Below are 57,671 nucleotides of genomic sequence, written 5' to 3'. Positions count from 1 at the left end.
ATAAAAATAATCAGTTAGAAGAAGCTGGCCTATATTACCTCAAAGCTGGCATTATCAATATTTTACACGGTGATGAACCAGTCGACATTCCCAAAAATACACCCACAATCCAATTCATTATCCTTGGGTTCATCTGTTTACTGTTAGGGTTATTCATTTATTTGTTATTAAAGTTGAAGTCGGAAAAAATACGTAAAAAAGGCATATGGGCTATTTTGGGGACATTTTCCTTGATTTTATCAATTGTACTTATTCCGATATTAGTATATTTTGTAGGGTCACCCTGGCATGCGATTCAAGCATTTTCACCTGAGTGCGCCTTACTTACAATCATTACGGTTATCTTATTAGCAGTTAATGGATTTTTGTCGACTAGAATATCATTTAAGAAATTTAAATCTGAATTTCGGTAGTTTAAACAAAAAGATTTTGCTGAGTAACGGTATTTCTCATTCATAATAAATTGCAATCAGATATAAAACTAGAAAGATGAGGTGACTTATGTATTTTAGAATAATTCGAAATGACATTTTAAAAAGCAAACTAATAACGTTGACAACGATGATATTTGTTGCTGCTGCAGCTATGCTTGTTTCTCTGTCAGCGATACTTATTGTCAATCTTTCGGGCGGGATAGATACATTCATGAGGCAAGCGAAAACGCCTCATTTTATGCAGATGCATGCGGGTGATATAGATACTGTACGACTTTCAGATTTCGCGGAGCATAACAGCACTGTCGATGAATTCCAGGTGCTAGAATTTCTCAATGTTGATGGTGCACGTATTATTATTGACGGTAAGTCGCTTGCTGACAACGTTCAAGACAATGGCTTCAGTACACAGAGTGAAAAATTTGATTATCTCCTTGATCTTGACGGAAACGTAATAAATGTAGCCGATGGGGAGATATATGTTCCGGTAGGTTATATGAAGGATGGCACTGCAAAAGTCGGTGACAAAGTTGAAATACATGGAAAGAAATTAATCGTTGCAGGATTTCATCGCGATTCACAGATGAATTCGTTACTTGCCTCATCGAAGAGGTTTCTTGTGAGCGAAAAGGATTATGCTGCAGTAAAGGATTTTGGAAGCACAGAATATCTGATTGAGTTTCGATTAAAGAACTTATCTGAATTGGGGGCATTTGAAACGGCTTATACCTCCGCAGGACTTGAAGCAAATGGGCCGACGATCACATATCCGCTTTTCAAAATGCTGAATGCCATTTCTGATGGGCTGATGATTGCGGTAATTCTCCTCGTTAGTGTCCTTGTCGTTGCAATCGCTTTTATGTGCATACGCTTTACGCTCCTTGCGAAAATCGAAGACGACTACCGTGAAATAGGTGTTATGAAAGCAATAGGGCTACGTGTGTCCGATATGAAAAAGATTTATCTTGGGAAATACGCGATCATGGCGGCAGTTGGTTGTGCACTTGGATTTGCACTTTCATTTGTATTCAAAGGCAGGCTTCTTGAAAATATCCGGCTTTATATGGGGGAAAGTGAAAATACCACTCTCGCTTTATTTTTCGGAATATTTGGTATAACGCTTGTGTTCCTTGCGATTATTACCTATGTAAGTGGTGTACTGAAACGTTTTCAAAAAATATCAGCCGCTGAAGCAATACGCTTCGGCACCTCACAGGGAAAATCTGCAAGTGCGAAACATTTTTGCCTGAGTGGAAACAGGCTACTTAACACGAATATTTTTCTAGGCGTGAAAGATGTTCTTGTAAGAAAAAGCCTTTATGCCACAATGCTTGCGGTACTTGTCATATCGACCTTTATTATAATTGTTCCGCAGAACCTGTATAACACTATCTCTTCCAAAAGTTTTATCACATATATGGGGATAGGAAGTAGTGATATGCGCATTGATATTCAGCAGACTGACAATATTTCTAAAAAAGCCATTGAAATGGTAAACGTGATGGAGAACGATAAATCCATAGAAAAATATGCAGTGCTTACGACTAAAACATTCACCACAAAGACTGAGGATGGATTGGAGGAACGAATAAAGATTGAGCTTGGCGATCATTCAATTTTCCCATTAGACTATTCCGACGGCAGGGCACCCGCTTCGGAAGATGAAATTGCACTTTCGGTAATTAACGCTGACGAGCTGGTTAAAAATGTTGGTGATGAAATTCTCTTGATGATTGAAGGAAAGGAGAGAAAGCTGACTGTATCTGGAATTTATTCCGACATTACCAACGGAGGAAAAACTGCAAAGGCTGCTTTCGCTGACAACTCAGAAGAGATCATGTGGAGCGTTATTTATGCGGATTTAACCGATAAATCTCATGTCGAAGAAGTGGTTTCGGAATATGCGCAATGGTTTACTTTTGCGAAGGTTTCTGACATTGATGAATATATTACACAGACATTTGGCTCAACAATAAACTCCATTGGAAGGGCTTCCGGAGCTGCAACTGCTGTTGCGGTGATAATAACTGTATTAGTGACGCTGTTGTTTATGAAAATGCTTGTTGCAAAGGACAAATATTCCATTGCTGTGATGAAATCATTCGGTTTTACAAACAGTGATATTTCTGTACAGTATGTTTCACGTTCGGTATTCGTATTAATTTTAGGAATTGTTCTCGGCACGATTCTGGCAAACACGCTCGGAGAAGTACTTGCAGGTGCGATTATTTCCTCATTTGGAGCGTCGACGTTTAAATTTGTGGTTAATCCTCTTGCGTCATACCTGTTTTGCCCACTACTGATGATATGCTCGGTACTGCTTCCTACTATGATTGGTACATTTAGCGCGGGACAAATAAAAATATCTGAGAATATTAAGGAGTAGATTATGAAGAAAATCATTATCGGTGAAAATATTGTAAAGTCTTTTGGTGAAGGCAATGAAAAGCTTCAAGTTCTAGACGGAATATCTGTTGAAATTAACGAGGGTGAGTTCATTGCGGTGATGGGACCTTCTGGCTCAGGAAAATCGACACTAATGTTTGCATTAAGCGGAATGGATGGTGTTGACGGTGGGAAGGTACATTTTGACGGTAAGGATTTATCAGTTTTCAAAGAAAATGAACTAGCCGATTTACGCAGAACAAAAATGGGATTTGTTTTTCAGCAGCCAACTTTGCTGAAAAATTTGAGTATCCTCGATAACATTATTCTTCCATCAATGCGTGACAATCGAAAAAACGTAACGGTAATTAACGAAAAAGCAAAAACACTTATGAAGAAAGTGGGTATAGCGGGACTTGAAAGACGTGATATTACCCAAGTTTCGGGAGGACAGCTACAGCGTGCGGGTATATGCCGTGCACTTATGAGTAATCCTAAAATTATTTTTGGTGATGAGCCGACTGGTGCACTTAACTCAAAATCTGCACAGGACATTATGGATATATTTACTGATATTAACAGGGAAGGTACTGCGGTAATGCTTGTCACGCACGATGCAAAGATTGCCGCAAGGACTGAACGTATTTTGTTTATGTGCGACGGGAAAATCGTGAGCGAAATGCGACTTCAGAAATTCCACGGTACAGATATGGATGACAGGATCAAAAAAGTCACGGCCAAATTGCAGGAAATAGGAATCTAAATTTAAACCCCATTCCATATATTAATATGATGTGTTTCGAAGAAAGAGGGGAATAAAATGAAATTATGGTGGTTTGCAAATGTTTTTTGGTTAGTAATGTTTGCGTTAGGTGCAATTTTTATTGGTTTAAGGGAAGTTGATGGAGCTGGAATATCTCAAACTCCTGAAATAAAAGCTATAACTTTCATAATGGTAGGAATTTTATTCGTAATTATTATGTTTATCCAAATTGTATGGTTATTTTTTGTCAAAAAACTGAGGTATTGAATGTATATTTATAATTGCTCCTTCTTTAGTTAACTTAAACGGCCACCAGCATTAGTAGGTGATCGTTTAAGTTTTTTGCTATTCTCTCCATATGTTAAAATTGGGATAAGGAGGGGGTAGTGTTAAGTGAAAGTGCATCGTATTCTAAAAGGAAAAGTTTTTATCATAGCATTATTGGGGCTATTAATTAGTGGCATTTTAATAGGATGTCAAAATGATGATGATTTACCAGAAACACAAGGTACGATGGGTGAAGTTGAAATTGAACCAAATAAAGAGCAGCAAAGAATTGCAGAACTCACAGGTGAAATAGAATCGTTACAAGCTCAAAGTGAATATTTAAATGAAGAAAAACAATATTTTACGGCAGTTATTAAAGAAATAATTGATGATTTTACGGAAGAAGAAATGCTCGAACTTTCCCAAAATCAGATCATATATGATTTAACAGTAAATGGATATTTTATTCCGAAAAGTGGACAAGTAACAATTCCTACGGGTGATGTGAAAATTTTACTCTCAGAAAGAGTTAGAGGGTATGATTTTTTACCATCTGAATGGATAGAGAGGGGGAGGATTAGTGAGAACTATATTGACCAAATATTAAATTTTGATACGACAAATTGGACACCATTGATGACTGATGGAACTGTTGTTACTGGTCAGGGATATCAACAACGGATATGAAAGCAGGAGAGCGATTCTCCTTTAACATTACAGATGAACTAAAAGAACGATTAAACATTGATACCAATACAATACAGATAGAAGTAAACTAAATTCTATTGAAATAACATAGTTTCTATTAATCCTGACTTTTGATGATGAACCTTAAATCTCTATAATAAATAATTGATTATCCATAATTATATAAAGCTAAAAAGGGTGATAAACTTTAACTAAATGTATCAGGAATGTTGATTAACTAATTTTATCCAATACTAGTGCTAGAAAAGGTGAATTTCCGCTTCGGGCTACTCGCTTTCCTATTTGGTGAGTAGTGCATTTTTTGAATTAAGGTATAAATGGAGTGAGTTTTATGAAAATACTAAGAAAATTACCCAAATGTAACCCACATTTACATTCGGAATTAATTAAAAATAATTGGATTCCAATGAAAGAACCCAAAAATATTACAAGTGCTATTTTGTTATCAATCCCTTTAATGATTGTCGCAGCAATTTTCACTATTGGGGTAATAAATATCTTTTCTAGTATTTCGTTGAGCGAGTTTGGACTAAATCCTGATGCAATATCAATAACAATTAACTTGAGTAGTGTTTTTGGGGTAATTTTACTTTTAATACTCCACGAGTTACTTCATTTAATTTTTATTCCGAATTTCACCAAATCAGAAAAAACGTACATAGGTATTACGCTGTTCGGGGGCTTTGTGGTAACGGAAGAAGAGATTTCAAAACCAAGATATATCTTCATTACAATTGCTCCTTTTATTATTATCTCAATAATTTTGCCACTTATCTTAAGTTCATTTGGGCTATTAACACCGACATTAAAGTTCTTAATAATACTAAACGCTATGGCATCATCAGTTGATTTACTTAATCTTCTCCTTATAATTAAACAAGTCCCGAAAAACGCAACTTTAAAGAGTAATGGACCAAACACATATTGGAAAAGCGTACAAACGAACAAACAAAAGAGTTGACAATAGTCAGCTCTTTTTGACTATCGGAGCAGCCATTTCTATAGAAGGGGAACCTCAACAAATGAAGGTTCCCCTAATTACTATTTAAAAATCAACATTAAATTTTAACAGAGCCAAAATTTAAAGAAAATATTTATTAGAATTTTAAAAAGGTATATGAATATATTTTTATAACATGCTAACATTCGAATTGTAAGAGAAATTACGATAGAAAGGAAAATGAAAAATGAATATTAAGGTTGAAATACTACCAAAATATCGCATTGCCTATGTACGACAAGTTGGTCCATATGGTCCTGCAAACATTCAAGTAATGGAAAAATTGAAACAATGGGCCACGGAGGAAGATTTGTTTACTAAATCGGCAATAATATTCGGAATTCCACAAGATCATCCGGAAACGACACTCCCTGAAAACTGTCGCTATGATGCGTGTATTGTTATCTCTAACGATTATCAACTGGAAGATTCGATTTGTGAAGGTGAACTAGCTGGGGGGGAATATGTTATTTGCAAAGTCAAACATACAGCGGAAGATATTAAAAAAGCATGGGCTGAAATTTTTCCGATGTTACAAAACAGCGGCTATCAAATTGACAATAAACCAATTATTGAAAGATACACGATTGATATGGTTGAAAATCATTATTGCGAGCTATGTGTGCCTATAAAACCGTTGTAGTTTTAATTGAGCTGAAATAACAACCCAATAAAAAAAGCCTTATTGAACTAAAATGTTCAGCAAGGCTTTTTTGACGGATTCACGCTGTAGGTCGTTCATTTAAAATAATGTGGATATAAGTTTTTATGCGAGTAAATCCAATCTCTCATCTCAAGTATCATTTCTTCATAACTTGGTACGGTAAATGAAAAATCTTTTCGGGTATTAAGTAAGGTTTTATCTACATTTACTGTATGAGAGGGTAAAATCGTAGTTTTATTTTCTTTTAGATATTTATTGAATAATTGGAGTAAATCAAACTTATTGATACTCGAAGGATTGACGAGATGGTAGATACCAGAGAGGTTCTCTGTTGCTGCTTTTTCTATTGCCTTTGCTAATGTTAACGTCGTTACACCATTCCACATTGCACCTGTATATCCGTTAATCGTACCTTGCTTCTTCATGAACCAATTAAATAAGCCAATGCCACTTTCCTTCATATCAGGACCAATAATCGAATTTCTGAATGTTAAGTGCCTGTCACTATTAATTTCTCCTAAACTTTTCGTGCGATCATAAAAACTTTCGCCATCATGTTTGCTTTTTTCACTATAGGGCGCTGCTTTTCCTGAGAAAACGCAGTCAGTACTTAGATGAATAAGCTTTGTATCTGTATCTTTTATTATATTGACAATTGCGTGTGGCAAATAGCTATTAAGAAAAACGGCTTTATCAGGTTTTTTATCACAAGCCTCATTTAAAACACCGATACAATTGATGATGGCATCAAAATTGTTGAGTAAAATCCACCGTAAAAAAGAAGGATCCGTAATATCACCAGTACTACTTTTGCCAAAAGGTAAGTGAGTTCTCGAATAGGTAGTGACGTTATGCCCATTTTCACGTAAGTAGTGGGTAATCGTGTGACCGGCCATTCCTGTTGCGCCAAGAATTAGAAATTTCATGGTTTTCCTCCCTTCCATTTATGTAATTCTTCTTGAATGTATGGCAGTTTTAATAATTTTTCTTTTATTTCTTCTATAGAAAGTATTTTTGTATTATTGGAGTTATATTCATCTGTTAGTGTAATTTTAGGAGAGCCTACTTCAAGGTATTTACTATAATTTAAATCTCGATTATCGGCAGGGATTTTATAAAAATTGCCCATATCGATTGCCTTTGCTGCTTCTTCCTTTGTTAGTAGAACCTCATAAATTTTTTCCCCATGGCGTGTGCCAATAATGTTCACTTTATTTTGGACATTAAATAATTCGAGTAGGGCTTGCGCTAAATCAGCGATATGTGCAGCTGGTGATTTTTGGACCATGATGTCTCCATTTTCCGCATTTGAGAAGGCGTATAAAACTAATTCGACAGCTTCATCGAGGCTCATCATAAATCGTGTCATTTTTGGATCTGTAACGGTTAATGGTTTACCTGCTTTTATTTGTTCGATGAAGAGGGGGATGACGGAGCCACGTGATGCCATAACGTTGCCATATCTTGTACCGCATATGAGTGTTTGGTTGGAAGTGAGCATTCTGGACTTGGCAATGAACGTTTTCTCCATCATTGCTTTTGAAATGCCCATTGCGTTGACAGGGTAGGCAGCTTTATCTGTGGAGAGGCAAATTACTTTTTTCACACCTGCGTTTATCGCCGCAGTTAATACATTATCTGTACCTAGCACATTTGTTTTAACAGCTTCAAGTGGGAAAAACTCGCAGGAGGGAACTTGCTTAAGTGCTGCAGCATGGAAGACAAAATCCACATTATACATGGCATTATGGATGCTTTGAATATCGCGAACATCGCCAATGAAAAACTTAATTTTATTATTTTGGTATAAAATGCGCATATCATCTTGTTTTTTTTCATCACGAGAGAAAATCCGGATTTCCTTAATCTCAGTTGTTAAAAATCGTTCTAATACTGCATTTCCAAATGAACCTGTACCACCTGTTATCAGTAATATTTTGTCTTTAAACATTGTGTTGTAATGTCGCACCTCCTAGATATGTGGGCGTTACTTAAGCCCTCTTTGATGTAAATCGGATTCAGAATTTTCTCTCGGGAAGTTATACCAATATGCTAATATTCCAGTGTATTTGCATGAAGGTTTTTTTTCCATAAGCATGCGATTAAAATCCCAATCTCCAGCAATATCTTTTCTTTCAGTGAATACTGCATCTCCGATAAAACTTCTACGAATGATTTTAAATTGTCCCGGTAATGAATAACTATTTGATTCATCTTTGATAAATGAGTATCCCGCTTTCGCGTACATATTGTAATAATAGATGTCATATGTTCCATCTACTTGTGCCAAGACATCTCTTATCGCAGGTAAGTAATAATCGTCGCTATCAATAATGGCTATATAATCACCAGTTGCTTCTGCAATACATCGGTTATAGGAAGCACTCGCACCTATATTGGTACCGTTTTCTAGTATCTTTAAGACCGGAAAATATCTTTGGTAGTCTCTTAATATAGCTACCGTAGCATCAGTTGAATCATCGTCACAGACGATAATTTCATAGGCATATTCTTTTGGAATGCTATTAAGCATTGTCACGATCCAATCGCCACTATTGTAAGCAGGTGTTAAAAAACTAATCTTCATTTGCAACCCTCAATTCTATCTTTATGAAACCGGCTTTGGTCAAAACTATTCTCGAATAAACGTGAAGATGCTTTCCAATATAATATGCATATACGGATGTAATCTATAGGCTATTATTCTTTTAGGGATTTTATAATTACACCCACGATTGGCAAAGAAAAAGCAGCAGTATCCTTTCAAAATAGTTGCATTCGAAAAGAGAATCATTATTGCCAAGACAGCTGAACTCGCTTAAATTGTTCACGGTATCCTCAGCATAAACATATTCTATTTATAACTTTTTTTATTAGGGGGATATTATGTCAAAAAATATAGCCTTTATTTGTAGTGTTGAATCCTATCGACTTTCTGAAGCACATATTTTCAAGGATCTTTGTCTAGTACCGATTTTACTTGGTGAATACTTGAATTATGATGTGACTATAGTGACAACGGATTTGAATGAATCCGTACTCCATCAAACATTTCCTTCAGTGAACTTTCAATACATACCTTTTGAAGGCGGTTTTGAGGCGAATATGAATACGTATTTAATGCAACATGCACAAGATATTGATATAGTCTTTACCATTGGTCCTTATCCATCCTATTTATCAATGCTGAAGACATATAAGCAATATAACCCGAACGGAAAAATTTATATGAAGTTAGATGTGAATAGGTTTTGGTTGGGTCGACTATTGACGTATGCTTATTTTGAAGAGCTGATTCAGCTTTGTGATTTAGTCACTTCTGAATGCGAACCAATACAAACTGAGATTAATCGTGTATTGAATTTAGATGTCAAGCTGATTCCAAATGGCTTTTATGAATTCTTCTCAACTGGGCCAGTATCCTTTGAGGAGAAAAAAAACAGAATACTTACAGTTGGTCGATTAGATGCGCCTGAAAAACAAATTAAGCTAGCGGTCAAAGCATTTTTAGCTGCTGAGCTTACAGATTGGGAGTTTCGCTTAGTTGGTCCTATGTCAGATGTTTTTAGACGGGATTTACAAGAAATTCTTGAAGGAAATCCGTTCGCTGCCCAGGTCATCATTTTAGGACCTATTTACGATAAGCATTTGTTAGAGCAAGAGTATAGGCAAGCAAAAATATTTTGCCTCACATCCACCGTAGAATGCTATGCACATGTATTTGCTGAAGCGGCTAAAAATGGGTGTTACATCATATCTACCAACGTTGATGGTGCTTCGGACATTACACAAAATCAACGTTTTGGAAAAATTCATCCAACATATGATTGGGAAAATATTGGGTTAGAATTAAAAAAAGCTGCAACACAAGAAGAATTGCTTGCCGACACATGTGGTGCTTTACAAAAGTTTGCGAGATCCGAATTGAACTGGAGATTTATTGTTAAAAAGATTGCTAGTTTTCTAGATGAAGAAGCATTAAAGTAGATGATATTTAATTGAATACTCCCTTAGCGCACATAAGTAGGAATGATAGATTATTGAATTGTCATTTCCCGTTACTTACCAATTGAGATATAATATGGCTAAGTCAACATTACTAGATAATCTTGCGTAGACGAGGGAGGATTAAGATGGAAATAGTGCGTGCAACAATGAGTGAATTAGATGATGTAGCTATACTTTTTGACGAATATCGTCAGTTTTATGGTAATAAATCGGATGTCAGCAGCGGGAAGGCGTTTTTACAATTACGTCTCGCGTTAAATGAATCTATTATTTTTTTAGCAGTTCATGAAGGTAAAGCGATTGGTTTCACACAGCTATACCCAACCTTTTCATCATTAGCTTTGCAGCGTGCATTTATATTAAATGATTTGTATGTTACAGAGGATGCGAGGGGATTAGGCGCTGGGAAGGATTTAACTGAGATGGTATTCCAGTATAGTCAACAGCAGCATGCCCGATATGTGACGCTACAAACAGCACCTGATAACGTGAATGCTCGTGGATTATATGAGAAGTTAGGTATGAAGCAGGATGAGTATTGTAATTACGTAAAATATTTTGATTAAGAAGAAGCATCTCGACCCTGGGGGGAGAGATGCTTTTGAATGTTAAGGGAATTGTGAATTTTTTGCCTGTGGATAATCTAGGGCATAGTTGTCGTCTAGGTTAAAGCGCTACATCCTCGAAGTCGCGGTCTGCTCCCTAAGGCAAAAGTGGTGGAACGCATACTTTTACTTCAGGATCGCAAGCAGCTGTCGAATGTAACGAGCGCTTAAGCGCATTTGTTCATGCGCTTAAAGCTGAGCAATTAACTGTTGCAAGTCCTGTTTAGAACGGGGGAGTGGAATGTTTTTGTCAAATAGCTTTTTGTTTTGTAATGTGATAGCCATTTCAAATACCCATGGTCGTTCCAAATGGGCTCTTTCTAGCACATCTTCTTGATGGAAAAGTGCAACTGGATCACCGGTATAAATGATTTGACCTTGTTCCATAACTAGGATAATGTCTGCCCATTCATAAGCAAGCTGAATGTCATGGGTGGCGAGTAAAAATGTACGTTCGCCGTTCTCTAATTTAGCTAAGTATTGTAATACTTGTGCGGCATAATAATTGTCTAATCCTGCAGTTGGCTCATCTAGCAGTAAAACAGCAGGCTCCATCGCAAGGACACCAGCCATTGCAACGCGTTTTTTCTGCCCGACACTTAAGAAGTGAATGGGCTTTTCGAGTAAGTCTTCAACCTCTGTTTGTGCGACGGCCCAAGCAATATTTTCTTCAATTATTTCCGGGGACCAACCGAGATTGAGTGGACCGAAGGCGATGTCTTGCTTGACCGTACCAGAAAAAAGTTGATTGTCGGCATCTTGGAACACGATTCCGACTTGTTGACGCAATAGTTTTAACGCTTTTCGGTTATAGCGTAGTTTTTCACCACAAAATGAAATACTGCCCGATGTTGGTTGTAAAATTCCGTTTAAATGCTGAAATAATGTCGATTTTCCAGCGCCATTATGACCTAGAATTGCGATTTTCTTCCCCTTAGGAATTTGTAATGTAATGTTCGTCAATGCATGTGTACCGTCTGCATAGGCATAGGATAAATGCTTGAGATCAAAGTAAAGTTCGCTCATATGATACCCCCTCCATAGATGACGAATAATATGGCAATGCCAGCAATGCCAAGCCAGTTTTTCTTGTTATAAGCAGCAGTTTCCTGCCAGTAAACAGGTTCACCCCCACGTGCCTGCATCGCATTATTTAATTCACGACTACGCTGGAACATTTCCGAAAATAATGCCGCAATTAGCATTGATGCAGAGCGCAGCCACTGCATAGGCGAATGGTAGCCGAGTCTTGCTTGTTGGGCAAGGTGAATTTTTTGCATACTTTCTAAGAAAATGAAAATAAAGCGATACGTTAGCTCCACTAGTTCTACAAATAACACGGGTAGACGCCACAGTCGTAGCACGTAACAAATCGACTGTACTGATGTTGTTAAAATTAAAAAATAAAGGCAGCTAATACTACCAAGTACAATGAAAAATAGCTCCTGTGCCATCGAAATACTTAATGTACCGATAAAGATTGTCCATGCACCCAGTTGGAGATTCCAGATATGTGAAGGTAAAACACTTGAAGTAGGGGCAAACGAAACCAAAATTGTCACTAGACTCGTGAGTAGAAAAAATCCTGGAAGTAGTAGAAGTTTTAGATAATACGTAAAAGGGATTTTTGCGCCAAAAATGATAAAAGCACTCATTACAATAAATGTAATGAGTGAAATATGTTCATCTCGAAATATAAGCGACAGTAGTAGTAATCCAAGTGAAAACGTCATCTTTTCTAGTGGATGGACGGACGCTAAATTATTCATGTAAGCATATTTGTCAATGAGTAGCATTGTTGTTAACCTTCTTTATGTTTGCCACGCATGAAACCGATGAAATAGCCGATAAAACCAGCACCGATTGCAGCTTGTAGCACAAATAATAAACTCTCAATTTCACCACTTGGTGGCTCCCAAATACTTTCAAACCATGGCTCATACTCTGCGTTAATCTCACCAATTGCTTCTTCGGCCTCTCCATCAGCACCACCGAATTCAGCGCCTTTTTGTACTAAGAGGGGAATGATGGCAAGTAGCACGACAATGGCTAGTAACAGTAAATTCTTTTTCATCTTAATGTGCCTCCTTTGTAGAGAATACACGTAATGCTTTTAATTCGCTGACATTGTATTTTTTTAAGAAGTTCATGACAATCACCGTTAAAATCCCTTCGCTAATTGCAAGTGGAATTTGTGTTAAGGCGAAGATCCCAGAGAACTTCGTGAATGAAGCCATAAAACCACCAACTTCAGATGGGAATGCAAGTGCAAGTTGAACAGATGTCACGACATATGTACCTAAATCACCAAGCATTGCTGCAAAAAATACTGCTAGTGAGAATGAAAAGCCAATTTGTTGTGCCCCTTTAAAGACAAAATAGACGATAAATGGTCCGACAACTGCCATTGAGAAGACGTTTGCCCCTAATGTTGTTAACCCACCATGGGCTAAAAGTAAAGATTGGAATAATAATACGATTGTACCGATTACGCTCATCGCTAATGGTCCGAACAAAACGGTACCAAGGCCAACACCTGTTGGATGCGAACAACTGCCTGTTACTGAAGGGATTTTTAGAGCTGACAAGACAAATGCAAAGGCACCTGAAAGCCCCAACATCATTTTAGTTTCCGGATTCTCATCTATCGTTTTGCGAATAGAACGTAATCCTAAAATAATAAATGGAATGGATACAACCCACCAGAAAATTGCCCATTCAAGTGGCAAAAATCCTTCCATAATGTGCATAGCAAATGCACGATCTGGCACCATGATAAATGCTAATAAGAAATAACTAAGCTTCCAAAATGAAAATTTCAACATTCTTCCTCCTTTTGTTTTTTAGATTCATCACCAAAATTTGGGTTTGATTTCCGTTCCGCCTGGGCGCTTTCCGGGGGGCGCCCGATAAGCCGCGTCGGGGCAACAGGATGTTGGTCACAGGATGTGACGTTTTTAGCCTTTGTTCCCCTACAAGCCTCGCTCCTGGGTCACATCTAGGACGCTAATCCCCCAGGAGTCGCCCAGCCTCCACTACAATCAAAAGCATTCTAGTAGTGTTATGCTCTTTAAACAAATGCCAACTCATATTTTTGATGATGACCTTTTAGTGTGTGCAATAAAAAAGCACTTCTCCTTTTTGGAAAAGTGCATAGCAGAAAAAAGCAAATGAAAAAACGATTTGCTAAGCCGCACACCTATCCGCGTAGGTTGAAACTTGTCACGTATTTTTTGGCAGGTCTCCTGGCTTTAGTTCATCATTTTATAGGTCTTCCCATCCGTTGGACAGTGACGTATCTATAAAACTCCCTAGTACAGTGGCGGGACCGCGCCGGACTTGAACCGGCTTCCCTTTTAAGCAAGATGCAAGCACCTTACACCAAAAAATGTTATTGTTGTGAGTTTTCACGACACAGTGTAACACGGCTCAATGAAAATAATCTATCTCTTTTTGGAAAAATTTTTATTTTCAGTAATTTAAGTGTAGAAAATTCTGATATATTAAAGCGAAGTTAGGTGTTATTGCAGGAAATATTTGTAGAAATTTAATGGAGATTGCAAAAAATTTAAAAAAGAAGTCTTGAAATTTAATAATTATGAGCTATGATAGAAACAGTTTTTCATTATATTTTAAAAAACTAGAAAATTAATATAAATAAATCTATTAAGTGCTCGAAACTGTTCGAGATAATAGGGAAATCGGTGCAAATCCGGTACAGCCCCCGCTACTGTAATAGCTGATGAAATCGCAAATGCCACTGGTGCAAACTTGGGAAGGTGCGAAAGTAAAATGAAGCTTAAGTCAGGAAACCTGCTTAATTGATGGCACGCAAACTTTTCGGAGGGAGAAGTTGAAGCGAGGGCGGGTATCTATATATATATCTGTGTTCATTTGGCTTCAATAAACCTTTACTCTTCGTTATGAGTGAAGGTTTTTTCTTTTTCTTAAAAGTAATGAGGGGAGAATTACTTTGACAACTTGGAATTTAGAAGGCATGAAAACACATCTTTTTATATGCAATGGCAGCAGTTGCATGAAAAAAGATGGCGAAGATATTACGCAGGTGATTCGTGATGAAATTCAGACACTTGCCCTTGATAAAGAAATACATACGACTAGAACACGTTGTAATGGGAGATGTAAGGATGCATGTGTAGTTATTGCATATCCGCAAGGGAATTGGTACCGTGTGCCAACGACTGAGCATGCAAGAGCGCTTGTGCAAGATTTACATCATGAATCTTTACATAGTGAGCATGTATTTACACTTAATGAAGGTTCATTACGACGAACAGCACAAACGACGGCTATTAAAGGGATTGAAAAAGTGAAAGAGGGGTAATTGGACCGTGCAAAAAGGGAAAATTTTCGTTGTTGGCTTTGGCCCTGGCGATTTCAAACATATTACAACGCGTGCAGTTGAGGCACTGCAACAAAGTGAATTTATCATCGGCTATAAAACATATGTAGAATTGATTGAAGATTTAGTTAGTGCGAAATCAATTGTTAGTACGGGCATGACTGAAGAAGTATCCCGTGCGCAAGAAGCAGTTCGTCAGGCAGAAGCCGGAAATATTGTGTCGGTCATTTCTAGTGGTGACTCCGGTGTATACGGAATGGCAGGGCTTGTTTATGAAGTGCTAATCGAACTTGGTTGGACAGAGGCGACAGGTATCGAAGTGGAGATCGTACCTGGTATTTCCGCTATTAACTCTTGTGCGAGTTTACTAGGCGCTCCGATAATGCACGACTCATGCACAATTAGCTTAAGTGACCATTTAACACCGTGGAATTTAATTGCAAAACGTGTTGAAGCAGCAGCATTGGCGGATTTTGTTATCGCACTTTACAACCCGAAAAGTGGAAGACGTACGCGCCAAATTGTTGAAGCACAGCGTATTTTACTAGAGTATCGTTCGCCAGATACACCGGTTGGACTTGTAAAAAGTGCCTACCGAGACCGTCAGGAAGTGACGATGACAACCTTATCAGAAATGCTTAATCATGATATTGGAATGCTGACAACGGTTATTATTGGGAACTCTTCAACGTTCTTCTATGACAATAAAATGATTACACCAAGGGGCTACCAACGTAAATATACGCTTGGTGAAGAGAAACAACCATTACGTCCACATCAGCGCTTAAAAGAAGAAGCTGAACCATGGGCGATGAATCAAGAAACAGGTGCAGCGCGTACTGATTTTGCTGCAGATCCAAATGCGGGGCGAGTGACGCCAATAACAGCAGCCCCTCCAGTGAAAAAAAAAACAACGCTTGAGATGGCAACAGCTGCTCTAGCAATGGTGAAGGGGACTAGTGCGGTTAACGTAACGCCAAAACTAGTCCACCAAAAAATAGAGTCGATTTTTGAGCTTGCAGTAAGTCCAGGGGTAGCTAATAAATTTTTCACGCCTGCACAAATGATGATGTTAGCTGAGGTAGTTGGAGAAGAGGGTTCAATGGAGTACACACCAGACCATCAAATCCATTTGAAAATCCCAACATCAGAGCCGTCTGTAATTACAGACAAGCTTCGTAGTGTAGGTTTCTTACTTGCACCGATTGGGGATGTGCTGTCACTAAAAGCTTGTGATTTCTGTTATGGCGAAAAGGCAGATTCAATCCCTTATGCCGAAGAAATTCAAGGAAAATTAGGTGGTTTAGCATTACCGAAAACACTGAACATTGGATTTAATGGCTGTGGCATGGCATGTTATCGTGCAGTGTTTGATGATATCGGCATTGTTTATCGAAAAAGTAAATTTGATGTCTTTATTGGGGCAAAGCCAGTAGGGCGTACAGCCCATGCGGCACAACCGGTTGTAGAGGGCTTAGAACCTGAACAACTCATACCACTAATTACGAATATTATTGATGAATATAAAGCAAATGCACATCCAAATGAGCGGTTGTTTAAATATTTCAAACGTGTGAAAAAGATTTTACATTTTAACTATCAAGATATGTCTTCAAAAATAGAAGTAGAGCCAGCTCCGTGCGGCGACTAGTGAGGAGAGCAAAGATGAAAGCAATTTTATTTGTCGGCCATGGTAGCCGTTTAGCAGCAGGAAATGATGAGGTACGTTCATTTATAGAACAAATGACACCGAGAATTGATAAGGATTTTTTAGTGGAGACGTGCTTTTTAGAATTTGCTTCACCAAATATTGAGCAGGGAATTACGAATTGCGTGAAAAAGGGCGCAACAGAAGTACATGTTATTCCAATTATTTTGCTACATGCAGGGCATTCGAAATTGCATATTCCAGCAGAAATTGAGCATGCACGTGAGCATTATCCAAATGTTCACTTTACGTATGGCCAAACGATTGGTATTCACGAAGAGATTTTCTCAATTTTACAAGACCGTTTAGCAGAAACTGGTTTTGACGCTGAAGCAAAACATGAAGATACAGCGATATTACTTATTGCACGTGGCGGTAGTGATCCTTATGCGAATGGCGATTTTTATAAAATCACACGTTTACTTTGGGAGAGGCTGCCTGTGCAGTATGTTGAAAGTGCCTTTATGGGCGTGACAGATCCTCGAGTGGAAGAAGGGATCGAGCGTTGTGTGAAACTAGGTGCCAAGAAAATCGTTATGTTGCCGTACTTTTTATTTACTGGCATCTTAATGGAACGCATGCATGATATGCGTCAGCAGTTCAACGAAAAATATCCAGCGTGTGATATTCAGATAGCTAATTATTTCGGCTATCATGAGCGTTTACAAAATGTCCTATTAGAGCGTATTGACCAAGCAGTGAATGGTACTTCTACAGGCATGCAGGATTTAGAAAATTACCGAGCTTACGCAGAGGTGCATGGTCACGCACATCATCACCATCATCACCATCATCACGACCATGATCATGACCACCACGATCACGACCATCACCACCATCATGAGGAGCCAGTGAAATGATCTTCATGTTAGCGGGTACGAGTGATGCAAGAAGCTTAGCACTTGAATTGCAGGAAGGGAAATATGATGTGACAGCGACTGTTGTCACAGAATCTGCGGCGGCGAGCCTTGAAGAAGTTGGTCTTAAGCATTTAGTCGGTCGCTTAACGGCAGAAGAAATGGCGACGATTTTAACTGAGCAAGACTACGAAATTGTTGTCGATGCCTCTCATCCATTCGCAGAGGAAGCCTCGAAAAACGCGATGGTAGCGGCAGAAATGGCAAATGTTCCATACATTCGCTATGAGCGTGCCCATGAGCAATACGCGCATCCTCTTATTACAGTCGTTAAAGATTACGAGGAAGCCGCGCAGTTAGCAGCGGAAAAACGTGGTGTCATTATGCTGACAACGGGTAGTAAAACACTTGCGACCTTTACAAAGGTATTGCACGGTTTAGAAAATACACGCCTGATTGCACGCATGCTTCCACGACTCGATAATATGGAAAAATGTGATGCGCTCGGTGTGGTACAAAAGGATATCGTCGCCATTCAAGGCCCCTTTTCAAAGGAATTGAATGAAGCTTTGTTCCGTCAATATGATGTGACTTTAATGATTACAAAGGAAAGCGGTAAAGTCGGTTCTGTCGATGAAAAACTTGAAGCCGCACTTGCATGTAATATTGAAACAATTTTAATCGCACGACCAAATATAAAATATGGACAGCAATATTCTACTTTTGAAGAGGTAGTACAAGCTGTGACAGACAAATTAGGAGGCAACACAAATGGACTTTAAAACAGATTTCAAACCATTAACAGTAGACCCAGATAAAATTTATGATTACAGTTTCTCAATTATTGCAGAGGAGATGGGAGAGCATAACTTCTCAGAAGACGAATGGAAAGTTGTACGTCGTATTATTCACGCATCGGCTGACTTCGAATTAGGACGTAGTGTGATTATCACACCAGGAGCACTTGAAGCGGGCGTTAAGTCAATTCTTGCAGGTCGTCATGTCATTGCAGATGTGCAAATGATTGAAAGTGGTTCGGGGAGAAAAAGATTCCAAAAACATGGTGGAGATTTACACTGCTATATCGCAGATGAGGATGTTTCGATTGAAGCGAAAAAGCAAAATACAACACGCGCAATTATTTCGATGCAAAAAGCGGTGAGCTTACATGAGGGTGGAATTTATGCCATTGGGAATGCGCCAACTGCTTTACTTGAGTTAATTCGTTTAATTAAAGAGGGAATTGCAAAGCCAGATTTAATTATTGGGATGCCAGTTGGGTTCGTATCAGCTGCTGAGTCAAAAGAAGAGTTACTGAAAATTGAAGGAATTCCGTACATTACAAACGTTGGACGTAAAGGCGGTAGTACGGTAACAGTTGCAGCCCTAAATGCCATTTCACTATTAGCGGATGAACAGGCGAAAAAATAATGGAGCGAAAGGTAAAAAAGGATCCCAAAGATATGCGTCATGGCTACACAACGGGAGCCTGTGCAACAGCTGTCACAAAGGCAGCCCTTATTGCCCTCATTACGAATGAAGAACAGGAAACGAGTACGATTCATTTACCTGTTGGGCGTGATGCGACTTTTACCATTGAAAAATGTACATTTGACGGCAAAAAAGTGAGTTGTGAAACAATTAAAGATGCTGGTGATGATCCGGATGCCACGCATAAAGCGCTTATTATTGGCACAGTTAGTTGGGCAGATAAACCTGGTATTCATTTAGACGGAGGTATTGGCGTCGGGCGTGTCACAAAGCCTGGTCTGCCAGTACCTGTAGGTGAAGCAGCTATTAATCCAGTACCACGTAAAATGATTCTCGGTACTGTCCAAGAAGTGCTCGAAATATTTCACATTGAACGTGGGGTAAACGTTGTAATTTCAGTACCACTAGGTGAGGAAATGGCGAAGAAAACGTTAAATGGACGGCTCGGCATTATCGGAGGTATTTCGATATTAGGCACAAGGGGAACCGTCGTGCCTTTTTCGAGTTCCGCTTATATGGCAAGTATCGTTCAAGCCATCAGTGTAGCAAAAGCAGCAGGCTGTGAACATCTTGTTATAACGACAGGAGGACGCAGTGAAAAATATGCAATGGCGCAGTATCCAGAGCTACAAGAAGAGGCATTTATTGAAATGGGGGATTTTGTCGGCTTTACATTGAAACATTGTAAACGACAAGGCATCAAACAAGTATCTCTCGTAGGTATGATGGGGAAATTTTCGAAAGTCGCACAGGGTGTCATGATGGTGCATTCAAAGAGTGCTGGCATTGACTTTAATTTTCTTGCGCAGCTTGCTAGTGATGTAGGTGCAGATGAAGAAACACAGGTAGAAGTTCGGGAAGCGAATACCGCATCACAAGTCGGTGAAATTATGGCAGAAAAGGGTTACGACGCTTTTTTTCATCACCTATGTGAGGCTTGTTGCTACTCCTCGCTACATCATATAAAGGGCGGTATGACACTCGCAACATCGATTTATTCGATGAAAGGACAACTACTAGGAAGGGCTGAGAATATTGCATCCATCGATGAAATTGATTGGGATCGGGGATAACGGACAAGAAAGTTTACTGCCTCAGTATATCCAGTGGATTGAAGACAGTGAGGTACTTGTTGGCGGAGAGCGTGTACTCGAATTTTTCCCAACATATACAGGCGAAAAAATCGCCATAAAGGGTGGTCTATCAGCTCTTGTAGATAGACTATCAGTAGAAACACGTAGAATCGTAATTTTGGCATCGGGGGATCCTTTGTTTTACGGAATTGGCGGCTATTTAGCGAAGATGTTAGAAATCGAGGTATACCCGTATATGAGCTCGATGCAATTAGCGTTTTCTAAAATGGGAGAAAGCTGGCAAGATGCCTATGTGACAAGTATTCATGGGCGCTCTATGAAGGGCTTAGCCCAAAGGATTGATGGTAAGAAAAAGGTTGCACTTTTAACGGACGCAGACAATAGCCCAAATGCACTCGCACGTTATTTAAAGCATTTTGGTATGACAGAATACCGCGCATTTGTAGCTGAAAATTTACAAGGTGACAACGAAAAGTGTGGCTGGTACTCACTTGATGAGTTAGAAGAAGCTGACTTTTCGCCACTAAATGTTGTGATTTTAAAGCAAATAGATTCGCCGAAAAGTTATGCACTCGGCATTGACGACGAAGAATTTTCCCAACGTAAGCCAGATAAAGGGCTAATAACGAAAAAGGAAATTCGTGTACTAAGCCTACATGCTATGCAATTACAAAAGGGTAGTACAGTGTGGGATGTTGGAACTTGTACGGGCTCAATGGCGATTGAAGCAGGGAAGTTAGCGCCAGAGGGACAAGTGTTTGCGGTGGAAAAAAATGCACCAGATCTAGAAAATTGTCTGCAAAATCAGCAGAAATTCCGCGTAGATATTACAGCAATTCACAGTAAAGCACCTGAAGGCCTGGAAAACTTTCCAGATCCAGATGCAATTTTTATCGGTGGAACGGGCGGAGAAATGGTGGAACTATTAAAGCTTTGCTGTAAACGTTTGAAACCGAATGGGCGCATTGTTTTAAATGCAGCGACAATTGAAAATTTATATAAAGCGGTGGAAGCATTTAAGGCATGTGGCTTTGCAGTCGATATTTTACAGGCACAGCTATCTCGCAGTAAACCGATTTTAGATATGACAAGATTTGTACCACTCAATCCAATATATATTATTTCGGCACATCGAAAGGAAGAAAATCATGAGTAACTTAGGTATTTTATATGGTTTAGGCGTTGGCCCTGGAGACCCAGAGTTAATTACAGTAAAGGCATTTCGTATCATTCAAGAGTCACCAGTAATTGCTTATCCGAAAAAGCTAAAAGGTAGTAAAAGCTATGCGCACCGCATTGTTGAAGTCTATATTAATCCAGAAGAAAAGGATATGCTTGGACTTGTGTTCCCAATGACGAAGGACGCGGCTGTACTTGAACGTGAATGGACGAAATCTGTAGAGTTAGTATATGGTAAATTACAAGAAGGTAAAGATGTGGCGTTCGTTACAGAGGGGGACCCACTTTTATATAGTACGTTCATACATATGATGAAGCTGATGCAAGACATGCATCCTGATGTGGAAATTCGTACAGTGCCTGGTATTTCATCATTTAATGGATCAGCATCGCGTCTTGGTATCGCGCTTGCAGATGGTGATGATCATGTTGCGATTATTCCTGCACATGATGATTATGATGCAATGCGTCAAGCGATAGAAAGTCATGATGCCGTTGTCTTCATTAAAGTGGCGAAGGTCATCGATTTAATGCTTGAAGTACTGCGTGATTTAGATTTACTTGATAAAGCTTCAGTTGTGACAAAAGTAACATCAGATGAAGAAATTATTTGGGATGTACGCGAGCTAGATGGTGTCGATTTAGAATATTTAACATTAATGGTGGTGCGTAAATAATGAAGAAGATTTTTATAGTTGGTGCTGGTCCTGGAGATCCAGATTTAATTACGGTTAAGGGCTTACATATTTTACAAACAGCTGATGTTGTTATGTACACAGATTCTTTAGTGAACGAGGATTTAATCGCGAAGGCAAAGCCGGAAGCGGAAGTGATTCGTACAGCGGGTATGCATTTAGAAGAAATGGTTGGTGTGATGGCTGACCGTGTGAACGCGGGTAAAGTAGTTGCACGTATGCATACAGGTGACCCTGCGATGTATGGTGCAATTATGGAACAAGTAGCACTATTAAAGAAACAAGACATTGGTTATGAAGTGATTCCAGGTGTAAGTTCTGTATTTGCATCTGCTGCGGCAATTGGTGCAGAGCTAACGATTCCTGATTTAACACAAACGCTGATTTTAACACGTGCTGAAGGACGTACGCCTGTACCGGAATTTGAAAAGCTACGTAGTCTGGCGAGTCATCATTGTACAATTGCGCTGTTTTTAAGTGCAACGTTAACGAAGAAAATTGTTAAGGAATTACAAGGAGCAGGCTGGGCCGACAATACACCAGTCGCGGTTATCCAACGTGCGACGTGGCCAGATCAAAAAATTGTACGTACGACGTTAATTGAGCTCGATGAAGCAATGCGTGTCAACGGCATCCGTAAGCATGCCATGATTTTAGCGGGCTGGGCGCTAGATCCAGACATCCACGACAAGGATGAATACCGTTCGAAATTATACGATGCAAGCTTTACACACGGCTTTCGTAAAGGTGTGAAGACAAGTGATTGAGTTAAAAGAGGGCGTATACCCAGAGGTCGACCAGCGTCATCCCTATGCAATCGTAGCCATTACAAAGCATGGTGTGCAACTTGGGCGGAAATTACAACAGTCATTTTCGCAAGGTGACCTCTATTATATGGGGAAATTCGAGCATGGAGACGAGGAGCAAAAACATATTCAAATGTTTACGGGTACAGTGCGCTTGCTCCTCCCAACTTTGTTTAAGCAATATAAAGGGTTAATATTGATCATTTCACTCGGTGCAGTCGTTCGTATGATTGCGCCGATTTTACAAGATAAGAAGACAGACCCGGGTGTCGTTGTTATTGATGATCGAGGTGAAAATGTTATTAGTGTACTTTCGGGCCATTTAGGTGGCGCCAATGAATTAACGCATGAAGTGGCTGCTGCAATGGGAGCAAATCCGATTATTACAACGGCATCAGATGTACAAAAAACGATTCCTGTGGATTTATTTGGGTCACGTTTTGGTTGGGTGTGGGATAGTGATGAGAAATTAACACCTGTTAGTGCTTCTGTTGTGAATGAGGAGCATGTTGCCATCGTACAGGAAACTGGCGAGCAAAATTGGTGGATGCGTGATACACCGATGCCAGAACAAATAAAAGTGTATCCAACGACACAAGCGGCAATCGCCGTAAATCCTCATGCGACACTACTTATTACGGACCGTATTATTGAACCTGAAGAAGAAGTACTACTTGAAAATGGCGTGATTTATCGTCCTAAATCAGTAGTTCTTGGCATGGGCTGTAATCGTGGTACCTCAATCGAAGAAATTGAACAAGTCATAGATGAAACACTTGCTGAACTAAAGCTATCGAAAAAAAGTGTCAAAGCACTTTGTACGATTGATTTAAAGAAGGATGAGCAATGCTTTATCGATATTACCAAAAAATACGACTGGGAATTCATCACGTATACACCTGCTGAATTGAATGAAATTGATTTTCCAACACCTTCTGAAACGGTGTTTAAATATACAGGGGCGTACGGTGTGAGTGAACCAGCGGCAATGCGATACGCCCAGGTAGAGGCATTAATTTTACAAAAGAAAAAATCAGGCAATGCAACGATTTCTGTTGCAAGACGCCCATTTTAAGGAGGGATTGCATGAAAACGAATCGTTTTGTACTTGCCGGAACAGGTAGTGGTGTTGGTAAAACGACATTTACAATTGGTCTCATGAAGGCATTACAGGAAAAAGGAAAAATCGTGCAAGGCTTTAAATGTGGTCCTGATTATATTGATCCGACCTATCATACAGCAGTGACAGGACGTGTATCTCGTAATATTGATAGCTGGATGTTTTCTCATGAGGCAGTTCGAGATATTGTTGCACGTGCGAGCAAGGATGCGGAAGTTTCGATTATAGAAGGTGTCATGGGTTTTTACGATGGCAAAAGTCCTTTATCAGATGCAGGGTCGGCAGCTGAGATTAGTGTCGTTACAGAAAGTCCTGTAATTTTAATTGTCAACTGCGCGAGTATGGCAAGAAGTGTTGCCGCTGTTGTGAAGGGCTTTCAACTGCTGTCCGACAAGCCGAATATTGTTGGTGTCATAGCCAATCAAGTCGGTAGCGTTGGGCATTATGAAATTGCTAAAGCGGCCATTGAACAGGAATGTGGTATTCCAGTCATTGGGTATTTAAAACGTGAGGCAGACATTGATATTCCTAGCCGTCATTTAGGGTTAATCCCTGCAATTGAACGTGGAGAGCTGGATACCTTTTTTGATAAGCTTGGTGCATTGATGGCTGAGACGATTGATTTGGAGCTACTTCTCGCTCTAACAAAAGCGCCAGCACTTGAAGAAATAGGAAATCTATTTGTTGAAGAACCAAAAAAAGATGTATGTATCGCGGTGGCGAAAGATGCAGCGTTTAACTTTTATTATGAGGAAAATTTAGCGTTGTTACGTGCAAAAGGAGCGACGTTGCAGTTTTTCTCTCCATTAGCGAACGAGCCTGTACCTACTGAGGCAGATGGGCTATACATCGGTGGTGGCTTCCCCGAGGAATTTGCACAAACTCTTGCGCAAAATGATGTGGCGAAGCAGTCAATTCGGGATGCAATCAACAAGGGCTTGCCAACGTTAGCGGAATGTGGTGGCTTTATGTATTGTACAGAAGCTATTACGAATAGTTCTGGTGAGCGCTATGAGATGCTTGGAGTTGTTCCAGGTGAGGTAGCGATGCAAACAAAACTCGCGGCACTTGGGTATCGTGAGATTTTTGGCACAGAAGGTAACTTTTTAATTGGAGCAAATGAAGAAGCGAAAGGGCATGAATTCCATTATTCGAAATATAGCGGAGAGCATCTAACACCTGCTTATGAAACGAAAGGTCGTTTCGGTAAAAAGCAGGAAGGCTATAACATGAACAACTTAGTGGCGGGCTATACGCATTTCCATTTCGTTTCGAATCCACAACTCGTGGATAATTGGATGACAGCATGTAAGAAGGTGAAAAACGGTGACTAATTATTTTCCAATCCATTTAAATATCGAATATAAAACGGTCGTTATTGTTGGCGGGGGACATGTTGCAACGCAAAAAGTGGCATCGTTACTACCAGCAAAAGCAAATATCGTAATTATCAGTCCAACATTGCATGAAACATTAGTACCACTTGCCGAGAACGGTCAAATTACGTGGCGTGAAAAAGAATTTGAACCACGTGATTTAGATGATGCTTCAATGATTATTGCGACAACTAACAATCCAACGGTAAATGATGCGGTGCAAGAAGCGGCGCAGCATTGGCAATTATTAAATCGTGCAGATGTACAAGGGGCAAGTGATTTTATTACACCAGCAACAGTCCGTCGTGGGCCACTTGTATTAACTGTTTCAACATCAGGGGCAAGCCCCGCCTTAGCCCGAAAAATAAAAAAAGATTTAGAACAACAGTTTGATGATATCTATGAAGACTATGTGCATTTTTTACAGCAGGCTCGCTTGATGATTACTGCAACGATTGAAAAAGGCGAAAAGCGTACTGCGGCTTTAAAAGCTTTACTTGAACCGTCTTTATTAGAATGGACACGCAGTGGCGAAATCGACAAACGAGAAGCATACCTACAACAATTATTGACGGGAGAATTACTATGAGTAACGGAGTAGTTTATTTAGTTGGAGCGGGTCCTGGTGATCCGAAGTTGATTACCGTATACGGCCTCGAATGCATTCAAAAAGCAGATGTAATTGCATATGATCGCCTCGTTAATCCTAAATTGTTAGACTATGCAAAAAAAGATGCAGAACTCGTTTATTGCGGAAAATTGCCCGGGAAACATCACCTTATTCAAGAGGAAATACATGAACTTCTAGTCGCAAAGGCAAAAGAGGGTAAAGTTGTGACGCGTTTAAAAGGTGGAGACCCATTCGTTTTTGGACGTGGTGCAGAAGAAGCAGAAGTATTAAAGAATCATGATATTCCTTATGAAGTTGTTCCGGGTATTACAGCGGGAATTGCCGCACCAGCATACGCAGGAATTCCAGTTACACACCGTGATTTTGCCACAAGTTTTGCACTTGTCACTGGTCATGGTCGCGAAGAAAAAGGACAAGACTTTTTAAATTGGCCTGCGCTTGCAACAGGTATTGATACGGTTGCTTTTTATATGAGCGTAGGCAATTTATCATATATTGCGAGAAAACTGATTGAACATGGACGTAAAGCAACCACACCAGTGGCAGTCATTGAGTGGGGCACTACAGACAAACAGCGTACGATTACAGGACAACTCGATGAAATCGCAAGCATAATTGAACATGAAGGTTATCATAACCCTTCGATGATTGTTGTTGGAGATGTTGTCAATGTACGGGAGAAAATCCACTGGTTTCAAGAGCAACAATTAGAAATTTCGTAATAAGGGGAGAACAATATGTCAGTCATCGAAGCATTAAAACAAAGACGAGCAATCCGTAATTATACGACACAAGCTGTTGAAAAGGAGAAAATCGAACAAATCTTACAAGCAGCTACTTATGCGCCAAATGATAGAATGCGCGAGCCTTGGCATTTTTATGTTATGCAAGGTGATGCGATGAAACGCTATGAAGAAATGGCGACTGCCTATTTACAAGAACGATTTCCGACAAAACCGAATTTAGTTGAAAGTTCATTAAAAGTTGTGCAAACGACACCCGTTGCCATTGTGGTGACTGCAGATATCGCTGTAGGTGACGTCGATGCAACTGAAGACAATGTTTTTGCTGTTTGTAGTGCCATTATGTCAATGTGGCTAGCAGCAGAGGAACTTGGACTTGGTTTTGTGTGGCGTACACGTGGTGTTGGCCTTGTTCATGATACACGTATGCATGATTTTATCGGTGCAAGTGATACACAAAAGGTTGTTGGTACGATTTTCATAGGTTATCCAGAGGAGCAAGATTTACCAGACAAGAAGCGTACTTCATTCGTTGAAAAAACAACATGGCTTGCTTAAAGGAGATTAGAAGAAATGGCTAGAAAAGGTTTGTTTTTAATGTATACAGGTGAAGGTAAAGGGAAAACAACTGCTTCACTCGGTGTGACTTTACGTGCAGTAGGGCGCGGCTTAAATGTACGTTATATGCAATTTATCAAATCTCCTGAGCGTACATACGGAGAGCAAATTGCTCTTCGAAAGCTTGGTGTTGAGATGGAACAGATGGGGATTGGCTTTACGTGGACGAAAACGCCTGAAGAACATCGAGTAGCCCTTGCAAAAGCTTGGAAAAAAACGAAAGCAGCTTTGCAAGATGACAGCATTGATTTACTTGTATTAGACGAACTAAATAATGCCCTTGCTATTACAAAATTCCCTATCGATGATGTTCTGCCTTTAGCTGAAGTCATTGAAGCCATTCAAAATCGACCAGCAACGATGCATCTTGTCGTAACAGGGCGTAGTGCAAATCCTGCCCTTATAGCGATGGCTGATTTGGTTTCAACAATTGATGCGACGAAACATTACTATGACGAAGGAATTCCAGCAGTCAAGGGGCTCGAATTTTAACTTTATTCACATAGAAGCGGAGGTCACGGATTTTAGATTGATATCACAATTCAAAATCCGTAAGCACTTGCGCTAAGGGGCAAGTAATTGGAGGGAAAAGACATGCCTGCAAAATCAATTATGATTCAAGGAACTGCTTCAGATGTAGGGAAAAGTATGATTTGTACTGCACTTTGTCGTATTTTTTCGAATGACGGACTACATGTAGTGCCATTTAAGTCACAAAATATGGCACTCAATTCGTTCGTCACAGAGGATGGCGGAGAAATCGGTCGTGCACAAGGCGTACAGGCTGAAGCTGCACGTGTTGTCGCTACGACAGATATGAACCCGATTTTGCTAAAGCCAAAGCAAGAGATGATGTCAGAGGTAATTGTACATGGCAAGCATTTCTTAGATATGGATGCAAAAAGCTATCGCAACAATTTTGTCAGTGAAGCAATGCCGATAGTAGAACAATCCGTACGAAAATTACAAGATACATATGATGTCATTGTACTAGAGGGTGCAGGGAGTCCAGCTGAAATCAATTTAAAAGATCGTGATATTGCCAATATGCGTATGGCACATTTAGCCGATGCAGCGGTTGTTTTAGTGGCTGATATTGATAGAGGCGGTGTTTTCGCGTCTATTATTGGAACGTTAGCGCTTTTAGATGAGGCGGAGCGTGCTCGGGTGAAAGGTATCGTGATCAATAAATTCCGTGGGATGCGTGAATTGCTGGATGACGGACTTACATGGCTTGAACAGGAAACGGGAATACCTGTCCTTGGTGTAGTGCCATATATGGATGTCAAAATCGAAGCGGAAGATTCCCTAGCACTGTCTTCACTACGGTTTAAAAAACCGAAGAAGGGTGAATTTGCGATTGATGTAGCGATGATTCGTTTACCGCGCATTTCGAATTTTACGGATGTTGATCCATTTTTTGATGAGCCTGAAGTAGGTGTTCGTTTAATTGCAAATGTTGCGGAACTTGGGACTCCTGATTTACTAATTGTGCCGGGAACAAAAAGTACGATGGATGATTTAGCGTGGTTAAAGGCGCAAGGTTTTGATAGGGCTATAGAGGATTTACGTGCACAAGATACAAAAATCATCGGTATATGCGGAGGCTTCCAAATGCTCGGCGAAACGTTATTAGATCCTGATGCAGTTGAAGGAAATGGAAACAATGCACAAGGGTTAGCGTTATTGCCAATTGAAACTATTTTTGTAGGAGATAAAAAAACTGTACAGATGTCCGGTACGTTAAAAGATAATAGTACGACGTTAACTGGCTATGAAATTCATCTCGGGCGCACAACGATTCTGCGTGAAGAAGTGTCACCGTTTTTACAATTAGTAGATGGACGTGTAGATGGGGCAGTGAGTGAGGATGGGCAAGTAATCGGTTCGTATTTCCACGGACTTTTTCACAACCGTCAATTTACACGAAATCTTATCAATGAATTACGTGTGAAGAAAGGGTTAGCAATGCTACCGAGTGATGTGAAGAGTGATGCAGAACGCCGAGAAGATGCGTATAATATGCTAGCTAAACATATCCGTGCAAATTTAGATATGGAAAAAGTGTACGAACTGCTTAATATAGAGGTGAAAACATGACAAGAAAAGGCCCACTCGCTATTAATTATGAAGCATTATGGCAAGAAGGTATGAAAGATTGGCATGGTAAAATGCCAGAACGTATGGTAGATGATTCGTTAGAAGAGCAATTTTGGTCTCAGTCTATTGCACGTAAAAAAGTAGGACAAACCGACCCATATGCGGCACGTATTTTTGAAGCGATACGCGAAAAAATTGAGCCACAGCATTCTGTTCTAGAAATTGGTCCAGGCTGGGGGAACTACACGTTTCCACTTGCAGATTATGCGGAAAAGCTAACATGTGTGGATAGTTCCGAGAGTGTGCTGGCATACTTAGAAAGCTGTTTAAGTGATCAGCAGCATGTGGGCTATGTTCATGCGAAGTGGGAAGAGTTGGGCAAAAATTCGGTTGAGGCGCATGATGTGGTAGTCGGGGTGAATTGCTTTTATCGTATGTTCCATATTAAAGAGGCGCTTCGCCATATGAACCGTCTTGCAAAAAAGCGTGCCATCATCGGGATGACGACCGGCCCGATTCAACCACACTATGAGGTGTTACATGCGCAGTATGGCTACGATATCAAATTCCCACGTAGGGACTATATTGAGTTTTTAAATTTACTCTATGAAATGGATATTTATGCGGAATGTGAGATTGTTAAACTTAAACGTACATATGAATATGATTCTTATGAACAACTTCTGAAGACGCAAAGTAGTAAAATTTTAACTGAAGGATACCAACGTGCACATGTAGAGCAGGCATTAGCGCCATTTATTGAAGAAGTCGATGGGCGTTATTTTTATCGCCATGATTTTCATGCAGCCCTTATTTCTTGGGAACCGAAATAGTATTAACTACACATTGATAAAGATTATCAACTGTATTCTCCTAGTTATTAGGTGGAATACAGTTGTTTTTTTGTAGGGTATTTATGTTAATGTTGCGTTAAACATCGTGAAAGATGATGTGTACTGGATAATTTAGCGAGATTTTAATAAAAGTATTTAAATTTTTGTAACGAATACCGTTTTAAATCTATATATAAGTGTCACAGATTAAAAGTTGGCGAGAAGGAGGGGGAAGGTGGAGGATTTAAGTGAAATCTACAAATCGTATGCAGATGAAGTAAAGTATTTTCTTATTTGTTTAACTTCCAATGTAGATTTAGCGGAAGAACTGACCCAAGAGACCTTTTATCAGGCAGTAAAGTCCATCGGGCGATATAACGGTGAATGTAAAATGTCTGTTTGGTTATGTCAAATTGCAAAACATACATATTATAACTACTTAAAAAAGGAGAAACGTAATGCTCATATGAGTGTAGAAAATATGATGGATATGGGCGTTGAGATCCCATCTAAAGCTGATGTGCCAGACGTTCAGCTAGTTAAACGCAATACACTAGTTTCGCTACACAAAGAAATACATTCATTAAAGGAGTCTTATCGTGAAATATTTTTACTAAGAACCTCCATTGATCTTAGCTTTAAAGAGATTGGTGAGATATTTGATAAAAGTGAGAACTGGGCGAGGGTTACCTATTATCGTGCCAAACTAAAACTAGCAGAAAGGATTGATCTGAATGAATTGTAATATTATTAAAGATTTACTACCATCGTATATTGATGGAATTTGTAGTGAAGATAGTGTAACAGCGATTGAAGAGCATATACCACATTGCGAAGATTGCAAGCAGACGTTAAAAACAATGCAGCAGCAAACAGATTATGTTCAAACGATACCGGAAGAAGTGGCAAAAGCAATTACCCCTTTTAAAAAAATTAATAAAAAGAGCCGTATCCAAGTGTTTAAGGCTATTGTTATGACTTTTTTAATGACCTTTTTTATCACGGTTGTAGGTAATTTTGTTTATCAGGAGGTAGAAGTTGTTCATCAATTCTTTACCCCGATTATGAGGGCCGATGTCCATGTAGAACTAGAAGATATGGAGGAGTGGCAAAGCGTATATTTTAACGACAAAAAGTATTTGATATTCGACAGTATTTTTTGGAAAAAGGAAATAATTAATAGTGCAAGTAATGATAGTAACATATTGCTGAGGGTAAAAGATGAAAATGGTCTTGTAGTAGTAGATGAATTGAAGATAGAACCTGGAACAGGTGTAAAATTGGACAGCCTAAAGAAAGGTGAAAAATATTTCTTTGAAATTAAAACTACACAAAGAAGAACTTTTATTAATGCGACATGAGAAAAACAGAGACCTAGTCGTGGTCTCTGTTTTTATATAGCTGATTGGAGCGAGTGAAGCGGCTCATCAGACGCCCCCTGGAAATCAACCCCACGTTATGATGGATAAGTAGTTAGTACTGCTTACTCATGATATAATAACTATATTTATTACTAATCCAAATTGGTTTATAAAATTAAGAAACAAAGTAAATAGAGGTGAAGTATATGCAGTTGCATTTTTTAGGGACAGGTGCAGGGATGCCATCTAAGGAACGAAACACAAGTGCATTAATGGTGAAGCTGCTTGATGAAATCGGTGAAATGTGGCTGTTTGATTGTGGAGAGGCAACTCAACATCAAATTTTGCGTACATCTCTAAAGCCTCGTAAAGTAACAAAGGTTTTTATCACTCATTTACATGGTGATCATATTTTCGGACTGCCAGGTTTCCTTAGCTCACGTTCTTTTCAAGGTGGGGATGAGGAGCTAACAATTTTTGGTCCAACTGGCATACAACAGTGGATTGAGACGACACTTGCTTTATCTAAAACCCATTTGACATATCCACTAAAGTTTGTAGAGGTCAGTGAGGGGATTATTTATGAGGATGAACAGTTTATCGTACGAGCAGGTGAATTGCGTCATGTTGTGCCTTGCTTCGGCTACCGCATTGAGCAAAAGGACTTGCCGGGAGAGTTGCTGATTGAAAAGGCGCTAGAACTTGGCGTGCCAAAGGGTCCACAACTGGGGCAGTTAAAAAGCGGACAAGATGTTACATTAGATAGCGGTGTAATCGTACGTGCAACAGATGTATTGGCACCTCCTCAAAAAGGGTTTACGTTAGCTATTCTAGGCGATACAAAATATTGTGAAGAAGCAATTGCTCTAGCGCAAGATGCAGATATTGTTGTACATGAAGCTACATTTGATGGTTCTACAATTGATTTGGCAGCCAATTATGGTCATTCAACAAATACTGAAGCGGCGACTGTTGCAAGTCGAGCACAAGCACGTTATCTATTATTAAATCATTTAAGCGCGCGATTTTTACCAAGTGATTTACCAGCGTTTTTAGTAGAAGCGCAAGCGATTTTTGCACAAACTTATTTAACATCAGATCACACGATTTTTAGTTGGCAGAATGGTGAGTTGAATCATTAATTCAGACATTATACACATTGCTACGATTGACGGCTTAAAATAGTAGGAATTCTGTCCTGAAAGGAAAATAATCTGCTGTTTATTTGATATACAAGGAAAATCTGTATTCCATTGTTGCTTTTTGTAAAACTTTATAAATAAAACATAGGATACATAGCGAAGACTCTCTTCATGAGTTTTCGCCTTTTCTTTTACTGTTAAATAGTGAATTATTGATTGTGAAAAAATAAGTTGCAAGATAAGGTGAAGAGCATCTTTATCTAAATTACAGTGAAAATGTACTAGTTATAAATAAAAGATCTAAGTAGAATCATCTCCATGGAATGGATTTACATGTGGAGAAATTACGATTTGACACAAGTAACAACCTGTTGTTAATATTAAGTTGTTACTTTTCAAACGCACTATTTCGAATATTGAATTTACATATAAGTTGAAAATTATAGCAGCAGTCGATTTTTGAAAATGATCAGCCCCTGTCTGTTGAATAGGCTGATAGAAGAAATGGATGCTCTAGACGCCATGAGATATGAATCGGAAAAAATCAAATTGTGCATTAAATTTATTCTATCCACTTTAATGAAACACGCACATCAAATGATAATTTACTAACAGAACTAGAAATGGCTTTATGCACTATGCGGTGAAAACGTTATTTCACCACTTTAAAAACGGATAAAACCGTTGATAAATCAAGACTTATAAAGGGAGATGAGAATATGAAAGTATTAAAAATGTTAAGTATTACTTTGGGGATTTCTGCTTCATTACTTTTAGGTGCTTGTGGTGATGAGGAAGGTAGTAACAATTCAATAGAAGGATCCGCAAGTATTGAAGAACAGGTTAATTATACAATCGTCGGGATTGAGCCAGGTGCAGGTTTAACAGGCCTTTCACAAGATGCATTGGAGCAATATGAAAACCTAGAAGGCTGGATATTAGAGGAAAGTTCTACAGCAGGAATGTTAGTTTCCCTCAAGCAGGCGATCGACAACGAAGAGCCAATCATTATTACGGGTTGGAAGCCTCACTGGAAATTTTCTGCATATGACTTGAAAATACTTGAAGATCCTAAAGGCGTTTTAGGTGGTGCAGAAAATATTAATACACTTGTAAGAAAAGACTTAGAGAAGGATTTACCTGATGTATTTACAGTACTCGATCGTTTCTATTGGGAGCCAGAAGATATGGAACAGGTAATGTATAACGCACAGGACGAAGACTTTGAGGATGCGGCTGCGAAATGGATCGAAGATAATCAGGATAAAGTCAATGAATGGACTAAAGGAGTAGCAAAAGCAAATGGCACAGAAGTGGAGCTAGTATCTACCCCTTGGGACTCAGAACGTGCTTCAAGTAGTGTGGTAAAAGCTGTGTTAGAGCAAATAGGCTATAAAGTGACAGTCACACCTGTAGACCCTGCTATTATGTTCCAAGCAATTGCCACTGGCGAAGGTGATGCAACTGTAGCACCTTGGCTACCAACAACCCACAAGGCGTTTTATGAGAAGTATAAGGAGGATATCGTCGATTTAGGTGAAAATCTAGAAGGCACACAAAACGGCTTTGTTGTGCCAGCTTATGTGGACATTGATTCAATAGAGGATTTAGAGCCGAAAAAATAATGTTATTAAGTTGTAATGTTGGAAGAATGCCGGACACAGTATGCAGTAATCGAATTTAAAAAACTAAGAACAGAGCGAAAACTTCTCTTGTGATTTGTCTCGACAACAATTACGAGAGGTGAGTTTTCGCTTTTTAAATAGTAGATTATTGGATTCATAGAAAATCTACAATAAGTTACTGTAATGAACGCTTTTTATTTTTAAAAAATAAAACCAATAAACCTAATAGGAACTGTAGTTCGCCTAAAATGATGGAGAATTAAAAATAATAAAAATCATGCGAGTTTTCTAAAAGGTTTGTACTTTTCCTCTGATTTTTTAAAATTCCAAATTTTAGTGACGGATTAATGACAGTTTACTAACCGAAATAAATCCAATTCGCTAACTTTGGTAAAGAATGTATTAAATGTATTGATTGAATATTGTATGATGAAAATGAAATTATGCATTGTTGTCGGGGGGAATGGTGTTATGGTGAAGTCAATGAAGTGGAGAATGATGCTCGAAATTATGGTAATTGTCATATTGATTATCGGCGCATTTTCTGTCTATATCTTTCAAGCGACCTATAAAAGTGAAAAGAGTAATGGTGAAGCTCTCGTCAATTCAATCGCTATGGGGATGGAAGGGGCTATTCACTCTATGGCAAAGTCCGAAGAAATTATGGAGAAGGAAATGATTGCTGAGTCTGTAATGGCTTCATACATAATTAATAAGGGTGCTACATATGAAGATCTAAAAGAAATTGCTGAACGTAGTGGTATGGATGAAATTTGGAGTACGGATGATAAAGGAAATACAGGAGTGACTTCTATTGCACCTTCTATAGACTTTAATTTTGGCTCTGATCCAAACGGGCAAGCAGCAGAATATATGCAGCTACTAGAAGGTAGTACAAAAGAGATTGTTCAAAAAGCACAAATCCGTGATGTTGACGGAGAATTTTATAAATTTGTAGGCGTTAGTAGTTGGGATCCAGCAGCTCCACAAATTGTGCAAGTTGCACGCCATGGTCAGCAACTTCTCGATTTAGAAGCGAGTATTGGTAGTCAATATTATATTAATGAGTTAAAAGACAATTTATCATCGAACGTGTTATTTGCAGCGGTTGTCAACGATGCAGGGGAGGCTATAGTCTCCACTTCAGAAGATAAATTAGAGGATATTGGTTTTACAAAAGATCAATTTTCGGCAAAGACTGCGTCAAATTTCTCAGGGAAATATGACGGTACGCGTGTAACACAATATATAAAGCCGCTATCAGATGGTTCGTACTTAGCAGTTGTTGTATCAAATAATGTATTATCCAATATTTTAATGGGTACGATTATCGCCTCTTTAATTGTTGTATGTATCATTTTCATGACAACTGGACATGCAATATCTAAACAAGTATCGCGTATTTTAAGTGTCCGAGATTCACTTGAAGATATTAGTCAGGGTGAAGCGGATTTAACGAAGCGTATTAAGGTCACGTCTCAAGACGAAATTGGTCAGCTCGTGATGTCCTTTAATAAAATGATGGAAAACTTCCAATCAATTATGCGTGATTTAAAGCAAGAGGCACATCAAATTAAAGATGCCACAAGTATTATTCATAGTAATGCCTATGATACACTTGCTTCTTCTCAGCGTATTCAAGAAGAGTCGAGACAGGTTGCACAGGCAACTTTCGGGCAACTAAAAAATACAGAAGATAGCACGCATTCGATGGAAGAATTAGCACGTAGTATTCAGCATATTTCTGACTCTATCGCAGAAATCTCTTCAATTTCTCGTAATACCGAAGAAAACGCTAATAATGGCTTACACATTATGAATCGTTTACAAAAACAATTATCTGCTATTTATGAAAAGACGGATGTATCAGTTGTGAGAACACAAGAGTTAGTTAAATTATCAGGAATGATCGGTGAATTTACGAATGTAATTACAGGTATTTCTGACCAAACAAACTTATTAGCATTGAATGCATCTATTGAAGCAGCACGTGCTGGTGAAGCGGGTAAAGGCTTTGCTGTTGTAGCAGAAGAAGTACGAAAGTTAGCAGAAGAATCAAAAGTGGCAGCTGAGCGTATTGCTCAAGTTGTTTCTAGTGTGCGAGTAGAAACGACAGAAATTGTAGCAGCAATCAATTCTACAGCAGAGGTATTAAACGCTGGCAGAACAATAGCTAATGAGGCACAACAAGCATTTGAAGGAATTAATAATGGCGTTCAAGTCTTAGCTGACCAAGTTGATTTAGTATCGAGCTCAACAGAAGAGATAGCAGCGAGCACCGAAGAAGTAACAGCTACGATGGAAGATGTTTCGTTACTTGCTAAACAGACCTCTACAAGTGTTGATGCAGTAGCGCAAAAAGCGCAAGATCAAGCGACTAGTATGAATGAAATGACAGCCGTCATTGATAGATTGAACACAACAGCTGAAACATTACAACAATCTGCTGGTAAATATAAAGTATAACAATGGAGCTGCCCTATAAGAAATATAGGGACATAAGGTAAATCTCCTATTAGTTTCGGAATGTTTAGAGAAATATAGTGCGTTTGATAGCGTATTTACGTATAATTGAGTAAAGGGGTGTGGTTTTATGGATCAACAGAAAATGCCACCAGCCGTTTTACGTTTACTCGTTATTTTTCCAAACGTGCTGAGTTATATATTATTAGGTGGCCTTATTATTTTTGTTTTAACAAATTATGCAGAATTAAAGGCCGCAGATAATTTAAAAATATGGTTTATCTCAATTGCCGCTCTTACACCGATGTCTTTGATGACTACATACAGCATAGTGAAGAAAATTCGCGCAGGTCATATGTGATAAATGTTAAATGAAACCTATCAAAAATAGAACGCCCGCAATTGTTAGAGAATATCTAGTGATTGCGGGTGTTCTTTATAGTTGTACTTTCAAGCCATTCAACATAACTGTTGTAAAGGTGTTAATCTCAGTTACTAAATCAAATTCTTCGTTATGAATTAACCAATCATAGACATTTGCACGCATGCATCGTTGCACAAGAGCCTGCATTTGCACCAGCTCTAAATCCTCTCGAAATTCTCCAAGACGAATCCCTTCCTCAATATACGTATTGAGAATTTGAAAAATTTTTCGTTCTGAACTAATTAAATAATGGTCTCGTTCAACTTGATTGGTCATCGCAGCTGTATAGACTGTTCGCATTAAATCCTTGCCCACAACATTTATCAAATATAACATTTGCTCTTTGTAAAGCGTTAAAATCTTCTCACTTGCAGGCAATGTCTGCTCCATGTTTTTTTCCACGATACTATAAAAACTATCTAGTTCTTTAAACTTTTCTAAAATAACATCATATTTGGAAGGGAAGTGGGTATAAAATGTACCCTTTGAAACGTTGCAAGCTTTTGTAATTTGTTCAACAGATACATGTTCAAATCCATATTTATTAAATAAATCTAAAGAATTTTTTAGTAATTTTTCTCTCGTTTCTAATGCCTTTTTCTGGCGAGTAGTTAACGGATTCATAATATCCGACCTCCCAAAATATTATATTCTAAAATAATTATTCACTTAATAAGGTAAATTTATGTATTGACGATAGATATTGGGTTTTATTATGATTTAATTGACCGCAGTCAATGACTTTGGTCAATTAAGTTTTCTTGTCATTAATGGTACGTTAAAAAAAGTAAATTTGCTAGTGTATCATTTAATTTATTTTAAAATTTATGGGGAAAAGGGAGGACTACACATATGACAACAATACAGGGTGTAAAAACATTAAAGCATTTTATCGGTGGGAAAATGGTCGAAGGTAAAAGTGGACGTTATGGATCAGTATACAATCCAACAACAGGAGATGTGCTTGCAAAAGTGCCCCTTGCTACGGCTGCAGAGATGCAAGAAGCGATTGAACTGGCGCATGAAGCTTTTCCAAAGTGGCGCGATACGTCAGTGGCAAAACGTGCAGAAGTAGTATTGAATTTCCGAAATCTACTTACTGAAAATGTAGATGAGTTAATCCGAATAATATGTGAGGAAAGTGGTAAAACCGCTGAGGATGCAAGAGGTGAAATTACACGCGGGATTGAATCCGTGGACTTAGCAATTGGTGCTCCTCATTTAGTAAAAGGAGAATATTCGGTAAACGTAGGTGGCGACATTAATGCTTATTCTGCAAAATATCCGCTAGGTGTTGTCGCAGCTATTTCACCATTCAATTTCCCGATTATGGTGCCATTAGCTCAAACAAGTATGGCTCTCGCTGTTGGTAATGCTGTTGTGTTAAAAGCATCTGAACGTGTACCTATGACTGCTTTATTTGTAAGTGAATTGTGGAAAAGAGCGGGTCTACCAGATGGCATTTGGACTGTTGTAAATGGTGATAAAGATGCTGTAAATGAAATTTTAGAAAATCCAAAAGTACAAGCAGTATCGTTTGTAGGATCGACCCCAGTTGCCAAATACATTTATGAAACAGGTGCGAAATATGGTAAACGGGTGACTGCGCTAGGAGGGGGCAAAAACAACATGGTCGTAATGCCGGATGCGGATCTTGAACAAGTTGCTAACGCATTTATCGGAGCAGCATATGGGGCAGCATCTCAGCGTTGCATGGCTATTTCTACGTTAATGCCTGTTGGCGAAGAAACAGCAGACCGTCTTGTAGACATTTTAAAAGTGAAAATTGCAGCGTTAAAAGTAGGGTCTTATAAAGAGGTCGATACTGATTTTGGCCCAGTAATTTCACAACAATCGAAAAAGGCGATTTTAGCAGCAATCGATCGTGGTGAATCTGAAGGGGCGAAAGTTGCTTGTGATGGGCGTGAACTAGATATAGTCAAAGAATCCAAAGGTTTCTTTGTAGGTCCGACATTATTAGATCATGTAAAACCAGGCATGGAAATTTATGAACAGGAAGTCTTCGGTCCTGTTCGTAATGTAGTACGTGTGGCTTCATTAGATGAAGCGATTCAGCTAATTAATGAGCATGAACTTGGAAATGGTGTGACGATTTTTACAAACGATGGTTTTGCTGCTCGGAAGTTCACGACAGAGATAGATGTAGGGATGGTTGGTGTGAACGTCCCAATTCCAATTCCAGTTGGTTATCATAATTTTGCTGGGTTTAAGGGGTCTCGTTTCGGTGAAGGACATATGTTTGGACCAGATCAGGCACGCTTCTTTACAAAAACGAAAACGGTTTCTGAACGTTGGATGACAAGTAACGTGTCAACATCATCAACATTTGCGTTTCCAAGTAATAACGACTAAGTGCATACAAAAAGTTTTTTAAAAGATTGAGAGTGATAAGGAACTATCATTAAGGGGGATGGGATATGATTCAAACAAAATCAATCTTTACAGTTAATTCACCAGAGACAATCATTTATGGTAGAGATTCATTTGAAGTAGTAGGGGTGTATGCGAAAAAGTTAGGAACAAAGGCTCTCATAATAAGCGATCCGATTATGGATAGCTTAGGCTTTGTTCATCAATGTACTTCTTTTTTAATTGCTCAAGGATTGAGTGCAGTTTCGTACTTGGGTATCACGTCAGAGCCTGTTGATACGTATGTAACAGAAGGTCTCGATTTACTACAGTCTGAACAATGCGACATCATCATTTCAGTAGGTGGAGGCAGCTGTATTGATACTGCGAAAGCTATTGCAGTATTAGCAACAAATGGTGGTTATGTTGGTGATTATATGAAAATGCAAAAGATTGCAGATCAAACACCGATACCTCATATTGCTATTCCAACGACTGCTGGTACAGGCTCAGAGGCAACAGACGCGACAGTTATTACAAACACAGCGAATGATGTCAAAATGATGATTAAGCAACCTGCATTTTTACCAAATGTAGCAATTGTTGATCCGCTACTAACAGTGTCATCACCGCCAGCAATCACGGCAGCAACGGGAATTGACGCGTTAAGTCATGCAATTGAAAGTTATTTATCACGTTTAGCCCATCCATATTCTAATGTCCTTGCGTTATCTGCAATGGATTTAATCGTGAATAATATTTTGAAAGTGTACGAACAAGGTGATGATATTGATGCACGAGAAGCAATGTCACTCGGTGCTATGCAGGCTGGTTTGTCGTTTTCTAATGCTTCTGTTGCTTTAGTTCATGGCATGTCCCGCCCTATTGGAGCGCTATTCCATGTGCCACACGGAATTTCGAATGCAATGTTGCTACCTGCTGTATTGGAGTATTCAAAAGATGCATGTGTAGATCGTTTAGCAGATCTCGGTAAATTCTTTAATAAAGAAGGAGAGGTGTTGACTCAAGACGAACTTGCAGATTTAGCAATCGCCTCTATTAAGGAAATGTGCAGAAAGATGGACATCGGTAACTTACAGCAGTGGGGCATTGAGGAAGATGCCTTTTATGCAGCGATTCCGAAGATGGCTGCTGATGCAATTGCTAGTGGCAGCCCAGGAAATAATCCAAAAGTGCCAACACACGGAGAACTAATGGAACTTTATAAAATCGTGTACCATTATGAATTCTAATCTATATTTCCGATTAATATAATAAGAAGCTACCCGAAAAATCATTTTTTTGAGACCATTCGGGTAGCTTCTTTTTTGAGTATGAAAGTGATGGTGTATTAAGGGTTTGTATTACTATAAGAATAAATAGTTACGTTGTAAGACTATTATTTTTTGACTTTTCATAAGAATGGAGCGACAAATAGATTTTTTAAAAGCTATAATAGGGTAACTATACAATTAAACATAAATGGAGTAGATTGAATGAAGAAATACAAAGTAGGTTTCCTTTTGATTCTAGTGTTTTTCTCAAACCCAGTAAAATCTAACGCTGCAGTTAACTGGGATGGTGCACAAGTTGTGAAAGATCAAACAGGGAAAATGACGTTTACGAAAGACGTGAAAGTTTATAAGAAAAATGCGAATGGTACATATAGTTCAATGATAGTTAAACAAAACAATTATTTCCGTGTTTATAATATCGAAAAATACGACAATAAAACATTTTATTGGATGAGCTCTGGCTATCGTGTACAAGCAACAGATTTAGTTGTTTTTAAGGAAGTGCCTTTTGAAATCCGTTCTTCACTTTATAAAAATCCAGGATATATCGTAATCAATCGTCAAGGAACTACTGCTTATTTTGAAGACAAATATCCGATGATAAACCTTGTATACGGACAGCATTTATTTACTGAATACGTATCAGAAAGTTATTCTACCGTTGTTTCTTTCAACAAAGGGAAATTAAATTACTATTATAGTTCTCATGAGGGAAATCCAGTAGATGGCAATATAGATGGAACAGATATTAGAATTGTAGAAACAACAAAAAGAGATATAGGATTTTATGCATTAACAGACGATACACAGATGCTCATAGGACCAATTAATGGTGCTAGAGCAGAGGAAAGGTATGAACAGTCAATATTTGGTGAAATAGACCATACAAAACCGTTATTTATCATTCCGAAAGGCTCAGCGATTAAATCTTTAGGTATAGAGTTAAATGGATATTTATATGTGCAATCTATAGCTGGCAGAGGCTATATTCCTGCAAAATTACTAAAACCTGTTCAAAATCAGGGCAAACGCTATATCCGGTATGGGTTTGTAGCTAAAAGTTTTGATGGATCTCAAGATATTGAGCTGAAACGTTTTCATGAAGCTTCTTTATTTACTGAAAATAATGAAACAGCTTTGATTCAAGTGAACGGAAAAATGTATACTGTACCGAAAAATGTTCTCGCTACAAAAATACCAAATGAATCACCTACGATTACAACGTCTTTCTTACCAAATGAAACACTTCGTAAATTAGCATATAAAGATGGTAAAGAAATTAGAGTATATAACAAAACGACCAACAATCGTTTTGAAGCTGGGAATACCTACTTTATTAAGTATGATGAAACGGACCAAGCTTTTTATTATGAAATAGATGGTGTCAACTATACTTTTGAAAAGCCGATTAAGGAAGGTTCAAAAGTTACTCGAGCAGAGGACACTTCTAAAGACGAAGGATATGTTCGAGCTATACATTACACATTCACTACCCCAGCAGGTCCATTTAACAATGTTGTTGAAACTTCATTTGACAACTACTTTGCGCCCGGCTATGGTTTAATTGCTAAATATGGTCAGCATCTTATATCTTTCTAAGACAAAAATAGGTGACTTCTTGTTCGTTTTTGAACAGGTAGTCACCTTGTTTTTTTAATCAAGAATGAATCACTAGAATGCTATAACTAATAAAATTATATCAAATTCGAGATATTATTCTTGCATACTTATCACTTGCATGGTAAAGTGATGATACAGAGCAAAGAGAGGAGGACGAAGCGATGCGAAAACATACACTAGGATCACTAACATGGCTACGTATGATGCGCTTTACCAATCAAAGTAATCTGCTGTCTAATGAATTTCTAAAACGATTTGACTTAACAACGGCGCAATTTGATGTGCTAATGCAAATTAAGACATATGCGCCATTAACGCAATCAGAACTCGCTGAAAAAGTTACTGTCACGCAGGGTGGTATGTCACGTATGCTCGCACGTCTTGAAAAAGAAGAACTGATTGAGCGTAAGCAAGATTGGAAAACAAAAACAATTTCGCTAACAGCCAAGGGTGAGCAAATGATTGACGCAGCAACACCAAGTCAACTTCATTTTCAATCCTCGTTTTTTGAAGATGTTCTAACAGAAGAAGAATTGAAAACACTATATACACTAATGTCGAAATTAGAAAAGAATAGCCGAGAAAAAAAATTACCGACAACGTAATTTTTTTTACACCATCACTTGCGTAGTCAAGTGAAATATAGGAGGAAACTAAAATGAAAAAATTAAGCGGACATCATCATATATCAATGTTAACGAAAAACGGGAAACGTAATAATGATTTTTATACAAAGGTTCTTGGCTTACGTCGTGTGAAAAAAACAGTCAATCAGGATTCACCATCTATGTATCACTTATTTTATGGAGATTTGACGGGGGCTGCCGGTACAGAATTATCCTTCTTTGAAATGCCGGTCGCAGGACGAACAGTACGAGGGACGAATGCCATTACTCGCATTGGATTACTTGTACCAAGCTATGAAAGCTTAGTATATTGGAAAAACCGTTTTGAATTATTAGATGTCGAGCATAGCGAGATTACTACTTATGCAGGCAAGGATGCTCTGTTTTTTGAGGATCATGAAGGTTTACGTATGGTGTTGTTAAATCATAATGGGCAAGAGACACCAGTAGGGTGGCAAGCATGGGAGGATTCAAAGGTTCTTGAAGAGCATCGTATATTAGGTATGGGTACAGTGGAAATGACAGTACGTTATTTAAGCCGTACTGTGAATTTATTGAAAGAGCTGTTTGATTATATAGTTGTTTCTGAAAATGACAAAGAAGCACGACTGCAATCAATCAAAGATGAAACATTAGGTGAGATTGTTGTCATTGAGCAGGAGGGACCAAGTGAAAAACCTGGTCGCGGAAGTATTCACCACCTTGCATTACGTGTAGATACTGTTGAAGAATTACACAAATGGGATGCATTAATTAAAGAGCGTGGCTTAGACAGTTCGGGTGTTGTCGACCGTTATTACTTCCAAAGCCTCTACTTTAGAGATCGTAATGGCATTTTGTTCGAAATGGCGACAGATGGACCGGGCTTTACAGTAGATTCAAAGATTGAAGACCTAGGTAAAGAACTTGATTTACCTCCATTTTTAGAAGGTAAACGTACAGAAATTGAAGCAATTTTAGAACCGCTAGATTAAAGGAGCGAAACAACATGGAAAACTATCGTATTGATCAATCAAAAGGTATTGAATTTGGACTATATTCACTCGGGGATCATATCCCGAACCCACTAACAGGCGAACGCATTTCTGCACAACAACGCATTAATGAGCTAATTGAAGCGAGTAAATTAGTAGAACAAGCTGGCATTGATGTATTTGGTGTCGGTGAAAGTCACCAAACGTATTTTACAACACAGGCACATACAGTCGTTTTAGGCGCTATCGCACAGGCAACTGAGAAAATTAAACTAGCAAGTTCAGCAACTGTGCTAAGTGTATCTGATCCGGTACGTGTGTATGAGGATTTCGCAACAATCGATTTAATCTCGAATGGTCGTGCTGAAATCGTGGCCGGTCGTGGTTCTCGTGTCGGTGCCTATCATTTACTAGGCGTTGAATTGCAAGATTATGAAGAGATTTTTGAGGAGAAATTAGAGTTATTGAAAAAGATAAATGACGAGGAGCTTGTGACTTGGAAAGGGCAATTCCGTGCGCCGCTGGACAATGCTCGAATCTTGCCTCAACCTAAAAATGGTTCCTTACCAATTTGGCGAGCAGTAGGTGGCCCACCTGCTAGTGCCATTAAAGCTGGCTATATGGGAATCCCGATGATGTTAACTACATTAGGTGGCCCTGCAGTGAACTTTAAAGCTTCTGTGGATGCGTACCGTGAAGCGGCAGATCGTAATGGCTTTGATTCAAGTACATTACCGATTGCGACAACGAGTCTATTTTATGTAGCAGATACGACACAAGAAGCTTTACAAGGCATGTACCCTCATATTAATGGAGGCTTCCAAGCAATCCGTGGTGGCGGGTATCCAAAACAACAATTTGCACAAGCACCGGATACACGTGATGCTCTAATGGTTGGTAGCAAAGAACAAATTATCGAAAAAATGCTTTATCAATTTGAACTTTATGGTATGCAACGCTTTATGGCTCAAATTGACTTTGGTGGCGTACCATTCGATAAAATAATGAAAAACATCGAAATAATCGGGAATGACATTCTTCCAGCAATTAAAAAATATACAGCGAAATAAGGAGAGAACAACATGAAAATCGTAGCACTAGCAGGCTCAATTGTTGGCTCTAAAACAAAAACAGCAATGTTAAAAGTCGTTGAAATGCTTCAACAAAAATACCCTGAGCATGAAGTGACATTACTGGACTTAGCCGAATATAAATTAGAATTTAGTGATGGACGTAATTACTTTGAATATCACGGGGATACAAAATATGTAACTGAAACAATTATGGCAGCTGACGCAATTGTTATTGGTACACCTACGTTCCAAGCATCAATTCCAGCGACATTGAAAAATATTTTTGATTTACTGCCAGTGAATGCTTTTCGAGATAAGGTCGTGAGTACGGTTGTTACAGCTGGTACATCAAAACATTATTTAATGGTTGAGCAACAATTAAAACCCATTCTTGCTTATATGAAAGCACATATCGTGCCGACATATGTATTTATAGAAGAAAAGGACTTTTTACGCAAAGAAATTATCAATGATGACGTCCTGTTCCGTTTAGAACGTTTAGCGGAGGATACAGTTGTTATGGTGGATGCTTTCGCAGCCATTCGAGCAAAAAAAGACGAGGAATATGATTTTTAGTATTGTATTTTGCTAGCATAATTTACAATAAAACCGCTTTTGGTCCGTAGCCAAAAGCGGTTTTTTGTATTAGTAGATATGTTTTTTGATTGGATGTAATTACTGATAGACCCTGTAAAAACTGCGATAGTATACCAATAAGTGTTTACCAACCTCGTACATAAGGTGTTGGTGGTGTTACTTCTTCACCCAATTCTTTTGCTGCATGAAGTGGCCAATAAGGCTCGCGCAACAATACTCGTGCTAAGAAAATGAGGTCCGCACGGTTGTTTTGTAAGATTTCCTCTGCTTGAATGGCTGTTGTAATCATACCTACTGCACTCGTAGGTATGTTAGCCCCATGTTTGATAGCTTCTGCATGTGGTACCTGATAGCCTGGGAACACATTAATACTGGCTGGTACAACACCACCTGTAGAAACATCGATTAAATCGACGCCCTGAGATTTCATCCAGCGGCTAAAGACGATGAAATCATCCATCGTTGTACCGTCTTCAGCATAGTCCTCAGCAGAAACACGCACAAGTAACGGTCCGTCCCAAACACTACGAATCGTATCGATGACTTGGCGAAGGAGACGATAGCGGTTTTCCTGTGAGCCACCGTAAGCGTCTGTACGCTTATTCGTTGCAGGTGATAAGAACTCACTAATTAGATAACCATGTGCTCCGTGAATTTCGAGTGCATCAAAACCAGCTTTGTCTGCCCGAATGGCAGCTTGTTTAAAAGCCTCAATGACTTTTTTGATATCAGTTAACGTCATTTCTGTCGGAGTTTTATAGGCATCGTTAAAGGCAATTGCTGAAGGGGCGAAAATTTCACCTTCAACCGTTGCTTTTCGTCCTGCGTGGGCTAATTGAATAGCTGTTTTCGCTCCGTATGCCTTGATGCCATCAACGACTTGTTTTAAGCCATCAATATGTGCATCATCCCAGATGCCAAGGTCTTTGTTTGAAATTCGTCCTTCTGGTAAAACACCAGTTGCTTCTAATACGATCAACCCAACTTGACCAGCTGCACGTGTCGCGTAGTGCACAACGTGAAATGGTGTAACGAGGCCATCATCCTCAGCAGAATACATGCACATTGGTGCCATTACAATACGGTTTTTTAAAGAAATATTTTGTAATTGATAAGGTTCAAATAATTTGCTCAAATGATTGCCTCCTAATTCTTGGTGATACACTGTATTTTGCCTGTATCATTTACTTTTTGCAAGTTCGCGAGACCGAGCTTCAGCACCTTTAATGCATGCTTCAATAGCGTCATTGAAGTGATAATGTTCAAGAGCTTTAATACCTGCTTCTGTTGTGCCACCGGGACTCGTTACTTTTTTGCGCAGCTCGTTTGGCTCTTCTGGTGATTGTTTGAGCATTTCTGCAGTACCAGCTAAAGTTTGTGTCATTAGTAGACGCACTGTATCTTTATCCAGCCCAACTTCTGTGCCTACACGTTCAAAAGCTTCCATTAAATAATAAATATAGGCAGGTCCACTACCTGAAAGAGCAGTAACCGCATGAAGTTGATCCTCTTTTACTTCAATCACAGAACCAATCGCTTCTAATAATTGAAGAAAAATCACACGTTGTTCATCAGATACTTCATTATTAAAGGCGATACCACTTGCTGACATCCCGATTGTAGCAGAAGTATTTGGCATGACACGAGCAACAGGACGACTGCCAAGGTTTTCTGTGATGGTGTTAATTGGTATACCTGCTAGAATAGAGAGGACAGCCGTATGATCAGCTAATTTTGTGTACAAAAGTTGCATGGCCGCAACTGCATCTTTTGGTTTCATCGCTAAAATAATAGCATCTAATTGAGTAAAAGTTGCATCGTCTTGCAGGATAGACACGCCATATTTTTCGTGTAAAAATTGCAAACGTTCGTTGTCTGAACGGTTTGTGATGTATATTTCTTGGGGCTTAAAAACATGCTGTTTAATCCAGCCCTGCATAAGTGCCTCGGCCATTGAGCCTGCACCGATAAATAATATTTTTTTCATAAAAATAAAACCCTCCAGTTCAAAATAAAAAGCGTTCCCGTCCTTAAATAATAAGGACGAAAACGCTATTGCATTCCGCGGTACCACCTTTGTTTGCCATTGGGCACAACTCATAAACCCTCTTATCGCAAGGGGGGACGGTTATGTTGTCATAACAGCTCAGAAGTAGGTTCAGCAGAGGGAGTGGGTGGTGTTACTTGCAGCAGATATAACACTCTCTTTCAACACCTTCACCAAATGCGTACTTGGCTTCATCATAGCCTATTTTTAATTTCGATTATTCAAAATTATAGGGATAAACTTATTGACTGTCAATACTTGCGTGACGAATTAGAAAAAAAACTGTAGAATAGTATGAATGAAGATTCATTAATTGCAAAGAGGGGGATACAGCTTTGTCGGTACACAAAATCGAAATACCAACACCCTATGCAGTAGGGGATGTTAATGCATTTATTGTCAAAGGGGATGCACTAACAATTTTTGATGTTGGGCCAAAGACTATGGAGGCCTATGACGCGCTTAAATGGGGAATTCATGCAGCTGGCTATCAATTGCAAGATATTGAGCAAGTTGTGCTAACACATCATCATCCCGATCATGCGGGGTGGGTGGATGCATTCCCACATGCTGAAATTATTGGACATGAATATAATGATAAATGGCTGCGTCATGATGAGGAGTTTCTAGATTATCATGAACAGTTTTATAGTAAGCGATTATATGAACATGGTGTACCACGCGAATATATTCAGGCTAACGTCCATGTTCGCCGAGAGTTGGAGCTTGTCGGTGAACGACCGCTCACTCAGATACTATATGATGGTGACGAGGTGCCAGGGCATCCAGGCTTAAAGGCCATCGAGACACTTGGACATGCGCAAAGCCACTTCATTTTTTGGAGTGAGAGAACAAATCATGTAATTGGTGGAGATTTATTATTAGATAAAATCACACCTAACCCACTAATTGAGCCACCACTCAATCGAACGCTTGGAAGAACAAAATCATTGTTACAATATAATGAATCCCTTGAGATTCTAAAACAGTTGCCAGTAAAGAAGATGTATACAGGGCATGGTGCAGATTTAGAAAATATACCTGATCTTATTGATAAGCGTTTAGAGCGTCAACAGCAGCAATCAATGAAGGTATTAGACCTTCTTGGTGAGGCAAAATTAACTGCTGTACAAATGACAGAGCGCTTATACCCTTCTATTTTCCCACGGCAGCTTGGATTGACGATTTCAAAAACAATTGGACATTTAGATTACTTAGAAGCAAATAGCTTCGTTACGTCAGAGAAAAATGAAGCAGGTGTCTATTTGTTTAAACGAAAGTAGGTTTATACATGATTTTGAATAAAAAAACGGTATTTGTTACTGGAGCGACGAGTGGGGTTGGCTTAAAAATTACCGAGTTATTAGTTGCCGAGGGGCATCAGGTTTATGCAACTGGACGCAATGTGGTAGCACTCAAGGCATTAGAGCGTCGAGGAGCCAATGTTATACAAGCTGATTTAACGTCATTAAGTGCAATTGATGAAGTTTGTGCACAATTACCTGAAATTGATGTTGCTATACTGTCCGCTGGCGTTGGAAAGTTTGGGCTTGCACCTGAGCTTTCGGATGAGGCGATTGCACAAATGGTTGATTTAAACGTGACTGTGCCAATGTATTTGGCAAAGCGATTAGCTACACAAATGATGGAATGTGGTCATGGTCAGCTTATTTTTATTGGTTCACAGGCTGGAAAAGTTGCGACGCCGAAAGCAAGTGTCTACGCAGCAACGAAGCATGCAATCGTCGGTTTTACAAACGGTTTACGTATGGAACTAGCTCCTTATAATGTTACCGTTACTGCCATTCACCCAGGGCCAATTGATACGCCCTTCTTAGACAAAGCGAATGATGAAAGTGGCTACCGTGAATCGTTAGGTCGTTTTTTACTAACGCCTGAACATGTAGCACAAGAGACGATAAAGACAATTGGACGTCCGGTACGTGAAGTTAATTTACCACGAATTATGGGGTTAACAAGTAAGCTATATGCGCTAGCTCCTGCTACGATTGAACGTCTAGCAAAACCACTCTTCAATAAGAAATAAAAGATTCTGCGATTGCAGAATCTTTTTTTATATCATATACATTGGGTGATTTAGGAAGATAACGTTTTTTCGAGTAAAAAGAATCCCTATTCGAAAAGAGCCTTTAAACATTGTTGTGCCTTACTATTTACATAAATCATAAAAGTCTAATTTTTTATAAAAATGCACTTGTATTTATTTTTATAACATGGTACTATTCGTGTATAAACTTTTAATAGAATGTATAAACATACATCGAATAGAGCAATTGGAGGCGCATTTTTCATGGCAAATAAAAAAGTAGTTTTAGCATACTCAGGTGGTCTAGATACATCAGTAGCGATCCCTTGGTTAAAAGAACAAGGATGGGACGTTATCGCAGTTTGTCTAGATGTCGGTGAAGGAAAAGACCTAGAATTTATTAAAAACAAAGCGCTTCAAGTAGGAGCGGTAGAATCATATATGGTAGATGCGAAAGATGAATTCGCTGATGAATATGCATTAGTATCTTTACAAGCACATACATGGTATGAACAAAAATATCCATTAGTATCAGCACTTTCTCGTCCATTAATTTCTAAAAAATTAGTAGAAATCGCGAACGAAGTAAATGCAGACGCAGTAGCACATGGTTGCACAGGTAAAGGAAATGACCAAGTTCGTTTTGAAGTTTCTATTAAAGCACTTAACCCAGATTTAGAAGTGTTAGCACCTGTACGTGAGTGGGGCTGGAGCCGTGACGAAGAAATCGAATATGCAATGAAACACAATGTACCGATTCCTGCGACACTTGATTCACCATTCTCAATCGACCAAAACTTATGGGGCCGTGCAAACGAAGCTGGTGTCATGGAAGATCCATGGGTATCTCCCCCTGAAGAGGCTTACGGCTTAACTGTTTCAGTGGAAAATGCACCGAACGAAGCGGAATTTGTAGAAATCGAATTCGTTGCAGGTAAACCAGTTGCCTTAAACGGTAAAGAAATGAAACTAGCTGATTTAATCCAAGAATTAAATGCAGTAGCGGGCGCACACGGTGTAGGACGTATCGACCACGTGGAAAATCGCCTAGTTGGTATCAAATCTCGTGAAGTATATGAAATTCCAGGGGCAAAAGTTCTTTTAACTGCTCATAAAGAGCTAGAAGACTTAACGCTAGTAAAAGAGCTTGCTCACTTCAAACCAGTAATCGAGAAAAAATTATCTGAATTAATCTACGATGGTTTATGGTTCTCACCATTACGTGACGCACTACAAGCATTCCTTGCTGAGTCACAGCAATACGTAAATGGTACAGTACGCGTGAAACTTTACAAAGGTCATGCAATCGTTGAAGGACGTAAATCTCCAAACTCACTATATAGTGAGAAATTAGCAACTTACTCGAAAGAAGACCAATTCAACCATGCATCAGCAGTTGGCTTCATCGAATTATGGGGCTTACCAACAGTAGTAAACTCTTCTGTGAACAAAAAATAGTACGAAATTCTAGGTGTAGTGCAGCATTCGCGCTGTACTGCACCTTTTCAACAAGATTATAAAGGAAAAGGTGAGCTGGGATGACAAAACTATGGGGCGGACGTTTCCAAAAATCAGCAGAAGCTTGGGTTGATGAGTTCGGTGCATCAATCGGCTTCGACCAACAACTAGTAATGGAAGACCTTGAAGGTAGCGTGGCACACGTGACAATGCTTGGCGCAACAGATATTTTACCAGCCACTGACGTTGAAGCTATTCTTGGCGGTCTTGCACAATTACAAGAAAAAGCAATCGCAGGTGAGCTTGAATTCACAGTAGCGAATGAAGATATTCATTTAAATTTAGAGAAAATGCTGATCGATTTGATTGGTCCCGTTGGTGGGAAATTACATACAGGCCGTAGCCGTAACGACCAAGTGGCAACGGATATGCATATTTTCTTGAAAAAACGTGTCAAAGAAGCAATCGGCTTAATTGAGGCGTTCCAAAATACATTACTTGAAAAAGCGGAAGAGCATGTGGAAACAATTGCTCCTGGCTATACGCATTTACAACGTGCACAGCCTATTTCTTTTGCACATCATTTAATGGCATACTTTTGGATGTTAGAGCGTGATAAACAGCGCTTTACAGAATCTCTGAAACGTATTGACATTCTTCCTTTAGGTGCAGGTGCGATGGCAGGGACAACTTTCCCAATCGATCGTTTAAAATCAGCAGAGCTATTAGGCTTTAGTGAAGTTTACGCAAACTCAATGGATGCGGTAAGTGATCGTGATTTCATCGTAGAATTCTTAAGTAATTCTTCATTAATGATGGCGCATTTATCACGTTTTGCTGAAGAAATTATTCTATGGTCAACAGATGAGTTTAAATTCATTGAGCTAGATGATGCATTCTCGACAGGTTCATCAATCATGCCACAGAAGAAAAACCCGGATATGGCGGAGCTAATTCGTGGGAAAACGGGCCGTGTATACGGCAATCTAATGGGTTTACTAACAGTTTTAAAAGGTACGCCGTTAACGTACAACAAAGATATGCAAGAAGACAAAGAGGGTATGTTCGATACTGTCCATACAATTCTTGGGTCACTTAAAATCTTTGAAGGTATGGTGCGTACAATGACAGTTAACACAGAGCGTCTGCATAAGGCTGTACACTCTGACTTCTCAAATGCGACTGAACTTGCAGATTACCTAGCAACAAAAGGTATGCCATTCCGTGAGGCGCATGAAGTGACTGGTAAACTTGTCTTCACATGTATTCAAAAAGGGATCTTCTTACTGGATTTACCGATTGAAGACATGAAAAAAGAAAGCGAACTTTTAGAAGCGGATATTTATGATGTGTTAGCACCAGAAGCGGCAGTTCGTCGCCGTCACTCATTAGGTGGCACTGGCTTCGATCAAGTAAAAATCCAAATCGACAAAGCAAAAGCTTGCCTTTAAAATTACTCAGTAGAAGTCTCTTTCCTTTTTTTGTGTTGAGATGAAAACTTATTTTAGCTTTTATTTAAGTGGTGTTTAATTACCTGCTGAATAAGTTTAAAGCCTCCGGTGGATGTCACAGATTTTGAAAGGAGTTAATTTAGGACGTTAACCTAAGGACGTCGCATCCATGCGACAACGGCTAACTGACCTGCATCGTGCAGGCCTAAGCACAATTCAAAATCTGGACGCAATTACGCCGAGGCCTAATTGATTATTGCGTGCATGTCCTTGTGACTTTTGCATAGATATTTCATTAAAGCTGTCCTGTGAGGCACTATGAAAAACACACTTTCCTTTTTCTGTGGAGCCAGAGGGTGAAACGAAAAAGAGCACCTTACATATGTGAAGGACAATCCCTATTTCCGGAGACGTGGAAATAGGGTTTTTGTATGTGAAAAAATATGCTACCATTTAGTGGGAGGGATTAACAATGAGTGAACGTTTTACAAAGGGGTTTGAAACGATTAAGCAGTACGTGTCAGAAGAAGAGGCAACACGTATGGTGGACCATGATGCTTTAGCTGATATTGCACCAGATTTACGTAAAATGATTGTGGAATTTGCCTATGGTGACGTATATTCACGACCTGGACTTGATGCCAAAAGTCGTGCACTTGTGGTGATTACAGCTGTCGTAACACAAGGTGCTGCACCGCAAACAAAAACACATATTACTCGTGGCTTGCATGCAGGTTTAACACCTACTGAAATTGTTGAGGCACTGTTACAATTAGTACCGTACATAGGTTTTCCACGTGTGCAAAATGCGTTAACAATCGCACAGCAGGTATTTCAAGAGAAGCAACTAACAGTGAAAAAATAATGAAATGAGCATGAGCCATAGTAAAGCCTCGTGCTTGTTTTAGTTTAGGGAAGATTTGCGATAAATATGTAAAGAGGGGCGACAAAATCAAAAAGTATATCGATAAATCCAGGTAAATATGCGATAAATTTAAAAACTGTTCTGATAACACAATCCATTGCTATATGAATCAGCATTTTCAGTCCTAAATTATGATGATTATACAGTAAGTTAAGAAAAATGTAGTGAGCAAAGAGAATATTTTTTTAACTTTTAAAAATTTTCACATTGCATGTATAGATTTTGGGCAATCTGCTCATACTGATTGAGGTAACACTTATTAATCTAATTTGATGAGGAGGATGCATCATGAGTAATTCGAAGCCGGTAGACCAAGAATCTCAGGAAAGTCCGCCACAACTGAATAAAGTGTAGGCTTCAAAAAATCTCATATGTATTAGTCAATCAGAGTTTACTCTGTCTAACTATTACTTGAGGTGTGAAGCTGAAGCGAACCAGTTATAGTCAATTGTAGGCAATAAGTGACCACGGACTCAGAATTATTCTGGGTCTTTTTTATGTTTAAATGGAAGTAACTATTCTAAAATATTTATTGTGGAAAACTGAATAAAATATTTAAAATGCATGGCTATTTTTTAGTGGCCTATGGTCTTATGGCGTTATCCAACAAAATACTTCGATTAATGAGGTACAATTCATCACCAGGAATTTCATCATTCGTTCGCAATGAGAGAAATAACTGGATGTTTTTATTTTCCGCCTCTTGTACAATGAAGTTAATCAGCTAATAATTGTGGGAAAAGAGTTTTGAATAATATAACAAAAATCGATGGTGATTTCTTTGTTTGTTCAAACGTAGGCATTCTAAGTATTATAAAGCGAAAAGAGGTTTGTTATGTATAATTATAACCTTTTAGAAAGACTTCTATTTCCATCTATGTATTTAAATATAGAGAAGCTTAAACGCACAGTAAATGGAAAAACAATTTTTATTACTGGTGCGAGTTCAGGAATAGGCGAGCAGGTAGCATATCTCTTAGCTGACATAAATGTGCATTTGATTTTAGTGGCTAGAAGAGAGGAAAGGCTTGCAACCATTAAAGAGGATATCGAAAAGAAGACTGCGAAAGTTAGTATTTTTAGGGCAGACCTAAGAAATGCAAAGGAGATGGAGCAGTTACTTTTATTTATTCATCAGCTACCAAATGGCGTAGATATTGTAATTAGTAATGCTGGTATATCAATCAATCGTCCCATAAAGCAATCATTAAATCGCTATCATGATTTTACAAGGACAATGGCCATTAATTATTTTGCTCCGGTTCAATTGTTGCTGTCAGTCATTCCGCTACTTGAGAAAAATAAAGGCCAAATAATTAATATCTCGTCAATTAATGTTTTATTATTACCAATACCATATTGGGCAGCTTATCAGGCTTCGAAGTCAGCCTTTGACACTTGGTTTCGTTCAGCAGCACCGGAGCTGAAAGTGATGGGCATATCGACATCTACTCTATACCTTCCATTAGTAAGAACGCCAATGATTAAACCAACAGTCTCATATGAAAAAATGCCAGCCATGTGCCCGAGCCATGTAGCGAAAATTATTTGTAGATCCATGTATACGAAAAAGAAAAGCTATAGGCCATGGTGGTTGACGTTCGGGCAGTGGTCATCGCTTCTCTTTAGAGGGATTTTGGAAGTGGGGATGCCCACTATGTTGAGAAGGAGGTGAAATGGTGATCATTAGATTATTTAAGGTTCTAAATTCTATGAAACTCCTTACGCCAGTTGGGATTGCCAGACTTATCACTTCAATATTTAAAAATGGCATCAATCTGATGACATTATTGAAAATAGCCGGGGATACATATAATCAAAAGATTGCGATAGTAGATGGTGATGAAACTGTAAGCTATAAACAATTGCAGGTACAGTCAGAGAAGTTGGCCATTATCTTTAAGGAAAAGTATCAGATGAAAGCTGGACAAAAGGTCGGTTTTTTATGTAAAAATCATATTTCCATGGTGAATGCTATTTTTGCGACGTCACGATTAGGACTAGATATTTATTTACTTAATTCTGATATGAGCCAAGTACAATTCAAGCAATTAGTTAATCAGCATAACTTTGATTTTTTAATCTATGATATTGAACTGAGTCATTTACTTGAGGATTCGGGGTACATGAAAGAAAGGATTTTGAGCTACCAGCAAGACCTGCCAGCCATTAATCACTTGCTGCGTTCGAAGGTTGATGAAAACTATAAATTACAGCGATCATCTAGCGGTCAAATCATGCTCCTGACAGGAGGGACTACAGGAAAATCGAAGGAAGTGGCACATAAGCCATCACTTTTTAAGTTTCTAAATCCATTTTTAACGGTACAAACGAAATTAAAACTTTTTAATTATCAAACGGCATATATTGCAACACCTCTTTACCATGGCTATGGAATAGCGATATTAATTTCATGTATTGCATTAGGGAAAAAAGTGATCATTAATAAGGGCTTTCGTGCAGAAGAAGCGTGTCAACTTATTCGTGAACATAAAGTTGAAGTAGTCTCAGTTGTGCCATTAATGTTACATAAAATGTTAAAAACAAATGTCAACGATTTAACATCACTTACTTGCATCGCTTCGGGCGGTGCTGAGCTTAATGCAAAGCTTGTAGAAGAGGTTTTTAGTAAGTTAGGCGGAGTAATATACAACCTATATGGAACTTCTGAAGCGGGTTTAAATATGATCGCAACACCACAAGACTTGCGCTCTGCACCGAACACGATTGGTAAAAAAATTGAGGGTGCTCAATTGAAGGTATTGGACCATAATAAGAATACGGTTGAAGATGGAGTAGTAGGTCAGTTTTGTATTAAAAATAACTGGTCAATGCAAAATAGGGATAGTGACTGGATAGAAACTGGTGATTTAGGTTTTCGAGATAAAAATGGGTATTATTTTTTACGTGGGCGAACAGATGATATGGTCGTTTCAGCTGGAGAAAACGTTTATCCAATTGAACTTGAGCAAGTCCTTATACATCACCCATTAGTAGAGGTTGTAGCCGTTATCGGTATGTATGATGAACAATTTGGACAGAGATTGCGGGCATTTATACAGCCAGTAACTATTCAACTTACGGAGGAAACACTAATGGACTGGTTGCGCCCAAGAGTCGCTAGATTTCAAATGCCAAAAGAGATTGTCTTTGTTTCTAGTATGCCCTATACACCTTTAGGCAAACTTGATAAAAAGAAGCTAAAACAAATTACTTAAAAGTTTGTATACAATGACGTATTTTAGCCATAATAATAAAGATTTCACTGATGAAATCTAATTTGATGAGGAGGATGGAGCATGAGTAGGCCTGAAAACTTAGACCCAAAATCTCAAAAAATCCACCGTAACTGGTCAAGGATTAAGCATTCAAAATCTCAAGTAAATGGTGAAACAGAGATCACTCTGCATAACCGACTCTTGAGAAGTGAAGCGAAAGCCCGACAGTTTTAATCAGCTAGAAGCATTAAGTGTCATCAAGTCCAGAATTTATTCTGGGCTTTTTTAGATTGTATATCTGAACAGTCACACTTAGAATTAAAGGAAAATTAGTTCTATAAGTTCGGTTTTTATTATATAAAATAAGAAAGGGGACTCCACCTAAGTAATTAATGTGGTACCTAAGTCAAGAACAAACTAAAAAAAGAGATTAAGCAGCTAAGAGATGGTTTCTGTATTGTACAGGAGCCATCCTTTTTAGATTCCATTGGTAACGATAATTGTTGT

At 38.8% G+C, this 57,671-nt stretch carries 57 protein-coding genes and 2 riboswitches (1 of these 59 running past the window's edge); of the genes, 47 read left to right on the top strand and 10 right to left on the bottom strand.

All coding sequences use genetic code 11. The features are described from left to right. The 7 genes from ACIQZG_RS14270 to ACIQZG_RS14240 all read left to right on the top strand — a co-directional run. Positions 1 to 413, top strand: the end of a protein-coding gene (locus ACIQZG_RS14270) for a serine hydrolase domain-containing protein (RefSeq protein WP_402756044.1). It extends 1,045 nt beyond the left edge of the window; 413 of the gene's 1,458 nt are visible here — the last part of the coding sequence; the start codon falls outside the window, past its left edge; the stop codon is at positions 411 to 413. Between the two features lie 88 nt (positions 414 to 501). After that, positions 502 to 2,820 (top strand): ABC transporter permease, encoded by a 2,319-nt coding sequence (locus ACIQZG_RS14265; RefSeq protein ID WP_402756042.1) that lies wholly within the window; start codon positions 502 to 504, stop codon positions 2,818 to 2,820. Positions 2,821 to 2,823: 3 nt separating this feature from the next. Continuing rightward, the gene (locus tag ACIQZG_RS14260) at positions 2,824 to 3,582 is read left to right on the top strand and encodes an ABC transporter ATP-binding protein (protein ID WP_402756040.1); all 759 of its coding nucleotides are present in this window, start codon (positions 2,824 to 2,826) and stop codon (positions 3,580 to 3,582) included. Between the two features lie 57 nt (positions 3,583 to 3,639). Beyond that, a complete protein-coding gene (locus ACIQZG_RS14255) occupies positions 3,640 to 3,849 on the top strand; it encodes a DUF3923 family protein (RefSeq protein ID WP_402756038.1) in 210 nt (69 codons plus the stop codon). Between the two features lie 126 nt (positions 3,850 to 3,975). Then, entirely contained in the window at positions 3,976 to 4,536 is a 561-nt protein-coding gene (locus ACIQZG_RS14250) for a hypothetical protein (protein ID WP_402756036.1), read from the top strand. Between the two features lie 352 nt (positions 4,537 to 4,888). Beyond that, positions 4,889 to 5,518, top strand: coding sequence for a DUF3267 domain-containing protein (locus tag ACIQZG_RS14245; RefSeq protein ID WP_402756034.1), 630 nt, complete (start codon positions 4,889 to 4,891; stop codon positions 5,516 to 5,518). 226 nt (positions 5,519 to 5,744) lie between these two features. Next, the gene (locus ACIQZG_RS14240; protein WP_402756032.1) at positions 5,745 to 6,200 is read left to right on the top strand and encodes an AraC family transcriptional regulator; all 456 of its coding nucleotides are present in this window, start codon (positions 5,745 to 5,747) and stop codon (positions 6,198 to 6,200) included. A gap of 95 nt (positions 6,201 to 6,295) precedes the next feature. Here ACIQZG_RS14240 and ACIQZG_RS14235 read toward each other — a convergent pair whose 3' ends face one another. The 3 genes from ACIQZG_RS14235 to ACIQZG_RS14225 are packed head-to-tail and all read right to left on the bottom strand — an operon-like array spanning position 6,296 to position 8,808. After that, positions 6,296 to 7,147 carry an SDR family oxidoreductase gene (locus ACIQZG_RS14235; RefSeq protein ID WP_402756030.1) on the bottom strand — a complete coding sequence of 284 codons (852 nt, stop codon included), beginning with the start codon at positions 7,145 to 7,147 and terminating at the stop codon, positions 6,296 to 6,298. Next, positions 7,144 to 8,172 (bottom strand): polysaccharide biosynthesis protein, encoded by a 1,029-nt coding sequence (locus ACIQZG_RS14230; RefSeq protein WP_402756028.1) that lies wholly within the window; start codon positions 8,170 to 8,172, stop codon positions 7,144 to 7,146. Before ACIQZG_RS14230 ends, ACIQZG_RS14235 begins: the two co-directional genes overlap by 4 nt. 36 nt (positions 8,173 to 8,208) lie before the next feature. After that, positions 8,209 to 8,808, bottom strand: a complete 600-nt coding sequence (locus ACIQZG_RS14225) for a glycosyltransferase family 2 protein (RefSeq protein WP_402756026.1) — start codon at positions 8,806 to 8,808, stop codon at positions 8,209 to 8,211. A 299-nt stretch (positions 8,809 to 9,107) separates the two neighbouring features. Here ACIQZG_RS14225 and ACIQZG_RS14220 point away from each other — a divergent pair, with 299 nt between their 5' ends. Beyond that, the gene (locus ACIQZG_RS14220; RefSeq protein WP_402756024.1) at positions 9,108 to 10,208 is read left to right on the top strand and encodes a glycosyltransferase family 4 protein; all 1,101 of its coding nucleotides are present in this window, start codon (positions 9,108 to 9,110) and stop codon (positions 10,206 to 10,208) included. A gap of 146 nt (positions 10,209 to 10,354) precedes the next feature. Beyond that, the gene (locus ACIQZG_RS14215; RefSeq protein ID WP_402756022.1) at positions 10,355 to 10,795 is read left to right on the top strand and encodes a GNAT family N-acetyltransferase; all 441 of its coding nucleotides are present in this window, start codon (positions 10,355 to 10,357) and stop codon (positions 10,793 to 10,795) included. A 228-nt stretch (positions 10,796 to 11,023) separates the two neighbouring features. Here the strand turns inward: ACIQZG_RS14215 and ACIQZG_RS14210 are convergent, their stop codons facing one another. From ACIQZG_RS14210 to ACIQZG_RS14195, 4 genes are read right to left on the bottom strand one after another with little or no spacing between them, the layout of a single operon-like run. Continuing rightward, entirely contained in the window at positions 11,024 to 11,860 is an 837-nt protein-coding gene (locus ACIQZG_RS14210) for an energy-coupling factor ABC transporter ATP-binding protein (protein ID WP_402756020.1), read from the bottom strand. Next, on the bottom strand, positions 11,857 to 12,630 hold the full coding sequence (gene cbiQ, locus ACIQZG_RS14205) for a cobalt ECF transporter T component CbiQ (RefSeq protein ID WP_402756019.1): 774 nt from the start codon (positions 12,628 to 12,630) through the stop codon (positions 11,857 to 11,859). The genes ACIQZG_RS14210 and cbiQ overlap by 4 nt, the downstream gene beginning before the upstream one ends. Before the next feature lie 5 nt (positions 12,631 to 12,635). Beyond that, positions 12,636 to 12,908 carry an energy-coupling factor ABC transporter substrate-binding protein gene (locus ACIQZG_RS14200; RefSeq protein WP_402756017.1) on the bottom strand — a complete coding sequence of 91 codons (273 nt, stop codon included), beginning with the start codon at positions 12,906 to 12,908 and terminating at the stop codon, positions 12,636 to 12,638. A gap of 1 nt (position 12,909) precedes the next feature. Next, a complete protein-coding gene (locus ACIQZG_RS14195) occupies positions 12,910 to 13,659 on the bottom strand; it encodes an energy-coupling factor ABC transporter permease (RefSeq protein WP_402756015.1) in 750 nt (249 codons plus the stop codon). A gap of 393 nt (positions 13,660 to 14,052) precedes the next feature. Next, a riboswitch (cobalamin riboswitch) is annotated at positions 14,053 to 14,235 on the bottom strand. Positions 14,236 to 14,485: 250 nt separating this feature from the next. Further along, a riboswitch (cobalamin riboswitch) is annotated at positions 14,486 to 14,669 on the top strand. A 138-nt stretch (positions 14,670 to 14,807) separates the two neighbouring features. Between ACIQZG_RS14195 and ACIQZG_RS14190 the strand changes: the two genes are divergently transcribed. The 23 genes from ACIQZG_RS14190 (at position 14,808) to ACIQZG_RS14080 (ending at position 37,400) form a co-directional block, all read left to right on the top strand. After that, positions 14,808 to 15,179, top strand: coding sequence for a (2Fe-2S) ferredoxin domain-containing protein (locus ACIQZG_RS14190; RefSeq protein WP_402756013.1), 372 nt, complete (start codon positions 14,808 to 14,810; stop codon positions 15,177 to 15,179). A 7-nt stretch (positions 15,180 to 15,186) separates the two neighbouring features. Continuing rightward, positions 15,187 to 16,848, top strand: coding sequence for a precorrin-3B C(17)-methyltransferase (cobJ, locus tag ACIQZG_RS14185; protein ID WP_402756011.1), 1,662 nt, complete (start codon positions 15,187 to 15,189; stop codon positions 16,846 to 16,848). A 14-nt stretch (positions 16,849 to 16,862) separates the two neighbouring features. Continuing rightward, complete coding sequence (locus tag ACIQZG_RS14180) at positions 16,863 to 17,765, top strand: sirohydrochlorin chelatase (RefSeq protein WP_402756009.1); 903 nt, start codon at positions 16,863 to 16,865, stop codon at positions 17,763 to 17,765. Then, a complete protein-coding gene (gene cobK, locus ACIQZG_RS14175; RefSeq protein WP_402756007.1) occupies positions 17,762 to 18,544 on the top strand; it encodes a precorrin-6A reductase in 783 nt (260 codons plus the stop codon). The genes ACIQZG_RS14180 and cobK overlap by 4 nt, the downstream gene beginning before the upstream one ends. Beyond that, entirely contained in the window at positions 18,534 to 19,193 is a 660-nt protein-coding gene (locus ACIQZG_RS14170) for a precorrin-8X methylmutase (protein ID WP_402756005.1), read from the top strand. Before cobK ends, ACIQZG_RS14170 begins: the two co-directional genes overlap by 11 nt. After that, on the top strand, positions 19,193 to 20,326 hold the full coding sequence (locus ACIQZG_RS14165) for a cobalt-precorrin-5B (C(1))-methyltransferase (protein WP_402756003.1): 1,134 nt from the start codon (positions 19,193 to 19,195) through the stop codon (positions 20,324 to 20,326). Before ACIQZG_RS14170 ends, ACIQZG_RS14165 begins: the two co-directional genes overlap by 1 nt. Further along, the gene (gene cbiE / locus ACIQZG_RS14160) at positions 20,301 to 21,503 is read left to right on the top strand and encodes a precorrin-6y C5,15-methyltransferase (decarboxylating) subunit CbiE (protein ID WP_402756001.1); all 1,203 of its coding nucleotides are present in this window, start codon (positions 20,301 to 20,303) and stop codon (positions 21,501 to 21,503) included. The genes ACIQZG_RS14165 and cbiE overlap by 26 nt, the downstream gene beginning before the upstream one ends. Continuing rightward, entirely contained in the window at positions 21,496 to 22,203 is a 708-nt protein-coding gene (gene cobI / locus ACIQZG_RS14155) for a precorrin-2 C(20)-methyltransferase (protein WP_402755999.1), read from the top strand. Before cbiE ends, cobI begins: the two co-directional genes overlap by 8 nt. Beyond that, on the top strand, positions 22,203 to 22,988 hold the full coding sequence (gene cobM / locus ACIQZG_RS14150) for a precorrin-4 C(11)-methyltransferase (RefSeq protein ID WP_402755998.1): 786 nt from the start codon (positions 22,203 to 22,205) through the stop codon (positions 22,986 to 22,988). The genes cobI and cobM overlap by 1 nt, the downstream gene beginning before the upstream one ends. Next, the gene (locus ACIQZG_RS14145; protein WP_402755997.1) at positions 22,981 to 24,102 is read left to right on the top strand and encodes a cobalt-precorrin 5A hydrolase; all 1,122 of its coding nucleotides are present in this window, start codon (positions 22,981 to 22,983) and stop codon (positions 24,100 to 24,102) included. The genes cobM and ACIQZG_RS14145 overlap by 8 nt, the downstream gene beginning before the upstream one ends. An 11-nt stretch (positions 24,103 to 24,113) precedes the next feature. After that, the gene (locus ACIQZG_RS14140) at positions 24,114 to 25,481 is read left to right on the top strand and encodes a cobyrinic acid a,c-diamide synthase CobB (RefSeq protein ID WP_402755996.1); all 1,368 of its coding nucleotides are present in this window, start codon (positions 24,114 to 24,116) and stop codon (positions 25,479 to 25,481) included. Next, on the top strand, positions 25,474 to 26,112 hold the full coding sequence (locus ACIQZG_RS14135; protein ID WP_402755995.1) for a precorrin-2 dehydrogenase/sirohydrochlorin ferrochelatase family protein: 639 nt from the start codon (positions 25,474 to 25,476) through the stop codon (positions 26,110 to 26,112). Before ACIQZG_RS14140 ends, ACIQZG_RS14135 begins: the two co-directional genes overlap by 8 nt. After that, positions 26,109 to 26,876 carry a uroporphyrinogen-III C-methyltransferase gene (gene cobA / locus ACIQZG_RS14130; RefSeq protein WP_402755994.1) on the top strand — a complete coding sequence of 256 codons (768 nt, stop codon included), beginning with the start codon at positions 26,109 to 26,111 and terminating at the stop codon, positions 26,874 to 26,876. The genes ACIQZG_RS14135 and cobA overlap by 4 nt, the downstream gene beginning before the upstream one ends. Positions 26,877 to 26,891: 15 nt before the next feature. Further along, positions 26,892 to 27,455 (top strand): nitroreductase family protein, encoded by a 564-nt coding sequence (locus ACIQZG_RS14125; RefSeq protein ID WP_402755993.1) that lies wholly within the window; start codon positions 26,892 to 26,894, stop codon positions 27,453 to 27,455. A 15-nt stretch (positions 27,456 to 27,470) separates the two neighbouring features. Beyond that, the gene (locus ACIQZG_RS14120; RefSeq protein WP_402755992.1) at positions 27,471 to 28,007 is read left to right on the top strand and encodes a cob(I)yrinic acid a,c-diamide adenosyltransferase; all 537 of its coding nucleotides are present in this window, start codon (positions 27,471 to 27,473) and stop codon (positions 28,005 to 28,007) included. A 102-nt stretch (positions 28,008 to 28,109) separates the two neighbouring features. After that, positions 28,110 to 29,615, top strand: coding sequence for a cobyric acid synthase (locus tag ACIQZG_RS14115; RefSeq protein ID WP_402755991.1), 1,506 nt, complete (start codon positions 28,110 to 28,112; stop codon positions 29,613 to 29,615). After that, positions 29,612 to 30,448 (top strand): class I SAM-dependent methyltransferase, encoded by an 837-nt coding sequence (locus tag ACIQZG_RS14110; RefSeq protein ID WP_402755990.1) that lies wholly within the window; start codon positions 29,612 to 29,614, stop codon positions 30,446 to 30,448. The genes ACIQZG_RS14115 and ACIQZG_RS14110 overlap by 4 nt, the downstream gene beginning before the upstream one ends. Before the next feature lie 235 nt (positions 30,449 to 30,683). Further along, positions 30,684 to 31,193, top strand: coding sequence for an RNA polymerase sigma factor (locus ACIQZG_RS14105; RefSeq protein WP_402755989.1), 510 nt, complete (start codon positions 30,684 to 30,686; stop codon positions 31,191 to 31,193). After that, entirely contained in the window at positions 31,183 to 31,809 is a 627-nt protein-coding gene (locus ACIQZG_RS14100; protein ID WP_402755988.1) for an anti-sigma factor family protein, read from the top strand. The genes ACIQZG_RS14105 and ACIQZG_RS14100 overlap by 11 nt, the downstream gene beginning before the upstream one ends. A 206-nt stretch (positions 31,810 to 32,015) precedes the next feature. Continuing rightward, positions 32,016 to 32,951: a ribonuclease Z gene (gene rnz, locus ACIQZG_RS14095; RefSeq protein WP_402755986.1), complete on the top strand. Its 936-nt coding sequence runs from the start codon at positions 32,016 to 32,018 to the stop codon at positions 32,949 to 32,951. Positions 32,952 to 33,670: 719 nt separating this feature from the next. Further along, a complete protein-coding gene (locus ACIQZG_RS14090) occupies positions 33,671 to 34,576 on the top strand; it encodes a glycine betaine ABC transporter substrate-binding protein (protein ID WP_402755984.1) in 906 nt (301 codons plus the stop codon). Between the two features lie 429 nt (positions 34,577 to 35,005). Further along, positions 35,006 to 37,042: a methyl-accepting chemotaxis protein gene (locus tag ACIQZG_RS14085; RefSeq protein ID WP_402755982.1), complete on the top strand. Its 2,037-nt coding sequence runs from the start codon at positions 35,006 to 35,008 to the stop codon at positions 37,040 to 37,042. Between the two features lie 127 nt (positions 37,043 to 37,169). Further along, positions 37,170 to 37,400: an acyl-phosphate glycerol 3-phosphate acyltransferase gene (locus ACIQZG_RS14080; RefSeq protein ID WP_402755980.1), complete on the top strand. Its 231-nt coding sequence runs from the start codon at positions 37,170 to 37,172 to the stop codon at positions 37,398 to 37,400. 75 nt (positions 37,401 to 37,475) lie between these two features. On the opposite strand, the gene ACIQZG_RS14075 is transcribed toward ACIQZG_RS14080, so the two are convergent. After that, positions 37,476 to 38,087: a TetR/AcrR family transcriptional regulator gene (locus ACIQZG_RS14075; RefSeq protein WP_402755979.1), complete on the bottom strand. Its 612-nt coding sequence runs from the start codon at positions 38,085 to 38,087 to the stop codon at positions 37,476 to 37,478. 228 nt (positions 38,088 to 38,315) lie between these two features. On the opposite strand from ACIQZG_RS14075, the gene ACIQZG_RS14070 reads away from it, so the two are divergent. The 7 genes from ACIQZG_RS14070 (at position 38,316) to ACIQZG_RS14040 (ending at position 45,997) form a co-directional block, all read left to right on the top strand. Next, positions 38,316 to 39,836: a CoA-acylating methylmalonate-semialdehyde dehydrogenase gene (locus ACIQZG_RS14070; protein ID WP_402755977.1), complete on the top strand. Its 1,521-nt coding sequence runs from the start codon at positions 38,316 to 38,318 to the stop codon at positions 39,834 to 39,836. 65 nt (positions 39,837 to 39,901) lie between these two features. Further along, on the top strand, positions 39,902 to 41,086 hold the full coding sequence (locus ACIQZG_RS14065) for an iron-containing alcohol dehydrogenase (RefSeq protein WP_402755975.1): 1,185 nt from the start codon (positions 39,902 to 39,904) through the stop codon (positions 41,084 to 41,086). Positions 41,087 to 41,329: 243 nt separating this feature from the next. Next, positions 41,330 to 42,727, top strand: a complete 1,398-nt coding sequence (locus ACIQZG_RS14060; RefSeq protein WP_402755973.1) for a hypothetical protein — start codon at positions 41,330 to 41,332, stop codon at positions 42,725 to 42,727. A 182-nt stretch (positions 42,728 to 42,909) separates the two neighbouring features. Continuing rightward, entirely contained in the window at positions 42,910 to 43,353 is a 444-nt protein-coding gene (locus tag ACIQZG_RS14055) for a MarR family winged helix-turn-helix transcriptional regulator (protein WP_402755971.1), read from the top strand. Positions 43,354 to 43,406: 53 nt separating this feature from the next. Then, entirely contained in the window at positions 43,407 to 44,348 is a 942-nt protein-coding gene (locus ACIQZG_RS14050) for a ring-cleaving dioxygenase (protein WP_402755969.1), read from the top strand. Between the two features lie 14 nt (positions 44,349 to 44,362). After that, complete coding sequence (locus ACIQZG_RS14045; RefSeq protein ID WP_402755968.1) at positions 44,363 to 45,418, top strand: LLM class flavin-dependent oxidoreductase; 1,056 nt, start codon at positions 44,363 to 44,365, stop codon at positions 45,416 to 45,418. A 12-nt stretch (positions 45,419 to 45,430) separates the two neighbouring features. Continuing rightward, a complete protein-coding gene (locus ACIQZG_RS14040; RefSeq protein WP_402755967.1) occupies positions 45,431 to 45,997 on the top strand; it encodes an NADPH-dependent FMN reductase in 567 nt (188 codons plus the stop codon). A gap of 145 nt (positions 45,998 to 46,142) precedes the next feature. Here ACIQZG_RS14040 and namA read toward each other — a convergent pair whose 3' ends face one another. Further along, positions 46,143 to 47,153, bottom strand: a complete 1,011-nt coding sequence (gene namA / locus ACIQZG_RS14035; RefSeq protein WP_402755965.1) for an NADPH dehydrogenase NamA — start codon at positions 47,151 to 47,153, stop codon at positions 46,143 to 46,145. Between the two features lie 45 nt (positions 47,154 to 47,198). After that, on the bottom strand, positions 47,199 to 48,005 hold the full coding sequence (gene proC / locus ACIQZG_RS14030; RefSeq protein ID WP_402755963.1) for a pyrroline-5-carboxylate reductase: 807 nt from the start codon (positions 48,003 to 48,005) through the stop codon (positions 47,199 to 47,201). A gap of 395 nt (positions 48,006 to 48,400) precedes the next feature. Here proC and ACIQZG_RS14025 point away from each other — a divergent pair, with 395 nt between their 5' ends. The 8 genes from ACIQZG_RS14025 (at position 48,401) to ACIQZG_RS13990 (ending at position 57,398) form a co-directional block, all read left to right on the top strand. Next, on the top strand, positions 48,401 to 49,348 hold the full coding sequence (locus ACIQZG_RS14025; protein WP_402755961.1) for an MBL fold metallo-hydrolase: 948 nt from the start codon (positions 48,401 to 48,403) through the stop codon (positions 49,346 to 49,348). 8 nt (positions 49,349 to 49,356) lie between these two features. After that, the gene (locus tag ACIQZG_RS14020; protein ID WP_402755959.1) at positions 49,357 to 50,112 is read left to right on the top strand and encodes an SDR family NAD(P)-dependent oxidoreductase; all 756 of its coding nucleotides are present in this window, start codon (positions 49,357 to 49,359) and stop codon (positions 50,110 to 50,112) included. Between the two features lie 264 nt (positions 50,113 to 50,376). Continuing rightward, positions 50,377 to 51,570: an argininosuccinate synthase gene (locus ACIQZG_RS14015; protein ID WP_402755958.1), complete on the top strand. Its 1,194-nt coding sequence runs from the start codon at positions 50,377 to 50,379 to the stop codon at positions 51,568 to 51,570. Positions 51,571 to 51,650: 80 nt separating this feature from the next. Then, complete coding sequence (gene argH / locus ACIQZG_RS14010) at positions 51,651 to 53,021, top strand: argininosuccinate lyase (protein WP_402755957.1); 1,371 nt, start codon at positions 51,651 to 51,653, stop codon at positions 53,019 to 53,021. 472 nt (positions 53,022 to 53,493) lie between these two features. Next, complete coding sequence (locus ACIQZG_RS14005; RefSeq protein WP_402755956.1) at positions 53,494 to 53,886, top strand: carboxymuconolactone decarboxylase family protein; 393 nt, start codon at positions 53,494 to 53,496, stop codon at positions 53,884 to 53,886. A gap of 895 nt (positions 53,887 to 54,781) precedes the next feature. Next, a complete protein-coding gene (locus tag ACIQZG_RS14000) occupies positions 54,782 to 55,621 on the top strand; it encodes an SDR family NAD(P)-dependent oxidoreductase (RefSeq protein ID WP_402755955.1) in 840 nt (279 codons plus the stop codon). 1 nt (position 55,622) lies between these two features. Beyond that, on the top strand, positions 55,623 to 57,164 hold the full coding sequence (locus ACIQZG_RS13995) for an AMP-binding protein (protein ID WP_402755954.1): 1,542 nt from the start codon (positions 55,623 to 55,625) through the stop codon (positions 57,162 to 57,164). Positions 57,165 to 57,245: 81 nt separating this feature from the next. Then, the gene (locus ACIQZG_RS13990; RefSeq protein WP_402755953.1) at positions 57,246 to 57,398 is read left to right on the top strand and encodes a YpzG family protein; all 153 of its coding nucleotides are present in this window, start codon (positions 57,246 to 57,248) and stop codon (positions 57,396 to 57,398) included. The last annotated feature ends 273 nt before the right edge of the window (positions 57,399 to 57,671 follow it).

Source organism: Lysinibacillus sp. NPDC096418 (assembly GCF_044762775.1).
Classification (GTDB): Bacteria; Bacillota; Bacilli; order Bacillales_A; family Planococcaceae; genus Lysinibacillus.
The sequence above is the reverse complement of the archived record's forward strand: the minus strand, read 5'-3'. Positions and strand labels throughout refer to the sequence as shown.

Coding starts and splice junctions, on each gene's coding strand:
- ACIQZG_RS14100 (WP_402755988.1), top strand. CDS start 31,183: ATGAATTGTAATATTATTAAAGATTTACTACCATCGTATATTGATGGA.
- ACIQZG_RS14200 (WP_402756017.1), bottom strand. CDS start 12,908: ATGAAAAAGAATTTACTGTTACTAGCCATTGTCGTGCTACTTGCCATC.
- ACIQZG_RS14195 (WP_402756015.1), bottom strand. CDS start 13,659: ATGTTGAAATTTTCATTTTGGAAGCTTAGTTATTTCTTATTAGCATTT.
- ACIQZG_RS14230 (WP_402756028.1), bottom strand. CDS start 8,172: ATGTTTAAAGACAAAATATTACTGATAACAGGTGGTACAGGTTCATTT.
- ACIQZG_RS14085 (WP_402755982.1), top strand. CDS start 35,006: ATGAAAATGAAATTATGCATTGTTGTCGGGGGGAATGGTGTTATGGTG.
- ACIQZG_RS14125 (WP_402755993.1), top strand. CDS start 26,892: ATGTCAGTCATCGAAGCATTAAAACAAAGACGAGCAATCCGTAATTAT.
- ACIQZG_RS14055 (WP_402755971.1), top strand. CDS start 42,910: ATGCGAAAACATACACTAGGATCACTAACATGGCTACGTATGATGCGC.
- ACIQZG_RS14215 (WP_402756022.1), top strand. CDS start 10,355: ATGGAAATAGTGCGTGCAACAATGAGTGAATTAGATGATGTAGCTATA.
- ACIQZG_RS14260 (WP_402756040.1), top strand. CDS start 2,824: ATGAAGAAAATCATTATCGGTGAAAATATTGTAAAGTCTTTTGGTGAA.
- ACIQZG_RS14115 (WP_402755991.1), top strand. CDS start 28,110: ATGCCTGCAAAATCAATTATGATTCAAGGAACTGCTTCAGATGTAGGG.
- ACIQZG_RS14120 (WP_402755992.1), top strand. CDS start 27,471: ATGGCTAGAAAAGGTTTGTTTTTAATGTATACAGGTGAAGGTAAAGGG.
- ACIQZG_RS14070 (WP_402755977.1), top strand. CDS start 38,316: ATGACAACAATACAGGGTGTAAAAACATTAAAGCATTTTATCGGTGGG.
- ACIQZG_RS14255 (WP_402756038.1), top strand. CDS start 3,640: ATGAAATTATGGTGGTTTGCAAATGTTTTTTGGTTAGTAATGTTTGCG.
- ACIQZG_RS14170 (WP_402756005.1), top strand. CDS start 18,534: ATGGACTTTAAAACAGATTTCAAACCATTAACAGTAGACCCAGATAAA.
- ACIQZG_RS14015 (WP_402755958.1), top strand. CDS start 50,377: ATGGCAAATAAAAAAGTAGTTTTAGCATACTCAGGTGGTCTAGATACA.
- ACIQZG_RS14065 (WP_402755975.1), top strand. CDS start 39,902: ATGATTCAAACAAAATCAATCTTTACAGTTAATTCACCAGAGACAATC.
- ACIQZG_RS14110 (WP_402755990.1), top strand. CDS start 29,612: ATGACAAGAAAAGGCCCACTCGCTATTAATTATGAAGCATTATGGCAA.
- cobA (WP_402755994.1), top strand. CDS start 26,109: ATGAGTAACGGAGTAGTTTATTTAGTTGGAGCGGGTCCTGGTGATCCG.
- rnz (WP_402755986.1), top strand. CDS start 32,016: ATGCAGTTGCATTTTTTAGGGACAGGTGCAGGGATGCCATCTAAGGAA.
- ACIQZG_RS14220 (WP_402756024.1), top strand. CDS start 9,108: ATGTCAAAAAATATAGCCTTTATTTGTAGTGTTGAATCCTATCGACTT.
- ACIQZG_RS14060 (WP_402755973.1), top strand. CDS start 41,330: ATGAAGAAATACAAAGTAGGTTTCCTTTTGATTCTAGTGTTTTTCTCA.
- cobM (WP_402755998.1), top strand. CDS start 22,203: ATGAAGAAGATTTTTATAGTTGGTGCTGGTCCTGGAGATCCAGATTTA.
- ACIQZG_RS14005 (WP_402755956.1), top strand. CDS start 53,494: ATGAGTGAACGTTTTACAAAGGGGTTTGAAACGATTAAGCAGTACGTG.
- ACIQZG_RS14000 (WP_402755955.1), top strand. CDS start 54,782: ATGTATAATTATAACCTTTTAGAAAGACTTCTATTTCCATCTATGTAT.
- ACIQZG_RS14210 (WP_402756020.1), bottom strand. CDS start 11,860: ATGAGCGAACTTTACTTTGATCTCAAGCATTTATCCTATGCCTATGCA.
- cbiQ (WP_402756019.1), bottom strand. CDS start 12,630: ATGCTACTCATTGACAAATATGCTTACATGAATAATTTAGCGTCCGTC.
- ACIQZG_RS14235 (WP_402756030.1), bottom strand. CDS start 7,147: ATGAAATTTCTAATTCTTGGCGCAACAGGAATGGCCGGTCACACGATT.
- ACIQZG_RS14045 (WP_402755968.1), top strand. CDS start 44,363: ATGGAAAACTATCGTATTGATCAATCAAAAGGTATTGAATTTGGACTA.
- ACIQZG_RS14165 (WP_402756003.1), top strand. CDS start 19,193: ATGGAGCGAAAGGTAAAAAAGGATCCCAAAGATATGCGTCATGGCTAC.
- ACIQZG_RS14090 (WP_402755984.1), top strand. CDS start 33,671: ATGAAAGTATTAAAAATGTTAAGTATTACTTTGGGGATTTCTGCTTCA.
- ACIQZG_RS13990 (WP_402755953.1), top strand. CDS start 57,246: ATGAGTAGGCCTGAAAACTTAGACCCAAAATCTCAAAAAATCCACCGT.
- proC (WP_402755963.1), bottom strand. CDS start 48,005: ATGAAAAAAATATTATTTATCGGTGCAGGCTCAATGGCCGAGGCACTT.
- ACIQZG_RS14225 (WP_402756026.1), bottom strand. CDS start 8,808: ATGAAGATTAGTTTTTTAACACCTGCTTACAATAGTGGCGATTGGATC.
- ACIQZG_RS14180 (WP_402756009.1), top strand. CDS start 16,863: ATGAAAGCAATTTTATTTGTCGGCCATGGTAGCCGTTTAGCAGCAGGA.
- cobK (WP_402756007.1), top strand. CDS start 17,762: ATGATCTTCATGTTAGCGGGTACGAGTGATGCAAGAAGCTTAGCACTT.
- ACIQZG_RS14240 (WP_402756032.1), top strand. CDS start 5,745: ATGAATATTAAGGTTGAAATACTACCAAAATATCGCATTGCCTATGTA.
- argH (WP_402755957.1), top strand. CDS start 51,651: ATGACAAAACTATGGGGCGGACGTTTCCAAAAATCAGCAGAAGCTTGG.
- ACIQZG_RS14245 (WP_402756034.1), top strand. CDS start 4,889: ATGAAAATACTAAGAAAATTACCCAAATGTAACCCACATTTACATTCG.
- ACIQZG_RS14080 (WP_402755980.1), top strand. CDS start 37,170: ATGGATCAACAGAAAATGCCACCAGCCGTTTTACGTTTACTCGTTATT.
- ACIQZG_RS14075 (WP_402755979.1), bottom strand. CDS start 38,087: ATGAATCCGTTAACTACTCGCCAGAAAAAGGCATTAGAAACGAGAGAA.
- cobI (WP_402755999.1), top strand. CDS start 21,496: ATGAGTAACTTAGGTATTTTATATGGTTTAGGCGTTGGCCCTGGAGAC.
- ACIQZG_RS14265 (WP_402756042.1), top strand. CDS start 502: ATGTATTTTAGAATAATTCGAAATGACATTTTAAAAAGCAAACTAATA.
- ACIQZG_RS14140 (WP_402755996.1), top strand. CDS start 24,114: ATGAAAACGAATCGTTTTGTACTTGCCGGAACAGGTAGTGGTGTTGGT.
- ACIQZG_RS14050 (WP_402755969.1), top strand. CDS start 43,407: ATGAAAAAATTAAGCGGACATCATCATATATCAATGTTAACGAAAAAC.
- ACIQZG_RS13995 (WP_402755954.1), top strand. CDS start 55,623: ATGGTGATCATTAGATTATTTAAGGTTCTAAATTCTATGAAACTCCTT.
- ACIQZG_RS14020 (WP_402755959.1), top strand. CDS start 49,357: ATGATTTTGAATAAAAAAACGGTATTTGTTACTGGAGCGACGAGTGGG.
- ACIQZG_RS14040 (WP_402755967.1), top strand. CDS start 45,431: ATGAAAATCGTAGCACTAGCAGGCTCAATTGTTGGCTCTAAAACAAAA.
- cbiE (WP_402756001.1), top strand. CDS start 20,301: ATGAAATTGATTGGGATCGGGGATAACGGACAAGAAAGTTTACTGCCT.